The sequence below is a fragment of the Kitasatospora sp. NPDC097605 genome (genome assembly GCF_040302725.1).
In the GTDB taxonomy this organism is placed as follows: Bacteria; Actinomycetota; Actinomycetes; order Streptomycetales; family Streptomycetaceae; genus Kitasatospora.
The window spans coordinates 1-55,833 of the sequence record NZ_JBEOSF010000024.1 but is presented as its reverse complement, the minus strand read 5'-3'; the positions used below and the strand labels follow the sequence as shown (position 1 = coordinate 55,833).

Annotated in this window: 52 protein-coding genes and 3 riboswitches (1 of these 55 only partly in view); of the genes, 32 read left to right on the top strand and 20 right to left on the bottom strand. The window is 73.8% G+C overall.

The window, feature by feature from the left end; all coding sequences use genetic code 11:
* The 3 genes from ctaD to ABTX81_RS25285 all read left to right on the top strand — a co-directional run.
* On the top strand, positions 1-1,532 hold the 3' portion of the coding sequence (gene ctaD / locus ABTX81_RS25295; RefSeq protein WP_502892850.1) for an aa3-type cytochrome oxidase subunit I. The gene continues 247 nt to the left of window position 1, outside the view; 1,532 of the gene's 1,779 nt are visible here — the last part of the coding sequence; the start codon falls outside the window, past its left edge; it ends in the stop codon at positions 1,530-1,532.
* A complete protein-coding gene (locus ABTX81_RS25290) occupies positions 1,529-1,945 on the top strand; it encodes a cytochrome c oxidase subunit 4 (RefSeq protein WP_350549522.1) in 417 nt (138 codons plus the stop codon). Before ctaD ends, ABTX81_RS25290 begins: the two co-directional genes overlap by 4 nt.
* Before the next feature lie 171 nt (positions 1,946-2,116).
* Positions 2,117-3,376 (top strand): L,D-transpeptidase, encoded by a 1,260-nt coding sequence (locus ABTX81_RS25285; protein ID WP_350549519.1) that lies wholly within the window; start codon positions 2,117-2,119, stop codon positions 3,374-3,376.
* A gap of 8 nt (positions 3,377-3,384) precedes the next feature.
* On the opposite strand, the gene ABTX81_RS25280 is transcribed toward ABTX81_RS25285, so the two are convergent.
* The 5 genes from ABTX81_RS25280 to ctaE all read right to left on the bottom strand — a co-directional run bounded on the left by ABTX81_RS25280 (position 3,385) and on the right by ctaE (position 8,257).
* Positions 3,385-3,768: a GntR family transcriptional regulator gene (locus ABTX81_RS25280; protein ID WP_350549517.1), complete on the bottom strand. Its 384-nt coding sequence runs from the start codon at positions 3,766-3,768 to the stop codon at positions 3,385-3,387.
* 149 nt (positions 3,769-3,917) lie between these two features.
* Positions 3,918-5,576 (bottom strand): cytochrome bc1 complex cytochrome b subunit, encoded by a 1,659-nt coding sequence (gene qcrB / locus ABTX81_RS25275; RefSeq protein ID WP_350549514.1) that lies wholly within the window; start codon positions 5,574-5,576, stop codon positions 3,918-3,920.
* The gene (gene qcrA, locus ABTX81_RS25270; RefSeq protein ID WP_502892849.1) at positions 5,573-6,643 is read right to left on the bottom strand and encodes a cytochrome bc1 complex Rieske iron-sulfur subunit; all 1,071 of its coding nucleotides are present in this window, start codon (positions 6,641-6,643) and stop codon (positions 5,573-5,575) included. Before qcrA ends, qcrB begins: the two co-directional genes overlap by 4 nt.
* The gene (qcrC, locus tag ABTX81_RS25265) at positions 6,640-7,449 is read right to left on the bottom strand and encodes a cytochrome bc1 complex diheme cytochrome c subunit (protein ID WP_350549509.1); all 810 of its coding nucleotides are present in this window, start codon (positions 7,447-7,449) and stop codon (positions 6,640-6,642) included. Before qcrC ends, qcrA begins: the two co-directional genes overlap by 4 nt.
* Positions 7,450-7,636: 187 nt before the next feature.
* Complete coding sequence (gene ctaE, locus ABTX81_RS25260; RefSeq protein ID WP_350549507.1) at positions 7,637-8,257, bottom strand: aa3-type cytochrome oxidase subunit III; 621 nt, start codon at positions 8,255-8,257, stop codon at positions 7,637-7,639.
* A gap of 403 nt (positions 8,258-8,660) precedes the next feature.
* On the opposite strand from ctaE, the gene ABTX81_RS25255 reads away from it, so the two are divergent.
* The 3 genes from ABTX81_RS25255 (at position 8,661) to ABTX81_RS25245 (ending at position 11,947) form a co-directional block, all read left to right on the top strand.
* Complete coding sequence (locus ABTX81_RS25255; RefSeq protein ID WP_350549506.1) at positions 8,661-9,086, top strand: hypothetical protein; 426 nt, start codon at positions 8,661-8,663, stop codon at positions 9,084-9,086.
* A 143-nt stretch (positions 9,087-9,229) separates the two neighbouring features.
* A complete protein-coding gene (gene trpD / locus ABTX81_RS25250) occupies positions 9,230-10,306 on the top strand; it encodes an anthranilate phosphoribosyltransferase (RefSeq protein WP_350549504.1) in 1,077 nt (358 codons plus the stop codon).
* Between the two features lie 107 nt (positions 10,307-10,413).
* Positions 10,414-10,531, top strand: a riboswitch (SAM riboswitch).
* Between the two features lie 51 nt (positions 10,532-10,582).
* The gene (locus tag ABTX81_RS25245; protein WP_350549502.1) at positions 10,583-11,947 is read left to right on the top strand and encodes an aminotransferase class V-fold PLP-dependent enzyme; all 1,365 of its coding nucleotides are present in this window, start codon (positions 10,583-10,585) and stop codon (positions 11,945-11,947) included.
* Between the two features lie 28 nt (positions 11,948-11,975).
* On the opposite strand, the gene ABTX81_RS25240 is transcribed toward ABTX81_RS25245, so the two are convergent.
* Both ABTX81_RS25240 and ABTX81_RS25235 read right to left on the bottom strand, forming a co-directional pair.
* A complete protein-coding gene (locus tag ABTX81_RS25240; protein WP_350549500.1) occupies positions 11,976-12,257 on the bottom strand; it encodes an Lrp/AsnC ligand binding domain-containing protein in 282 nt (93 codons plus the stop codon).
* Complete coding sequence (locus ABTX81_RS25235; RefSeq protein WP_350549498.1) at positions 12,254-13,102, bottom strand: rhomboid family intramembrane serine protease; 849 nt, start codon at positions 13,100-13,102, stop codon at positions 12,254-12,256. Before ABTX81_RS25235 ends, ABTX81_RS25240 begins: the two co-directional genes overlap by 4 nt.
* Positions 13,103-13,303: 201 nt before the next feature.
* Here ABTX81_RS25235 and ABTX81_RS25230 point away from each other — a divergent pair, with 201 nt between their 5' ends.
* The 6 genes from ABTX81_RS25230 to ABTX81_RS25205 all read left to right on the top strand — a co-directional run bounded on the left by ABTX81_RS25230 (position 13,304) and on the right by ABTX81_RS25205 (position 20,729).
* Positions 13,304-13,567, top strand: coding sequence for a hypothetical protein (locus ABTX81_RS25230; protein WP_350549496.1), 264 nt, complete (start codon positions 13,304-13,306; stop codon positions 13,565-13,567).
* A gap of 135 nt (positions 13,568-13,702) precedes the next feature.
* Positions 13,703-15,259, top strand: coding sequence for an NYN domain-containing protein (locus tag ABTX81_RS25225; protein WP_502892848.1), 1,557 nt, complete (start codon positions 13,703-13,705; stop codon positions 15,257-15,259).
* Between the two features lie 210 nt (positions 15,260-15,469).
* Positions 15,470-16,513, top strand: a complete 1,044-nt coding sequence (locus ABTX81_RS25220; protein WP_350549494.1) for a C40 family peptidase — start codon at positions 15,470-15,472, stop codon at positions 16,511-16,513.
* 347 nt (positions 16,514-16,860) lie between these two features.
* A riboswitch (cyclic di-AMP (ydaO/yuaA leader) is annotated at positions 16,861-17,013 on the top strand.
* Between the two features lie 10 nt (positions 17,014-17,023).
* Positions 17,024-18,217: a C40 family peptidase gene (locus tag ABTX81_RS25215; protein WP_350549492.1), complete on the top strand. Its 1,194-nt coding sequence runs from the start codon at positions 17,024-17,026 to the stop codon at positions 18,215-18,217.
* Between the two features lie 251 nt (positions 18,218-18,468).
* Positions 18,469-19,533 carry a C40 family peptidase gene (locus tag ABTX81_RS25210; protein WP_350549490.1) on the top strand — a complete coding sequence of 355 codons (1,065 nt, stop codon included), beginning with the start codon at positions 18,469-18,471 and terminating at the stop codon, positions 19,531-19,533.
* Between the two features lie 140 nt (positions 19,534-19,673).
* The gene (locus ABTX81_RS25205) at positions 19,674-20,729 is read left to right on the top strand and encodes a hypothetical protein (RefSeq protein WP_350549488.1); all 1,056 of its coding nucleotides are present in this window, start codon (positions 19,674-19,676) and stop codon (positions 20,727-20,729) included.
* 12 nt (positions 20,730-20,741) lie between these two features.
* On the opposite strand, the gene ABTX81_RS25200 is transcribed toward ABTX81_RS25205, so the two are convergent.
* The gene (locus tag ABTX81_RS25200; protein ID WP_350549487.1) at positions 20,742-22,178 is read right to left on the bottom strand and encodes a glycosyltransferase 87 family protein; all 1,437 of its coding nucleotides are present in this window, start codon (positions 22,176-22,178) and stop codon (positions 20,742-20,744) included.
* Positions 22,179-22,430: 252 nt separating this feature from the next.
* Here ABTX81_RS25200 and ABTX81_RS25195 point away from each other — a divergent pair, with 252 nt between their 5' ends.
* Positions 22,431-23,567 (top strand): glycosyltransferase family 4 protein, encoded by a 1,137-nt coding sequence (locus ABTX81_RS25195; RefSeq protein ID WP_350549485.1) that lies wholly within the window; start codon positions 22,431-22,433, stop codon positions 23,565-23,567.
* Positions 23,568-23,630: 63 nt separating this feature from the next.
* Here ABTX81_RS25195 and ABTX81_RS25190 read toward each other — a convergent pair whose 3' ends face one another.
* Positions 23,631-25,424, bottom strand: a complete 1,794-nt coding sequence (locus tag ABTX81_RS25190) for an AMP-dependent synthetase/ligase (protein ID WP_350549483.1) — start codon at positions 25,422-25,424, stop codon at positions 23,631-23,633.
* A 338-nt stretch (positions 25,425-25,762) separates the two neighbouring features.
* Between ABTX81_RS25190 and ABTX81_RS25185 the strand changes: the two genes are divergently transcribed.
* The 5 genes from ABTX81_RS25185 (at position 25,763) to ABTX81_RS25165 (ending at position 29,995) form a co-directional block, all read left to right on the top strand.
* A complete protein-coding gene (locus ABTX81_RS25185; RefSeq protein WP_350549481.1) occupies positions 25,763-26,218 on the top strand; it encodes an SRPBCC family protein in 456 nt (151 codons plus the stop codon).
* A 35-nt stretch (positions 26,219-26,253) separates the two neighbouring features.
* Positions 26,254-27,426 (top strand): ArsA family ATPase, encoded by a 1,173-nt coding sequence (locus ABTX81_RS25180; protein WP_350549479.1) that lies wholly within the window; start codon positions 26,254-26,256, stop codon positions 27,424-27,426.
* 172 nt (positions 27,427-27,598) lie between these two features.
* Positions 27,599-27,976 (top strand): DUF5304 family protein, encoded by a 378-nt coding sequence (locus tag ABTX81_RS25175; RefSeq protein WP_350549477.1) that lies wholly within the window; start codon positions 27,599-27,601, stop codon positions 27,974-27,976.
* 192 nt (positions 27,977-28,168) lie between these two features.
* The gene (locus ABTX81_RS25170; protein WP_350549475.1) at positions 28,169-29,113 is read left to right on the top strand and encodes an ROK family glucokinase; all 945 of its coding nucleotides are present in this window, start codon (positions 28,169-28,171) and stop codon (positions 29,111-29,113) included.
* Positions 29,114-29,251: 138 nt separating this feature from the next.
* Entirely contained in the window at positions 29,252-29,995 is a 744-nt protein-coding gene (locus tag ABTX81_RS25165; protein WP_350549473.1) for an endonuclease/exonuclease/phosphatase family protein, read from the top strand.
* A gap of 18 nt (positions 29,996-30,013) precedes the next feature.
* On the opposite strand, the gene ABTX81_RS25160 is transcribed toward ABTX81_RS25165, so the two are convergent.
* Together ABTX81_RS25160 and ABTX81_RS25155 are read right to left on the bottom strand one after the other, a co-directional pair.
* Positions 30,014-30,838 (bottom strand): hypothetical protein, encoded by an 825-nt coding sequence (locus ABTX81_RS25160; RefSeq protein ID WP_350549471.1) that lies wholly within the window; start codon positions 30,836-30,838, stop codon positions 30,014-30,016.
* Positions 30,839-30,848: 10 nt separating this feature from the next.
* Positions 30,849-31,643: an alpha/beta hydrolase gene (locus ABTX81_RS25155; protein WP_350549469.1), complete on the bottom strand. Its 795-nt coding sequence runs from the start codon at positions 31,641-31,643 to the stop codon at positions 30,849-30,851.
* A 265-nt stretch (positions 31,644-31,908) separates the two neighbouring features.
* On the opposite strand from ABTX81_RS25155, the gene ABTX81_RS25150 reads away from it, so the two are divergent.
* The 3 genes from ABTX81_RS25150 to ABTX81_RS25140 all read left to right on the top strand — a co-directional run bounded on the left by ABTX81_RS25150 (position 31,909) and on the right by ABTX81_RS25140 (position 34,790).
* Positions 31,909-32,739: a lysophospholipid acyltransferase family protein gene (locus ABTX81_RS25150; protein WP_350549665.1), complete on the top strand. Its 831-nt coding sequence runs from the start codon at positions 31,909-31,911 to the stop codon at positions 32,737-32,739.
* Positions 32,740-32,777: 38 nt separating this feature from the next.
* Positions 32,778-34,025, top strand: coding sequence for a MacS family sensor histidine kinase (macS, locus tag ABTX81_RS25145; protein ID WP_502892847.1), 1,248 nt, complete (start codon positions 32,778-32,780; stop codon positions 34,023-34,025).
* 66 nt (positions 34,026-34,091) lie between these two features.
* Positions 34,092-34,790 carry a response regulator gene (locus tag ABTX81_RS25140; protein ID WP_350549467.1) on the top strand — a complete coding sequence of 233 codons (699 nt, stop codon included), beginning with the start codon at positions 34,092-34,094 and terminating at the stop codon, positions 34,788-34,790.
* A gap of 48 nt (positions 34,791-34,838) precedes the next feature.
* Here ABTX81_RS25140 and ABTX81_RS25135 read toward each other — a convergent pair whose 3' ends face one another.
* On the bottom strand, positions 34,839-36,773 hold the full coding sequence (locus ABTX81_RS25135; RefSeq protein WP_350549465.1) for an anthranilate synthase family protein: 1,935 nt from the start codon (positions 36,771-36,773) through the stop codon (positions 34,839-34,841).
* Between the two features lie 309 nt (positions 36,774-37,082).
* Between ABTX81_RS25135 and ABTX81_RS25130 the strand changes: the two genes are divergently transcribed.
* Together ABTX81_RS25130 and ABTX81_RS25125 are read left to right on the top strand one after the other, a co-directional pair.
* Positions 37,083-38,420 carry a class II 3-deoxy-7-phosphoheptulonate synthase gene (locus tag ABTX81_RS25130; protein WP_350549463.1) on the top strand — a complete coding sequence of 446 codons (1,338 nt, stop codon included), beginning with the start codon at positions 37,083-37,085 and terminating at the stop codon, positions 38,418-38,420.
* Between the two features lie 183 nt (positions 38,421-38,603).
* The gene (locus ABTX81_RS25125) at positions 38,604-38,879 is read left to right on the top strand and encodes a (2Fe-2S)-binding protein (protein WP_350549461.1); all 276 of its coding nucleotides are present in this window, start codon (positions 38,604-38,606) and stop codon (positions 38,877-38,879) included.
* A 49-nt stretch (positions 38,880-38,928) separates the two neighbouring features.
* On the opposite strand, the gene bfr is transcribed toward ABTX81_RS25125, so the two are convergent.
* The gene (gene bfr / locus ABTX81_RS25120) at positions 38,929-39,408 is read right to left on the bottom strand and encodes a bacterioferritin (RefSeq protein ID WP_350549459.1); all 480 of its coding nucleotides are present in this window, start codon (positions 39,406-39,408) and stop codon (positions 38,929-38,931) included.
* A 248-nt stretch (positions 39,409-39,656) separates the two neighbouring features.
* On the opposite strand from bfr, the gene ABTX81_RS25115 reads away from it, so the two are divergent.
* Positions 39,657-40,286 (top strand): sulfite oxidase-like oxidoreductase, encoded by a 630-nt coding sequence (locus tag ABTX81_RS25115; protein WP_350549457.1) that lies wholly within the window; start codon positions 39,657-39,659, stop codon positions 40,284-40,286.
* A 55-nt stretch (positions 40,287-40,341) separates the two neighbouring features.
* Here the strand turns inward: ABTX81_RS25115 and pknB are convergent, their stop codons facing one another.
* The 4 genes from pknB to thiO form a co-directional block, all read right to left on the bottom strand.
* Positions 40,342-42,132, bottom strand: coding sequence for a Stk1 family PASTA domain-containing Ser/Thr kinase (pknB, locus tag ABTX81_RS25110; RefSeq protein WP_350549660.1), 1,791 nt, complete (start codon positions 42,130-42,132; stop codon positions 40,342-40,344).
* Positions 42,133-42,273: 141 nt separating this feature from the next.
* The gene (locus tag ABTX81_RS25105; RefSeq protein ID WP_350549455.1) at positions 42,274-43,071 is read right to left on the bottom strand and encodes a thiazole synthase; all 798 of its coding nucleotides are present in this window, start codon (positions 43,069-43,071) and stop codon (positions 42,274-42,276) included.
* Positions 43,072-43,074: 3 nt separating this feature from the next.
* A complete protein-coding gene (gene thiS / locus ABTX81_RS25100; protein ID WP_350549453.1) occupies positions 43,075-43,296 on the bottom strand; it encodes a sulfur carrier protein ThiS in 222 nt (73 codons plus the stop codon).
* Complete coding sequence (thiO, locus tag ABTX81_RS25095) at positions 43,293-44,456, bottom strand: glycine oxidase ThiO (protein WP_350549451.1); 1,164 nt, start codon at positions 44,454-44,456, stop codon at positions 43,293-43,295. Before thiO ends, thiS begins: the two co-directional genes overlap by 4 nt.
* A riboswitch (TPP riboswitch) is annotated at positions 44,447-44,560 on the bottom strand. (Overlaps the previous gene by 10 nt.)
* An 84-nt stretch (positions 44,561-44,644) precedes the next feature.
* Between thiO and ABTX81_RS25090 the strand changes: the two genes are divergently transcribed.
* From ABTX81_RS25090 to thiE, 3 genes are all read left to right on the top strand, one after another.
* On the top strand, positions 44,645-45,874 hold the full coding sequence (locus ABTX81_RS25090) for an NAD(P)/FAD-dependent oxidoreductase (protein WP_502892846.1): 1,230 nt from the start codon (positions 44,645-44,647) through the stop codon (positions 45,872-45,874).
* Positions 45,875-45,936: 62 nt separating this feature from the next.
* Positions 45,937-46,302, top strand: coding sequence for an Rv2175c family DNA-binding protein (locus tag ABTX81_RS25085; RefSeq protein WP_350549447.1), 366 nt, complete (start codon positions 45,937-45,939; stop codon positions 46,300-46,302).
* Entirely contained in the window at positions 46,299-46,958 is a 660-nt protein-coding gene (thiE, locus tag ABTX81_RS25080) for a thiamine phosphate synthase (protein WP_350549445.1), read from the top strand. Before ABTX81_RS25085 ends, thiE begins: the two co-directional genes overlap by 4 nt.
* A gap of 42 nt (positions 46,959-47,000) precedes the next feature.
* On the opposite strand, the gene ABTX81_RS25075 is transcribed toward thiE, so the two are convergent.
* On the bottom strand, positions 47,001-48,107 hold the full coding sequence (locus tag ABTX81_RS25075; protein ID WP_350549443.1) for a polyprenyl synthetase family protein: 1,107 nt from the start codon (positions 48,105-48,107) through the stop codon (positions 47,001-47,003).
* 188 nt (positions 48,108-48,295) lie between these two features.
* On the opposite strand from ABTX81_RS25075, the gene metF reads away from it, so the two are divergent.
* A complete protein-coding gene (gene metF / locus ABTX81_RS25070) occupies positions 48,296-49,210 on the top strand; it encodes a methylenetetrahydrofolate reductase [NAD(P)H] (RefSeq protein WP_350549441.1) in 915 nt (304 codons plus the stop codon).
* 122 nt (positions 49,211-49,332) lie between these two features.
* Positions 49,333-50,193 carry a hypothetical protein gene (locus tag ABTX81_RS25065; protein WP_350549439.1) on the top strand — a complete coding sequence of 287 codons (861 nt, stop codon included), beginning with the start codon at positions 49,333-49,335 and terminating at the stop codon, positions 50,191-50,193.
* A 609-nt stretch (positions 50,194-50,802) separates the two neighbouring features.
* Here the strand turns inward: ABTX81_RS25065 and ABTX81_RS25060 are convergent.
* Positions 50,803-52,308, bottom strand: coding sequence for a phytoene desaturase family protein (locus tag ABTX81_RS25060; protein WP_350549437.1), 1,506 nt, complete (start codon positions 52,306-52,308; stop codon positions 50,803-50,805).
* Positions 52,309-52,318: 10 nt separating this feature from the next.
* Positions 52,319-52,966, bottom strand: coding sequence for a DUF4126 domain-containing protein (locus ABTX81_RS25055; RefSeq protein WP_350549435.1), 648 nt, complete (start codon positions 52,964-52,966; stop codon positions 52,319-52,321).
* Positions 52,967-53,456: 490 nt separating this feature from the next.
* On the opposite strand from ABTX81_RS25055, the gene ABTX81_RS25050 reads away from it, so the two are divergent.
* From ABTX81_RS25050 to ABTX81_RS25040, 3 genes are all read left to right on the top strand, one after another.
* Positions 53,457-54,068 carry an SAV_6107 family HEPN domain-containing protein gene (locus tag ABTX81_RS25050; protein ID WP_350549433.1) on the top strand — a complete coding sequence of 204 codons (612 nt, stop codon included), beginning with the start codon at positions 53,457-53,459 and terminating at the stop codon, positions 54,066-54,068.
* A gap of 88 nt (positions 54,069-54,156) precedes the next feature.
* A complete protein-coding gene (locus ABTX81_RS25045; RefSeq protein WP_350549431.1) occupies positions 54,157-54,909 on the top strand; it encodes a methyltransferase domain-containing protein in 753 nt (250 codons plus the stop codon).
* A 396-nt stretch (positions 54,910-55,305) separates the two neighbouring features.
* Positions 55,306-55,695, top strand: coding sequence for an SCO2097 family morphological protein (locus ABTX81_RS25040; RefSeq protein WP_350549429.1), 390 nt, complete (start codon positions 55,306-55,308; stop codon positions 55,693-55,695).
* The last annotated feature ends 138 nt before the right edge of the window (positions 55,696-55,833 follow it).

The following is a 55,833-nucleotide window of genomic DNA, read 5'->3' as shown; positions in this document are numbered from 1 at the left end:
ACCAGGCGTTCACGATGCACGGCACGGTCATGCTGCTGATGTTCGCGACGCCGCTGTTCGCCGGTTTCGCGAACTGGATCATGCCGCTGCAGATCGGCGCGCCGGACGTCGCGTTCCCGCGTCTGAACATGTTCGCCTACTGGCTGTACCTGTTCGGCTCGCTGATCGCCGTCGCCGGCTTCCTCACCCCGCAGGGCGCCGCCGACTTCGGCTGGTTCGCCTACGCGCCGCTGTCGGACGCGGTCCGCTCGCCGGGCATCGGCGCCGACATGTGGATCATGGGTCTGGCCTTCTCCGGCTTCGGCACCATCCTGGGCGCGGTCAACTTCATCACCACGATCATCTGCATGCGGGCCCCCGGCCTGACGATGTTCCGGATGTCGATCTTCACCTGGAACGTCCTGCTGACCGCGGTGCTGATCCTGCTGGCCTTCCCGGTGCTGGCCGCCGCGCTGTTCGCCCTGGAGGCGGACCGCAAGTTCGGTGCGCACGTCTTCGACCCGGCCAACGGCGGTGCGCTGCTCTGGCAGCACCTGTTCTGGTTCTTCGGTCACCCCGAGGTGTACATCATCGCGCTGCCGTTCTTCGGCATCGTGTCGGAGATCATCCCGGTCTTCAGCCGCAAGCCGATGTTCGGCTACTCCGGCCTGATCGCGGCCACCATCGCGATCGCCGGTCTGTCCGTGACGGTGTGGGCCCACCACATGTACGTCACCGGCCAGGTGCTGCTGCCGTTCTTCTCCTTCATGACCTTCCTCATCGCCGTCCCGACCGGTGTGAAGTTCTTCAACTGGGTCGGCACCATGTGGAAGGGCTCGCTGAGCTTCGAGACCCCGATGCTCTGGACGGTCGGCTTCCTGGTCACCTTCCTCTTCGGTGGTCTGACCGGTGTCCTGCTGGCCTCCCCGCCGATCGACTTCCACGTCTCGGACTCGTACTTCGTCGTCGCCCACTTCCACTACGTGGTCTTCGGCACCGTCGTCTTCGCGATGTTCGCCGGCTTCCACTTCTGGTGGCCGAAGATGACCGGCAAGATGCTGGACGAGCGCCTCGGCAAGATCACCTTCTGGACGCTGTTCTTCGGCTTCCACACCACCTTCCTGGTGCAGCACTGGCTCGGCGCGGAGGGCATGCCCCGCCGCTACGCCGACTACCTGGCCGCCGACGGGTTCACCACCCTGAACACCGTCTCGACCATCGGCTCGTTCCTGCTCGGTCTGTCGATCCTGCCGTTCCTCTACAACGTCTGGAAGACCGCCAAGTACGGCGAGAAGATCGAGGTCGACGACCCGTGGGGCTACGGCCGCTCGCTGGAGTGGGCGACCTCCTGCCCGCCGCCGCGGCACAACTTCCTCACCCTGCCCCGGATCCGCTCCGAATCCCCGGCCTTCGACCTCCACTACCCGGAGATCGCCGCGCTGGACTACCTGGAGAACCACGGTGAGCCGGCCAAGCACCTCGCCGGTGTGACCCCGGCGAAGTACGACGCCCCGCAGCTGGGCAAGGGCAAGAAGGAGGGTGACGCCCGATGAAGGAACAGGGCAAGATTTTCCTCGGCCTGTCGGTCTTCGTGCTGGCCATGGCGATCACCTACGGCCTGTGGACCAACAGCTCCGACCACGGCATCGAGGCCGCCGGTACCACCGCGCTGTTCCTCGCCTTCGGTCTGTGCGCCTTCATCGGCTACTACCTGGCCTTCACCGCCCGCCGGGTGGACAGCGGCGCGGGTGACAACCCCGAGGCCGAGGTCGCGGACGACTCCGGCGAGCTGGGCTTCTTCGCCCCGCACAGCTGGCAGCCGCTCTCGCTCGCGATCGGCGGCGCGCTCGCCTTCCTCGGTGTGATCTTCGGCTGGTGGCTGATGTTCTGGTCGCTGCCGATCATCCTGATCGGTCTGTTCGGTTGGGTCTTCGAGTTCTACCGGGGCGAGAACCAGAACCAGTAGGCACTGGCTCCCTCGCACAGGGCCGGGCATCCCGCACGGGATGCCCGGCCCTGTTGCGTCCCCGGAGTGACGGCCTCACCCCGCCGGCCCAACCGTGCCCCGTTCGGTTGTCGCTCGGCCGGACGCGGTTCCTACGATCTGACCAATCGTGCGAAACCCCGGGAGGCGGTCATGGCCGACAGACGCGGAATCGCGGGTCTCGGCGGCATCACGCTGGCCCTCGTCGTACTGGTCCCGCTGGCGGGCTGCACCGCCGGTGGGGACGAGGGCGCCGAGGCGGTCCGCAAGGTCGACGCCGCAGAGCTGGTGCACTTGTCCGCCACCGAGCGGGTGGACCCGTCCCAGCCGCTCACGGTGACCGCCGAGCCGGGCAGCCGGCTCACCGACGTCACCGTGGTCGGCCCGGACGGGCGGGTGGTCGCCGGCCGGCTCTCGGAGGACCAGCGCAGCTGGCAGACCACCGGCCGGCTCAAGGCCGCCACCGCCTACACGGTGCGGATCGCCGCCGACGACGGCCGCGGCGGCCGCGGCGAGACCACCGCCGGCTTCTCCACCCTGGCCGCCCAGCACCTGCTGGCCGCCAAGCTCGGCCCGGACTCCTCCGGCAGCGGCGTCTACGGCGTGGGCCAGCCGCTCACCGTCCAGCTCTCCGAGGGGGTCAAGGACCCGCAGGCCCGCCAGGAGGTGGAGCGCGCGCTGACGGTCGTCTCGCAGCCCGCCGTCACCGGCGGCTGGTACTGGGTGGACGACAAGAACCTGCACTTCCGCCCCGAGGACTACTGGCCCACCGGTACCACCGTCAGCCTGGCCTTCGAGGCCACCGGCAGCCGGATCTCCGACGGACTGTACGGCGGCGACCGGGCCGCCCTGGCGCTGCGGATCGGCGAGCGCGTCGAGACGGTGGTGGACGCGGCCGCGCACGAGTTGACCCTCAAGCGCGACGGCCAGGTGGTCCGGACGATGCCGGTGACCACCGGCAAGCCCGGCTTCGACACCCGCAACGGCGTCAAGGTGGTGCTGGGCCAGGAGCGCAAGGTCCGGATGAGCGGCGAGACGATCGGCATAGCGTCCGGCAGCGCGGAGTCCTACGACCTCGACGTCGAGTGGGCCACCCGGGTGACCTGGAGCGGCGAGTACGTGCACGCCGCGCCCTGGTCGGTGGGCTCCCAGGGCGTGGAGAACGTCAGCCACGGCTGTACCGGGATGAGCACCGAGAACGCCCGCTGGTTCTACCAGAACACCAGGGTGGGGGACCTGGTGACGGTGGTGAACAGCCACGGCAAGGGCATGGAGCCGTTCGGCAACGGCTTCGGCGACTGGAACATCGGCTGGGCCGAGTGGGTCAAGCACAGCGCCCTCGGCGGGCCCGTCAACACCACCGCCCCGGTCACCCGGGCGCCCGCCAACGGGATGATCGCCCCGCAGCTCTGACCGGGGGCTCAGCCCGCCGAGGCGTCGTCCCGGTAGGCCACCCGCAGCGCGCCGTCCGCGGCGCCCAGGGCGTCCGCCTGCGGCACCCCGAGCCGCCGGGCCCGCTCGGCGTACTCGGCGGCGGCCGCGGCGAGCAGCCGGTGCGCGGAGTCGCCGACCGCGGCGATCAGGGTGCCGCGCCGGCCGTGCGTCTCCACCACCCCGTCCGCCTCCAGCTCCCGGTAGGCGCGGGCGACCGTCCCGGCGGCCAGCCCGAGCTCCTCGGCCAGGGCGCGGACGGTGGGCAGCCGCAGCCCGGTCGCCAGCTCGCCGCTGCGGGCCCGCTCGGCGATCTGGGCGCGGATCTGCTCGTACGGGGGAGTGGCCGAGGCCGGGTCGACGGACAGCTGCACGGTGGGCTCCTGACGGTGCGGACGGCGGGTGCGGACGGCGGGTGCGGACAGCGGGCGGGGGAGGGGCGGGGACGGCAAAGCCCGAGGGCCGCCGACCAGAAGAACTCTGGTCAGCGGCCCTCGGGTGCGACGCGGCGACGCGTACGGGATCAGTGGTGGCCGTGGCCGCTGGTGATCTCGTGGTGCTCCTCGGCGGTCGGCTTGGGGATCTGGCTGCCCTCGCCGTAGAAGCCGCGGGAGAGCTTCGCCCGGGTCCGGGTGATGACGCCGGCCTTGCGGGCCACGCCGTTCTCGTCCGTCTCGGCCGGCAGCTCGAACGGCTCCACCTGCTCGTGCGCGGTGAGCTTGTGCAGGTCCTGCTGCGGCAGCTGGGCGTGCACCTCGATGAACTCGCCGTGCGGCAGGCGCTTGATGACGCCGGTCTCGCGGCCGTGCAGCACCTTCTCCTTGTCACGGCGCTGGAGGCCGAGGCACCAGCGCTTGGTGATGATGAAGACCAGGACCGGGACGACGAAGAAGCCGACGCGGACGAAGTAGGTGACCGAGTTGATCGACAGGTGCAGGTGGGTGGCGAACAGGTCGTTGCCACCCGCGACCAGCAGGATCAGGTAGAGGCTGATCCAGGCGGCGCCCAGCCCGGTGCGGACCGGGGCGTTGCGCGGACGGTCCAGGATGTGGTGCTCGCGCTTGTCGCCGGTGATCCAGCCCTCGATGAACGGGTAGACCGCGATCGAGACCAGGACCAGCGGGAAGATCGCCAGCGGCACCAGGACACCCAGGTTCAGGGTGTGGCCCCACAGACCGATCTCCCAGCCCGGCATGAGGCGGATCAGACCCTCGGAGAAGCCCATGTACCAGTCGGGCTGGGCGTCCGTGGACACCTGGTCCGCGCGGTACGGGCCGACCGACCAGACGGGGTTGATCGTGGCGATCGCCGAGATGGCGGCGATGAGGCCGAACACCAGGAAGAAGAAGCCACCGGCCTTGGCCATGTAGACCGGCATCAGCGGCATGCCGACGACGTTCTTCTCGGTCTTGCCCGGGCCCGCCCACTGGGTGTGCTTGTGGTAGAAGACCAGGATCAGGTGCGCCACCAGCAGGCCGAGCATGATGCCCGGGATCAGCAGCACGTGGATGGTGAAGAACCGCGGCACGATGTCGGTGCCGGGGAACTCGCCGCCGAACAGGAACATCTGGATGTAGGTGCCCACCAGCGGGACGGCGAGGATCGCGCCTTCCATGAAGCGGATACCGGTGCCGGACAGCAGGTCGTCCGGCAGCGAGTAGCCGAAGAAGCCGTCGAACATGCCGAGGACCAGCAGCAGGAAGCCGAAGACCCAGTTGATCTCGCGCGGCTTGCGGAACGCGCCGGTGAAGAAGACGCGCAGCATGTGCACGAGCATCGCCGCCACGAAGACCAGGGCGGCCCAGTGGTGGATCTGGCGGACCAGCAGACCGCCGCGCACCTCGAAGCTGATGTCGACGGTCGAGGCGTAGGCCTCGGACATCGGGAGGCCCTTGAGCGGCACGTACGAGCCGTCGTAGATGACCTCGCCCATCGAGGGCTTGAAGAACAGCGTCAGGTAGACGCCGGTCAGGATGATGATGATGAAGGTGTAGAGGCAGATCTCGCCCAGCATGAAGGACCAGTGGTCCGGGAAGATCTTGCGCAGGTTGGCCTTGGCGAGGGAGTAGATCCCCAGCCGGCCGTCCGTCCAGTCCGCTGCCTGCTCCCACTTGTTCGCGGGCTTGGCACGCGTGCTGGCGGGCTTGGCGGCGCCGGAGGTGGTGCTGCTCGCACTGCTCATCGAGCACGCTCCCAGAAGCTCGGGCCGACGGCTTCGTCGAAGTCGCCGTGGGCGACCAGGAAGCCCTTCTCGTCAGTGGTGATCTTCAGCTGCGGCAGCGGGTGGCCGGCCGGGCCGAAGATGACGCGCGCGCCGTCCGCCAGGTCGAAGGTCGACTGGTGGCAGGGGCAGAGCGCGTGGTGGGTCTGCTGCTCGTACAGGCTGATCGGGCAGCCGACGTGGGTGCAGATCTTGGAGTAGGCGAGGATGCCCTCGAAACCCTTCTCCTTGGACTTCTCGTCCTTGATGTCCTGCGGCGCGATGCGCACCAGCATGAGGGCGTCCTTCGCGATGCGAACCTGGAAGTCCTCGGAGTGCGTGGTCAGGCCCTCGGGCATCGCGAAGGTCAGCGACCCCTGGATGATGTCCTCGGCCTTCATCGGCAGGTTGGTGTTCATGTTGATCAGCTGCAGCGGCTTGGCCTCGGTGGCCTCGTCCCAGCCGGTGTGCTGCAGCTTGTCCTCGGGCAGCGGGCCCAGGTCGCGGAGCAGGACCACGCCGGAGAGCGGGACCAGCGCCATCGAACCGATGAGGGTGTTGCGGATCATCTTGCGGCGGCCGAAGCCGGACTCCGCGGCACCGGTCTTGAACTGCTCGATGACGTCGGCGCGGACCTCGTCGTCGGCCTCGATCGGGTGACGCTCGGCCGGGATCTCGTGGTCCGACATCAGGGTGCGGGCCCAGTGGACCGCGCCCGCGCCGATCAGGAACAGCGCGAGGCCCAGGGTCATGCCGAGCGCGAAGTTCATCGCGCTGACGTGGCCCAGCGGCCAGATGTAGACGATCTTGTCCGGGTCGATGGCCACGTACGAGGCGATGAAGCCGATGGTGGCGATCATCGACACGACGAACATCAGCGACACCTGACGCTCGGCCCGCTTGGCGGCCCGCTCGTCGATGTCGGTGCGGCGCGGCTCGTGGGCCGGCAGGCCGGGGTCGGCGAACGGGTCGCCGTGGGCGGCCACCTCGTGGTGCCCGGCGGAGCCGTGCGACTCCGGGAGCTTCTCTTCTGACATGTCGTGGCTCATGACTTCTTGGCCTTGGTGGTGTGGGCGGCGACCCAGATCGCGACCAGGATGAGCGCGCCGAGACCGAAGATCCAGCCGAACAGGCCCTCGGTCACCGGACCGAGGCTGCCGAGCGTGAGACCGCCGGGGTTGGGCTCATCGTTGGTGGTGTGGCGGACGAAGGCCACGATCTGCTTCTTCTGCTCCTCGGGCATGGTGCTGTCCGGGAACGACGGCATGTTCTGCGGGCCGGTCTGCATGGCCTCGTAGATGTGCTTGGCGTCCACGCCCTCCAGCGACGGGGCGGACTTGCCCTGGGTCAGGGCACCACCCTGGCCGGAGAAGTTGTGGCACTGGGCGCAGTTGGTGCGGAACAGCTCGCCACCCTTGGCGAGGTCCTCGGGGTTGGTCGAGGTGACCTGCTCCTCGGTCGGCGTCACCGGGCCGGGGCCGAGCGAGGCGACGAAGGCGGCGAGCTGGTCGATCTCCGCCTGCGAGTAGATGTTCGGCTTGCGCGGCACCTGGGCGCCGGGCTGCTGGGCCGGCATGCGACCGGTGCCCACCTGGAAGTCGACCGCGGCGGAGCCGACGCCGACCAGGCTCGGGCCGTCGCTGCTGCCCTGGCCGTTCAGGCCGTGGCAGGAGGAGCAGCCCACGGCGAAGAGCTTCTTGCCCTCGTCGATCGCGAGCGACTGCGCGGCGACGTCGGCCTGCGCCTTGTCGGCGGGCGCGAACGCGGCGTACAGCCCCCCGGTTGCCGCCAGGGCGAGAAGTAGGACGACCAGCGCCGCCAGTGGGTGGCGCCGTCGTGCGGAGAGCTTTTTCACGGAATAACCCCGGTGTCAGGATCTGGTCGACTGGTGGGTGCACCCGGCGGCCGGTCTGGCCGGCACGAGGCTGCCTGTCTAGGGCTGCGCGCGCGGTCGGTCGGTGGGAGCGTCGGCACCGGCGAAATCGGGCCGTCGCCGGTGAGGGCGGGACCCGAGGCCGGTGGCCAGCGACCTGATCAGCTGGTTACTTGATCAGGTAGATGGTCGCGAACAGGCCGATCCACACGACATCGACGAAGTGCCAGTAGTACGACACGACGATCGCGGCGGTGGCCTGCTCGTGCGTGAAGCGCTTGGCTGCGTACGTCCGTCCCAGGACCAGCAGGAAGGCGATCAGACCACCCGTCACGTGCAGACCGTGGAAGCCGGTGGTCAGGTAGAACACCGTGCCGTACGGGTCGGAGGACAGCGAGAGGCCGTCCTTCTTGACCAGCTCGGTGTACTCGAAGATCTGGCCGCCGATGAAGATCGCGCCCATCACGAAGGTGAGGATGAACCACGAGCGGAGCTTCTTCACGTCCCCGCGCTCGGCGGCGAAGACACCGAGCTGGCAGGTCAGCGAGGAGAGCACCAGGATCGTGGTGTTGACCGAGGAGAAGGGCACGTTGAGGGCGTGCGCCTTCTCGGTCCAGAACTCCGGCCCCTTGACGGAGCGGAGCGTGAAGTACATCGCGAAGAGGGCCGCGAAGAACATCAACTCGGAACTGAGCCAGACGATCGTTCCGACGCTGACCATGTTCGGCCGGTTGACCGATCCGTGCGCGTGCCCGGTTTCTACTGCTGTTGCTGTCGCCACGACGGACATTATGTCGGTCCCTTATTCCGTCTTCACGCCGGGGGGTGTCCCTCGGAGTGTCCGGTGCGTGCGGTATGCCCCCCTGGCACCCGACAGGCTGCGGGTACCCCTGCTGAGCAGCGGCGTGTCCCTTTTCTGACGGTTCCTCGAAGGCCCCTTCGGAGGCCTTCGCGGCGTGTCGCGGCAGGCCCGCGGGGCCGTCGGTAGTAAGGGGAGAGACCACCCGTCCGCCGTACGGGTGGTCTGTGCGGACGGGGGTGACGGGCCGTGCTCCGCCCGGACCAGTCGGTGGCGCGCCGGCGGCGCACCGGGTCGAGAAGGATCCCCCGGGAAGGGCTCGGCGGCGGGTGATCGGGAGTAGCATCCGGGGAGAGGCGAACGTGGTCCGGATCACACGTGAGGGAGCAGGCCCATGGCGAGCACGACCGACGAGACGTTGACCGTTCTGGTCTACAGCCACGACCGCACCACCCGCGAGCAGGTGCTGACCGCTCTCGGCCGGCGGCCCGCGGAGGACCTGCCGGAGCTGGACTACCTGGAGTGCGCGACCACCCCCGCAGTGCTCAAGGCGCTGGAGAAGGGCGGCGTGGACCTCTGCGTCCTGGACGGCGAGGCGGTGCCGGCCGGCGGGCTCGGGCTCGCCCGGCAGCTGAAGGACGAGATCTACGGGTGCCCGCCGCTGCTGGCGCTGATCGGCCGGCCGCAGGACTCCTGGCTGGCGGCCTGGAGCCGGGCCGACGCGGCGATCTCCCAGCCGGTGGACCCGGTGGCGCTGGCGGAGGCCGTCGCCACCCTGCTGCGGGCCCGGCTGGCCAAGCGAACGCCCGCCGTCCAGTAGTCCGCCCGCGCCGGCGTCCCACCCCGCGTCTCAGTACAAGAGAAGAAGGGTGAACGGCGGAGCCCCGGCGCCCCGCCGCTCGATAGGCTGACTCCGTCCCTACGTCCTTCCCCGTCCGCGGGGAGCGAGAGCTGGAGTCAGCCATGGTGAACGCGCACCCTGCGAACGGCGGTAGCGAGCCCGCGCAGGTGGTCCGCACCTGGCCGGACATCCTGTCGGCGCTGCTGAGGGGGGAGGACCTCGACCGCTCGGCCACCGCGTGGGCGATGGACCGGATCATGAGCGGGGAGGCCTCCCCGGTGCAGATCGCCGGCTTCATGGTGGCGCTGCGGGCCAAGGGCGAGACGGTCGACGAGATCTCCGGTCTGGTCGACTCGATGTACACCCACGCCGAGCCGCTGGTCATCCCCGGCCCGGCGGTGGACATCGTCGGCACCGGCGGCGACCGGGCCAAGACCGTCAACATCTCCACCATGTCGGCGATCGTCGCCGCGGCGGCCGGCGCCAAGGTGGTCAAGCACGGCAACCGGGCCGCCTCCTCGGCCAGCGGCTCCTCGGACGTGCTGGAGAAGCTGGGCATCAACCTGCACCTGCGGCCGCGCCGGGTCGCCGAGGTGGCCGAGGAGGTCGGGCTCACCTTCTGCTTCGCGGCCACCTTCCACCCGTCGATGCGGTACGCCGGCCCGGCCCGCAGCGAGCTCGGGGTGCCCACCGCGTTCAACATCCTCGGCCCGCTCACCAACCCGGCCCGGGTGACGGCGCACGCCATCGGCTGCTTCGACACCCGCCTCGCCGGCCTGATCGCCGGGGTGCTGGCGCAGCGCGGCGCCGGCGCGCTGGTCTTCCGGGGCGACGACGGGCTGGACGAGCTGACCATCACCACCACCTCGCGGGTCTGGGTGGTCCGGGACGGTGCCGTCACCGAGACCTCCTTCGACCCGCGCGAGGTCGGCATCGAGCCGGTCGGCATCGAGGCGCTGCGCGGCGGGGATCCGGCGTACAACGCGGAGGTCGCGCGCCGGCTGCTGGCCGGGGAGCACGGGCCGGTGCGTGACGCGGTGCTGCTGAACTCGGCGGCCGCGCTGGTGGCGCTGGACCTGACCGACGCGCCGCTCGCCGAGCAGCTCGGGGCGGCCATGCGGCGCACCGCCGCGGCCATCGACTCGGGTGCGGCGGGCGACCTGCTGAAGCACTGGTCGGAGGCCACCGCCCGGGCGTGACGCGGGTGTTGGGGCCCGGGGAGGAAGACCTCCCCGGGCCCCTTCGGCTGTCCGGGATGCGGACGCCTGTTTGACCACGGGGCGGACGCGACCTAGAGTCTTCGCCAGGTCATGAGCGACAGCGTCAAGCCCCAGCTGGCTGTCCGGCAACCCTCCGTCCGTGGCGGGGTGCCCTGGGTGAGGACCGGGTCACGTGGCGCTTCGTCCGCGTGGCAAGCGCGGACGCCGGACTGATCGCACTCCCGGGGTCCCTGACCCGTACAGGAGTGCATCCCCATGTCTGTCTCCACCTCTCTCCGCGCCCCCCTCGCCGTCCTCGGCCACGACGTCCAGGTCCCGCTCGCCAACGGCGAGAAGGTCGGCTACGCGGCGCTCGACTACGCGGCCAGCTCCCCGGCGCTCCAGCGGGTCTGGGACGACGTCGCCGCCTACGCCCCGTACTACGGCAGCGTGCACCGCGGCGCCGGCTACCTGTCGCAGCTCTCCACCGACCTGTTCGAGCAGAGCCGCCGCACCGTCGCCGAGTTCCTCGACCTGCGCGAGGGCGACCAGGTGGTCTTCACCCGCGCCACCACCGACTCGCTGAACCTGCTGGCCGGCGCGGTCCCGGCCGGGACCCAGGTGTTCGCCTTCGAGACCGAGCACCACGCGTCGCTGCTGCCGTGGGCGCACGCCGGCCTGCCGGTCACCTACCTGCGCGCCCCCCGCTCGCACGCCGAGGCGGTCGCCGCCTTCGACGCCGCGCTGGCCGGGGCGCCCGAGGGCCCGAAGCTGCTCTGCGTCACCGGCGCCTCCAACGTCACCGGCGAGCTCTGGCCGGTCGCCGAGCTGACCCGCACCGCCCACCGCCACGGGGCCCGGGTGGTGCTGGACGCCGCGCAGCTGGCCCCGCACCACCGGGTCTCGGTGCGCGAGCTGGACGTCGACTGGATCGCCTTCTCCGGCCACAAGCTGTACGCGCCGTTCGGCGCCGGGGTGCTGGCCGGCCGGGCCGACTGGCTGGACGCGGCCGAGCCGTACCTGGCCGGCGGCGGCGCGACCCGCACGGTGGCCCGGGAGACCGACGGCTCGGTGGCCGTGCAGTGGCACACCGGCCCGGCCCGGCACGAGGCCGGCTCGCCCAACGTCATCGGCGTCCACGCGATCGCCTCGGCCTGCCGGGCGCTCACCGAGGCCGGGTTCGACGCGCTGGAGGCCCGCGAGCGGGCCCTGGTCGCGCGGCTGAAGGCCGGGCTGGCGGAGATCCCGGAGGTCCGGGTGCTGAATCTGTTCGGCGCCGACTCGGACCGGGTGGGCGTGCTCTCCTTCGTGGTCCGGGGCTGGAACAGCTCGCACTTCTCGGCCGCGCTCTCCGCCGAGTACGGCATCGGGGTCCGTGACGGCCTGTTCTGCGCCCACCCGCTGGTCCGCACCCTGCTCGGCGACGAGGAGGCCGCGCCCTCGGAGTGCGGCGCGCCGGAGCCGTCGCTGCCCGGCGAGCGCAGCCTGAACGCGATCCGGGTGAGCTTCGGCGCCGGCACCCCGGACGAGCACGTGGACCGCTTCCTGGCCGCCGTCCGGGAGCTGGTCACGGACGGCGCGGCCTGGACCTACCGCAACGAGGGCGGCCGCTGCGTCGCGGACACCCGTCGCGAGGGTTGAGGGCTTCGCGCCCGTGCTGCGGCGCGTCCTACTCGTCCAGGCCGATCGCGAACGCGGCCTCCAGGTCGTGCTGGGAGTAGGTGCGGAAGGCGATCTGGGTCTCGGTGTGGGCCACGCCCGGGACCTTGTTCAGCCGGCCGGGGATCACCTCGGCGAGGTCGTCGTGCCGGGCCACCCGCACCATCGCGACCAGGTCGTAGCCGCCGGTCACCGAGTAGACCTCGCTGACGCCCTCGATGGCGGCGATCGCCTCGGCGATCTCCGGGATGCGGTCGACGCTGGTCTTGATCAGGACGATGGCGGTGATCACGGTGGCGTACTCCTTTGTGAGGTGCCGCCAGCGTATCGGGCGCCGGCGGCACCGTCGCGGGGGCCCGTGGCCCGCGGGCGGCGCTCGGTCAGGGTGCAGGCGTAGAGGAAGCCCGCCGCGAAGCCGATCACGTGCACCAGGTAGGCCACACCGGGCCCGGCGGAGTGCACCGACCACCACTGGAGGGCGAACCAGAGCCCCAGCACCAGCCAGGCGGGGAAGCGCAGCGGCAGGAAGAGCAGCAGCGGGACGAGCGTGGTGACCCGGGCCCGGGGGTGGAGGCGCAGGTAGGCGCCGAGGACGGCGGAGATCGCCCCGGAGGCGCCGATCAGCACCCGGGTCGAGTCCGCGGAGTGCGCCTCGGCCAGCGCGAAGCCGTAGGTGGTGAGCGCCCCGGACGCCAGGTAGAAGAGGAGGAACCGGGAGCGGCCCAGCCGTCGCTCCACGGTGGGGCCGAAGACGTGCAGGAAGAGCAGGTTGCCCAGCAGGTGCAGCCAGCCGGCGTGCAGGAAGAGCGCGCTGAGCACGGAGAGCGCCGGGTGCTTGCCCGGGGTGGGCGCGGCCGGGCAGCCGGGCAGCGGGTCCGGGGCCTGGGCGAGCTGGCCGGCGGTCAGCGGGTGCCCGGTCAGCAGTTCGGCGGGGACCGCCCCCCAGCGCTGCTCGTAGCGCTGCTCCGCGCAGACCCGGCTCTGGCCGCGGCCGTAGAGCGGGTTGAGCCCGGCGGCCGGCCCGAGCAGGAAGACCGCGGTGTTGAGCGCGATCAGCGCGTAGCAGACGGCCGGGGCGGTGGCGGCCGGCCGGCTGCGGCGCGGGCCGGGGCCGGCGGGGAGGACCGGGATCGCCATGGGCCCCAGCATCCCCCCGGTACCGAACCGGCACCGCGCGGTTACGGCAGGTGGGCTACCGGTGCGGGCCGGTCGGCCGGTGGCCGCGAAGGTTGCCCCAGGCAATAGGCTTGGGGCGGGCATTCCCGCCTCCCGCCGCCGACGCCGGGGCTCCGGGGGGAGCGCCTGAGCCCGTTCCGGGACCACCCGAGAGGATCCCCGATGACCGTCCCCGCCCTGACCGCCGAGACGCGCTGGCGCTGCACGCTCTGCGGCAACCTGACCCGCTTCGACGTGACCCGGACCGCCCGGGTCACCGAGTTCCTCCACTTCGACCTGGCCGGCGAGTCGAAGATCGAGGAGACCCAGGTGCTCAGCGAGACCGTCGAGTCGGTGCGCTGCCGCTGGTGCAACGCGGTCGACCAGGTCGAGCTGGTGGCCCGCCCGGGCGCGGCCGGCGGCGCCGAGGCCCCCGAGCAGGCCTGATCGCCTGAGCCGTGCGGCGGGCGGTGCAGGGCGTGGCCGGTCGCCGCACGGGACAATACAGAGAGAACGCACGGAGTGTGACGGGGGCGGCGGCCGGGGACCGTACCCCGCTGGACCAGGATCGGAGCCGAGGACGTGGTGGACGCAGCGAGGGAGCCCGCCGGGCCGCAGGGGCGGCAGCCCGCTGTGGACGCGCAGGCGCCGGACGCGGCAGGGGCCGCCCCCTTCGGCACCGCGGCGCCGGCCGAGCCGGCCGCCGGCGAGGAGTCCGGCGGCGGTGACGAACCGGCGGCAGCCGTCGACGGGGCGGCGCGGGACGCCGGGGGCCTCGGGGACGCCGGGGGGTCCGGGGACGCCGGGAACGATGCCGCGGCGGGCGGCGCCGAGACGCTGGACCGGCCGCTGCCCGAGGGCGTGCGCCGGCGCGTGGTGGGGCTCGCCTCCGACGCGCTCGGCGGGCTGCCGCTCGCGGAGCTGCCCCAGTCGCTGCGCCAGTACGCCAAGTTCACCCCCGCGCGCCGGGCCAAGTACGCGGCGACCGCGCTGGCGGCGGCGCTGGAGGCGGAGCCGGCCTTCCGCTCGCGGATAGCGGAGCGGCTGCGGCTGGGGCAGCCGGACCTGGTCAGGGCGCTGGAGTCGGGCACCGTGCCGGGCGCCGCCGACCCGATGGACGTGGCGGCGGCCGCCTATCTGGTGCGCTCCGCCGGGTGGAGCCGGCTGGTGGCCGCGGTCGGCGAGGAGGCCGAGCGGGCGGGTGCCGAGGGCGCGGCGGCCGAGGCGGCCCGGCTGGTGGAGAAGCTCCAGGCCGAGCTGGCCGAGGTGCGCTCCACGGCGCGCTCCGACCTGGAGCGCCAGCGGGCCGAGTCGGAGGACGTCCGCCGGGAGGCGGACTCGCTGCGCCGCAAGCTGCGGTCGCTGGAGAGCGACACCCGCCGGGCGCAGGCCGAGACCCGCAAGGTGGCGGCCGAGCTGGAGGCGGTCCGGGCGCAGGCGGCGGCCGAGCGGAGCGCGGCGGAGAGCGAGGCGCGCCGGCTGCGGCACCGGGTCACGGAGCTGGAGAACGCCGCCGAGCAGGGCCGCCGGTCGGCCCGCGAGGGGCGCGGCGTCGAGGACATGCGGCTGCGGCTGCTGCTGGACACCGTGCTGCAGTCGGCGCAGGGGCTGCAGCGGGAGCTGGCGCTGCCGGTCTCCCAGATCCGCCCGGCGGACCTGGTGGAGGCGGTGGTGCCGGGCGCGGCGTCGCCGCACGACGTGGCGCGGCGCGGCCTGGCCGAGGACGATCCGGCGCTGCTGGACCAGCTGCTGGCGATCCCGCAGGTCCATCTGGTGGTGGACGGCTACAACGTGACCAAGACGGGCTATCCGGCGCTGCCGCTGGAGCAGCAGCGGATCCGGTTGCTGGGCGGGCTGGCGATGCTGGCGCAGCGCACCCAGGCGGAGGTCACCTGTGTGTTCGACGGCCAGGACCTGGACGTGCCGGTGATCATGGCGCCGCCGCGCGGGGTGCGGGTACGGTTCAGCCGGACCGGGGAGACGGCGGACGAGCTGATCCGCCGGCTGGTCCGGGCCGAGCCGCAGGGGCGTCCGGTGGTGGTGGTCTCCACCGACCGGGAGGTCGCGGAGGGCGTGCGGAAGGCCGGCGCGCGCCCCGTCGCCTCGGTGCTGCTGTTGAACCGGCTGGCCCGGCCGTAGCCGCTTCCCGGTGCGGGCAGGCCGGCATGACGGCTGGTCAGCACCCGGATTGCGGTGTTGTGCGAGTTTTGTGAAGTCAGATGGGCGGTTCGGGTTCACGCGATCGGGGGAGTGGCGCGAAGCGTGGATCTTCACTAGGGTCTGGCGTCAAACCTATTTTCCGGATTCTCACCCGTTCGGGTGAGGCCATTGGAAGAAGGAGCAAGTCCCTTGGCCTCCCACCGCCGTCCCAAGCAGCCGAGCCGCGCGCGGGTCTCCGTGCTCACCGCTGCCGCTGCGACCGCGGTCGCCCTCTCCGCCCAGGTCGCCGCCCACGCGGCGCCCAGTCCGGCGCCGAAGAAGGACGACGTCAAGGCGCAGATCGACCAGCTGCAGGAGGAGGCCGAGCAGGCCACCGAGCGCTACAACGGCGCCAAGGAGCGTGCGGACCAGCTGCGCAAGCAGGCGGACCAGCTCCAGGACCAGGTGGCCCGCGGCCAGGACCAGATGACCCAGCTTCAGGCCGGGCTGGCCGAGGTGGCGGGCGAGCAGTACCGCACCGGCGGCATCGACCCGTCCGTGCAGCTGATGCTGACCTCCGACCCGTCCGGCTACCTGGACAAGGCCTCCAGCGTGCAGCAGGCCAGCTCCAGCCAGGCCGAGGCGCTCAAGGGCCTGCAGGACCAGCAGCGCCGGCTCGACCAGCAGAAGGCCGAGGCGGCCGCCGTGCTGGCCTCGCTGGACAGCACCACCAAGGACCTGAACCAGACCAAGGCCGAGGTCAACAAGAAGCTCCGGGAGGCCCAGGAGCTGCTGAACTCGCTCAGTGCCTCCGAGCGCGCGGCCCTGAAGGCGCAGCAGCAGCAGGCCGACCGCGCCTCGCGCGGCTCCGAGCGCACCGACCTGGGCAGCCTGCCGCAGGCCAGCGGCAAGGCCGGCGCCGCGGTCTCGCTCGCGATGAGCAAGCAGGGCTCGCCCTACGGCTGGGGCGACGTCGGCCCCAGCACCTTCGACTGCTCCGGCCTGATGGTCTGGGCGTACGGGAAGGCCGGCGTCTCGCTGCCGCGCACCTCGCAGGCCCAGGGCAACTACGGCACCCGGGTGCCGTCCCTCGCCGAGGCCCAGCCGGGCGACCTGGTCATCTACCGCGACGACCGCAGCCACGTCGGGATGTACATCGGCAACGGCATGGTGGTGCACGCCCCGCGCACCGGTGACGTGGTGAAGGTGATGAAGGCCGACGCCATGAAGATCAACACGATCCGCCGGGTCTGACGGACCGACACGACACGCCCGAGGGGCCCGAACGGCCCCCTGTGATCAGCGCCACCTCCGCACGGGGGTGGCGCCGGGCGTTTCGGCGGGGCGTTCGACGGACTGACGGAGAATGATCAGCCCGACGTGGGGACCTGATCACGCTCGGTCATATTCACAAAGGAACTTGGGTATTCTTCCGACTTTTTTCTGACAAGGATTTGAACGGATCACGGATCTGTTACTAGGGTCGTGCCTCGAACCACGCACAGTCGATCACCCAGCCTGGGTGGCGGCGGGGTTCGCCGCCGAGTTCGCGAAGCAGTGGGACGGGGCCCGTGGGCCGTCGTCCGAGTGAGGATCCAGCAGTCGGGGGTCCGCTGTGGAGCGGAGCCGGGGAACCACGTTCCTCCGGGGTGAATCGGCGCCAGGCCGGCCGCGGAAGCGGACGGTGAGGCGTCGTAGGGCACGCTTCCGCCCGAACCCGTCAGCTCACCCGGTAGGCGGATGAGGAAGAAGGAGTCCGCCTTCGTGGCGTCCCATCGTCGTCCCAAGCCCGCCGGCCGCGCCCGTGTCTCGATCCTGACCGGTGTCGCCGCCGCTGCCGTCGCCCTCTCCGCGCAGTCCGGCGCCCACGCCGACCCCGCGCCGACCAAGGACCAGGTCAAGGAGCAGGTCGACCAGCTCAACGAGCAGGCCGAGGTCGCCACCGAGAAGTACAACGGCGCCCAGGCCAAGCAGCAGGAGCTGCAGAAGCAGGTCGCCGAGCTGCAGGACAAGGTGGCCCGTCAGCAGGCCGTGGTGACCGAGGCGCAGGGCGGCCTCGCCGAGATCGCCGGCGAGCAGTACCGCACGGGCGGCATATCGCAGACCGTCCAGCTGATGCTCTCCGCGAGCCCGGACAACTTCCTCAACCAGGCCGACGCCCTGAACCAGGCCGGCTCCACGCAGTCCGGCGCGCTGAAGGAGCTCCAGGAGCAGCAGCGCAGGCTCGACCAGGACCGCACCGAGACCCAGGCCAAGCTCGCCGAGCTGGAGTCCACCACCCAGCAGCTGAAGAGCTCCAAGGAGGACGTCCAGGGCAAGCTGCAGAAGGCCCAGGACCTGCTCAACACGCTCACCGAGCAGGAGCGTCAGGCCATCCGCGCGGCCGAGGAGAAGGCCGCCGCCGAGGCCAAGGCGAAGGCGGACGCCGCCAAGGCCGAGGCCGCCAAGGCCGCCAAGGAGAAGGCCGACGCCGAGCGCGCCTCGCGCGACACCAACCGCAGCAACCTGAGCGCGCCCACGTCGGGTTCCTCGGGTTCCTCGGGCTCCTCGACCGCCGCGGCCCCGGCCGCCGAGGCCGCCAAGCCGGCCGCGCCCGCCGCCAACGGCTCGCGCGCCGCCGCCGCGATCGCCGCCGCCGAGAGCAAGCTCGGCGCGCCGTACGTGTACGGCGCCACCGGCCCGAACTCCTTCGACTGCTCGGGCCTCACCGGTTGGGCGTACGCCCAGGCCGGCGTGTCGCTGCCGCGCACCTCGCAGGCGCAGGCCACCGCCGGCACCCAGATCGGCAAGGACATCTCCAAGGCCCAGCCGGGCGACCTGGTGATCTTCTACGGCGACCGCCACCACGTGGGCATCTACGTCGGCGGCGGCCAGGTCATCCACGCCCCGAAGCCGGGCGCGTCGGTCCGCTACGAGGCGGCGTCCAACATGCCGGTGAACACCATCGTGCGCCTCTGACCGACGGTCGGCAGGCTCCGTCAGGCCCGGTCTCCCCGCGGGGGAGGCCGGGCCTGCGGCTTTCTCCGGCGGCGCCGGGACGCTCGGTCCGCGAACCGATCTGATGTCCGATCGGTGTCCGAATATTCGGGTTCGCAGGGGTTTGGAATCGGTTGCCCGGACTCGCTAACGTCTGCCACCGGACGCCCGCTTCGACAGCCGCCCGCCCCGGTGCGGCGGCGGGCCGGGCCCAGGATCGGAGCCGACGTCGCATGGCCGTGCACCGCCGTTCCCCGCTGTCAGGTGCGCACGTGCTCGCCCGGGCGCTGGTGCTCACCGCGGCGGCCACCACCGCGCTGGGCGTGGCGACCGGCGGCAGCGCCCGGGCCGCTCCCGGCTCGCCGGACGGCCAGGCCGACCGCAAGGACGTCAAGGCGCAGGTGGAGCAGCTCTACGACGAGGCCGAGCAGGCCTCGGAGCGGTTCAACGCCGCCCAGGACGTCCAGCAGCGGCTCCAGCACGAGACCGGCACGCTGCAGCAGCAGATCGCCTCCGCCCAGGACGAGCTCAACCGGCTGCGCGGCGACCTCGCCACCGTGGCCGGCGCCGAGTACCGCGGCGGCGGGATGACCAGGACGGTCCAGCTGATGCTCTCCACCGACCCGGAGGGCTACCTCTCCCGGGCCCGCGTCCTCGACCAGAGCGCCGAGCGGCAGAACGAGACCCTGCACGAGCTGGTGGGCCGTCAGCGGGTGCTCGACCAGCGCCGGGCCGAGGCCGGCGCCAAGCTCGCCGAGCTGGAGCAGACCCGCAAGGCGCTGGCCGAGAGCAAGCAGCAGATCCAGCAGCGGCTCGCCAAGGCGCAGCGGCTGCTCAACAGCCTCGGCGCCGTCGAGCGGGCCCGGCTCGCCGCCCAGGACGCCCGCGACGCGGAGCAGCGGGCCACCCGGGGCACCGACCGGCTGGACTTCGGCAGCACCCCGCCCGCCTCCGAACGCGGGGCCGCCGCGCTGGCCGCCGCGGTGCGGATGATCGGCGCGCCCTACGTCTACGGGTCCACCGGGCCCAAGGCGTTCGACTGCTCCGGTCTGATGTACTGGAGCTGGCGGCAGGCCGGAGTGACCCTGCCGCGCACCTCGCAGGCCCAGGCGTACGCCGGGCAGCGGGTCAGCCTCACCGAAGCGCGGCCGGGAGACCTGGTGATCTTCTACCGGGACATGCACCACGTCGGGATGTACGCCGGCGGCGGGGTGATCGTACACGCCCCCTACCCGGGCGCCCGGGTCCGCTACGAGAGCGTCACCACGATGCCCGTCTCGGGGGTGATCCGGCTCTGAGCCGCCCGGACCCCGCCACCGGCCGCGGGCCGTCGCGGCGCACCGCCCTGCTGCTCGCGGCCGGCGGCCTGGCCCAGCTGTCGCTGCCCGGCGCCGCCCCGGCGCCGTCCGCCGCGGCGGCCTCGGACGAGCACGCCGACGTGCTGGCGCTGCTCGACGGGCGGGCCCGGGCGCTGACCGCGGGGCCGCCCGGGCTGCCGCTGCGCGCCGGGTACCGGAACCTGCTGCTCGGCCCGGTGGACCCGGCCGGGCGGTGCGCCGCCACCGCCGAGCTGACGGTCGAGGTGACCGGGTACGACCGGCGGCCGGTGGTCCATCCACGCCGGCTGGCGCTGGCCCGGTCCGCCGCCGGCTGGCGGGTCGACCGCGAGGAGGGCGCCGGCGGTCCGCCGCCGCTGTGGGACCTCGGCACCGTCCGGGCCGCGGCCGGCGCGCGCTGCCTGGTGCTCGGGGTGGTCGCCGGGGAGGCCGGGGACGCCGGGGAGGCCGGGGAGGCCCCTGCCGGGCTCGCGGCCGTCGGCGACCGTGCGGTGGCCGCCGTCGAGGCCCTCTGGGGCACCGCCTGGGCCGGCCGGCTGCTGCTCGAACTGCCGGCCACCGGCGAGCAGTTCACCCGGCTGCTGGCGGAGGAGCGGCCCGGCTGGTCCGGGATGGCCGCGGTCACGGTGGCCGCCCCCGGCGCGCCGCTGAACGCCCCGGCCGACCGGATCCTGGTCAACCCGGAGACCTACCCGGGCCTCAGCGACTTCGGCCGGCAGGTGGTGGTCACCCATGAGGCCGTGCACGTGGCGACCCGGGCCGACACCCGCGCCTGGACGCCGCTCTGGCTCTCCGAGGGCGCCGCCGACTGGACCGGCTACCGCGACGCGGGCCGCCCGGCCCGCCGGATCGCCCCGGAGCTGGCCCGGGACGTAGCCGCCGGGCGGCTGCCCGCCGCGCTGCCCGAGGACGCCGCCTTCGCGGCCGGCGGGGACGGCCTCGCCCAGGTCTACGAGCAGGCCTGGCTGGCCTGCGACCTGATCGCCCGCCGGTACGGGCCGCAGCGGCTGGTGGACCTCTACCGGGCGGTCGGCGCGGCGGGCCCGGGCGCGGACCGGCAGGCCTGGCTGGATGGTCTGCTCAGCGACCGGCTCGGCCTGGGCCTGGCCGAGTTCACCCGCCTCTGGCTGGCCGAGGTCCGGGCGCTGGCCTCCTGAGGAGGCCGGGCCTCAGGGCCGGGCGCCCTGGCGGCGCTCGCCGGGCGTCCGCGGCCGGTCGATGCCGTCCAGCAGGTCCTGCTCGTAGGCGATGCCCGGGCGGACCGAGAACGCGGCCGCCGGCACCGGCTCCGGGCGGGCCAGCACCACGGTCTCCGGCAGCGGCTCGGTGCGCCTGGTGGAGCGCCAGAGCCGGACGCAGGACAGCACGGTGGCGACCAGCAGCAGCAGGTTGCGCAGGGTCAGCACGGCGATCGCCCCCGGCCGGCTGGCGACCACGTCGCCGAAGACCAGCGGGAACTCCACCAGGGTCAGCGGGGTCGCGGCCAGGATCAGCAGCGCCACCGGCCGCTGGCTGGTGCCGCGCACGGTCAGGCAGACCGCCGCCGCGCCGACCAGCCAGACCAGGTACTGCGGGCTGATCACCCGGCTGGTCACCGTGAAGATCAGCAGCGCGGCGAGCGCGGCGTCGTACATGGTGGCCGCGTTGCGCCGCTTGGCGGTGAAGCGCCACAGCAGCAGCCAGCCGAAGCCGAGCACGGTGCCGGCCAGCATCACCTTGCTGACCACGTCCACCCACGGCCCGAGCATCTCCACCGAGCCGTAGTTCATCATCACCTTGCCGTCCCAGGCCCCGGCGATCCGGGCGAAGTGGATCGGCAGCGCGCCGACCGACTCCACCTCGATGCCGCGGTCCTTCTGGAACGTCAGGAACTCGAAGGCGCCGTTCATCCCGGCGGCCAGCAGGAAGCCGATCGCGGCGGTCGCGGCGGCCGCGGCCGTCCACGAGCGGCGGGTGCGCCGCCCGGACGGGGTGCCGATCAGGCCGAGCAGCGGCCAGATCTTGACGATGCCGCCGAGGCCCAGCAGCAGGCCGCCGACCGCCGGGCGGCGGATCAGCGCCAGCAGACCGGCCACCGCGATCGCGGTGACGATCACGTCGTAGCGGTTGTAGATCATCGGGCCGAGCAGCGGGACGCCGGCCACCCAGACCCAGGCGCCGGTCAGCGCCCGGCCCTTGCGCAGCCCGGTGCGGACCAGCAGGGCCATCGCGGCGGCGTCGGCGATCCCGCAGATCACCCAGAACGACACCAGGTAGGACCAGGGCAGCAGGCCCGGCAGCAGGATCACCAGGGCGGCGCCGGGCGGGTACTGCCAGGTGACGTCGTCCAGCGGGAAGGTGCCGGTCTGCAGCACGCCGTACCAGCCGTGGTAGATCAGCCAGACGTCGGCGGTGATGTCCCCGCCGGGCATCCGCAGCACGCCGGTCACCAGCAGCAGCAGGAGCGTCCGGGTCGCCACCCAGCTCGCGCCGAGCGCCAGGAGCGCGCCCGAGCGGCCGGAGGGGCGCGTGGGGCTCTGCGCCGGCTCGCGGCGGACGGCGAGCGCCGTGCCGGAGCCCTTGGCGCCGCTGGGTGTACCGGACTCGGTGGCCGGGGCCAACTCCACTGCGCTCCCTCGTTCGTCTCGGACGTCCCGCCGGCGGCGCCGCGCGACGGGCGCCCGGGCGGTCCGGGCGGGTCGGGGTGGGCGCCGCCACGGCGCCGGACCGGCCGCGTCGACCACCCGGTACTAGGACTGACCCGGGGGTGGAACGGTTGCCGTGCGCGGTTCCGTTCCCGGCGGGTCGTGGTGTTGACCTATCGTACGGATCACCCAGCGGTACACCGAGCACCCCCCGACCGAGCGAGCCGTGGCCTGATGCACAAGACCTTGATCGTGACCAACGACTTCCCGCCGAGGCCCGGCGGCATCCAGGCCTTCGTGCACAACATGGCCGTCCGTCAGCCCGCAGGAAGCGTCGTGGTGTACGCCTCCACCTGGCGCGACGGCACCGAGGTGGCGCGCTTCGACGCCGAACAGCCGTTCCCGGTGATCCGCGACCGGACGAAGGTGATGGTTCCCACACCGCGGGTCACCCGGCGGGCCGCCGAGATCCTGAAGGCCGAGGGCTGCGACTCGGTCTGGTTCGGCGCCGCCGCGCCGCTCGGCCTGATGGCCCCCACGCTGCGTCGGGCCGGCGCCGGGCGGCTGCTCGGCATGACCCACGGCCACGAGGCCGCCTGGGCCCAGCTCCCGGCGGCCCGGCAGCTGCTGCGCCGGATCGGCACCGGCACCGACGTGCTCACCTACCTCGGCGAGTACACCCGCTCCCGGATCGCCGCCGCGGTCGGCCCGGAGGCGGCCGCCCGGATGGCGCAGCTGCCACCCGGCGTGGACGAGCGGACCTTCCACCCGGACTCCGGCGGCGCCGCGGTGCGCGAGCGCCTCGGGCTGGCCGACCGCCCGGTGGTGGTCTGCGTCTCCCGGCTGGTGCCGCGCAAGGGCCAGGACACCCTCATCGAGGCGATGCCGCAGATCCTCGCCGACGTGCCGGACGCCGTGCTGCTGGTCGTCGGCGGCGGCCCCTACCGGGCGGACCTGGAGAAGCTGGTGGACGCCCGCGGCGTGCGCTCCGCCGTCCGGTTCACCGGCTCGGTGCCCTGGGAGGAGCTGCCGGCCCACTACGGCGCCGGGGACGTCTTCGCGATGCCCTGCCGCACCCGGCGCGGCGGGCTGGACGTCGAGGGGCTCGGCATCGTCTACCTGGAGGCCTCGGCGACCGGGCTGCCGGTGGTGGCCGGGGACTCCGGCGGCGCGCCGGACGCGGTGCTGGAGGGCGAGACCGGCTACGTGGTGCCGGGCGGCACGCCCGCGGCGGCGGCCGAGCGGATCGTGCGGCTGCTGAAGGACGAGGAGCTGCGCCGCCGGATGGGCGAGGCCGGGCGGCGCTGGGTGGACCGCTCCTGGCGCTGGGACCTGCTGGCCGGGCGGCTGACCTCGCTGCTGGCGGGCTAGAACACACCGGCGCGGCCCGCCCCACCGCTGGGGGGCAGGCCGCGCCGGTGGCTCGGGGGAGGGCTACTTGCGGTAGATCGCCTCGACGTCGGCCGCGAAGTCCTTCAGCACGACGTTGCGCTTGAGCTTGAGCGAGGGCGTCAGGTGGCCGCTCTCCTCGGAGAAGACGGTGTCCAGCAGGCGGAACTTCTTGACCGCCTCGGCGTGCGAGACGGCCGCGTTGCCGTCGTCGACCGCCGACTGCAGGGCGGCCAGCAGGTCCGGGTCCTCGCGCAGGTCGGCCACCGTGGCGCCGGCCGGCTTGCCGTTCAGCTCCTTCCACTTGGGGAAGAAGTCCTCGTCGACGGTGATCAGACAGGCCACGAAGGGCTTGCGGTCGCCGACCACCATGACCTCGCCGACCAGGGCGTGCGCCCGGATCCGGTCCTCGATCACCGCCGGGGCGACGTTCTTGCCGCCCGCCGTGACGATGATCTCCTTCTTGCGGCCGGTGATGGTGAGGTAGCCCTCGTCGTCCAGCGAGCCGAGGTCGCCGGTGGCGATCCAGCCGTCCTTGAGCGTGTCGGCGGTGGCCTGCGGGTTGTTCCAGTAGCCGGTGAAGACGTGCGGGCCCTTGAAGAAGACCTCGCCGTCGTCGGCGATCCGCACCGAGGCGCCGGGGACCGGCTGGCCGACCGTGCCGATCTTCGGCTTGTCCCACGGGTTGAAGGCGGTGGCCGCGCAGGTCTCGGTCAGGCCGTAGCCCTCCAGCACGGTGAAGCCGATGCCCCGGTAGAAGTGGCCGAGCCGCTCGCCGAGCGGGGCGCCGCCGGAGATCGCGTGGGTGGCCCGGCCGCCGAGGGCGGCCCGCAGCTTGCTGTAGACCAGCTTGTCGAAGACGGCGTGCTTGAGCTTGAGCAGCAGCCCGGCGCCGCCCGCGTCCAGCGCCCGGCTGTAGGCGATCGCGGTGTCGGCGGCCTTGTCGAAGATCTTGCCCTTGCCGTCGGCCTGCGCCTTGGCCCGCGCCGTGTTGTAGACCTTCTCGAACACCCGGGGCACGCCCAGGATCAGGGTCGGCTTGAACGCGGCCAGCTCGGTGGTGACGTCGCGGACGTCGGAGACGTGGCCGAGCTTGATCGGCGCCATCGCCGGGGCGATCTCGACGATCCGGGCGAACACGTGGGCCAGCGGGAGGAAGAGCAGGACGGAGCTCTCGCCGGTGCGGAACAGCGGGGCCAGACGCTCCACCACGTTGCCGCACTCGGCCAGGAAGTTGCCGTGCGTCAGCCGGCAGCCCTTCGGGCGCCCGGTGGTGCCCGAGGTGTAGACGATGGTGGCGATCGAGTCCGCGCCGGCCAGCGAGCGGCGCTCGGCCACGGTGGCGTCGGCGACCTCGCGGCCCGACTCGGCCAGCGCGGCGAGCGCGGTGCCCTCGATCTGCCAGGTGTGCTCCAGCTCCGGCAGCCGGTCCCGGACCCCGTCGACCACCGCGCTGTGCGTCGCGGTCTCGGTGAACACGGCGACCGCCCCGGAGTCGCCGAGGATCCACTCGACCTGCTCGGCGGAGGAGGTCTCGTACACCGGCACGGTGATCGCGCCGGCCGTCCAGATCGCGAAGTCCAGCAGCGTCCACTCGTACCGGGTGCGGGACATGATGCCCACCCGGTCGCCCGGCGCGATGCCCGCGGCGATCAGCCCCTTCGCGGCGGCGTGCACCTCGACCTGGAACTGGGCGGCGGTCAACTCCTGCCACTGGCCGTCCACCTTGCGGCTGAGCACCGCGACACCGGGGTGCCGCTCGGCGTTCTGGACCACGAGGTCGGAGAGGTTACCGCCGCTCGGTACCTGGTAGAGGGCCGGAAGGCTGAAGTCGAGCAAGACTGCTCCTCGTTCGCGACGCTGCGGGACGGCAGGACGTTACTGCCCGGTAGGCAGCTTCGACCAGGGGGGTCGGCTCCGGTGTTCGAAGTGTCACACCTTGACCCGTCCGACCAGGTCGGGACCGGGTCGTTCGAATGGCACCCTACGGCAGCCCGCAGGTGACCGGCCGGTAGCCGACGGCCGGGCCCCGCGCGGGCCGCCGTGGCGGCGCCCGGGCCCTCCGGGGTGCACCGAAGGAAGGGGTGGATCGCGCGGCGCGATAGCCTGCTCCGGGCGCACCCGGCCGAGCAGGCTCGGCCGGACCAGCAGCACGGGACGACGCGGAGGGCCATTCCATGGCGGAGCACACCAGGTCGAGCATCACCATCGACGCGACCCCGGCGACGGTGATGGCCGTGATCGCCGACTTCGCCGCCTACCCGGCCTGGACCGGCGAGGTCAAGGAGATCGAGGTCCTGGAGACCGCGGAGAACGGCCGGGCCGCCCAGGTCCGGCTGGTGCTCGACGCCGGCGCCATCCGCGACGAGCACGTCCTCGCCTACACCTGGGACGGCGACCGCGAGTGCGCCTGGACCCTGGTGCGCAGTCAGATGCTCCGCTCGCTCGACGGCTCCTACACCCTGGCCCCGCTCGGCGCCGGCCGCACCGAGGTCACCTACCAGCTGGCCGTCGACGTCAAGATCCCGATGCTCGGCATGATCAAGCGCAAGGCCGAGAAGGTCATCATCGACCGGGCCCTGGCCGGCCTGAAGAAGCGCGTCGAGGACACCGCCGCCGGCAAGGCGCTCTGAGGCACGGCGGCGCGGAGGAACGGGGGCGGCACGGCATGACGGCGACACGCACCATCCTGGTCAGCGGCGACCACGCGGCGCCCGCGGTGGCCGCCGCCACCGCGCTGCACGCCGCCCGGCAGGGCCGGCGCACCCTGCTGCTGGCGGCCGACGACCCGCACCGCACCCTGGACGCCGCCCTCGGCGTCCGCCTGGAGGCCGGCCCGACCGTCTGCGCGCCCGGCCTGACCGCCGCCCGGACCGACGAGCAGGAGGCCTTCCGGCACGCCCTCGGCGAGATCGGCGGCCGGCTCAAGCCCGCCCTCGACCTGCTCGGCGCCGACCCGCTCGACCCCGAGGAGCTCACCGCCCTCCCCGGCACCGCCCGGCTCGCCCTGCTGCGCGCGCTGCCCGCCGCCGACGCGGACGTCCTGGTGGTGCTCGCCCCGCCGCCCGCCGACCTGATCGCCACCCTCGCCCTGCCGGAGCAACTGGAGCGCTACCTGGCCCGGCTGGTCCCCGAGCAGCGCCAGGCCGCCCGGGCGCTGCGCCCGCTGCTGGCCGGCCTCGCCGGGGTGCCGATGCCCGCCGACTGGCTGTACGAGGCACGCGGCAAGGCGGTCGGCGCGCTCGCCGCCGCCCGCGCCGCGATCACCGCGCCCGGCACCAGCGTCCGGCTGGTCACCGCGGCCGACGCCCACCCCTTCGACGAACTGCGCCGGATCCGCACCGGCCTGGCCCTGCACGGCCACCGCCCGGACGCCGTGGTGGTGCACGGCGTGCTGCCGGACGCCGCGGCGGACTCGCCCGACCCGTGGCTGGCCGCGCTGGCCCGCCGCCGGCGGGACGAACTGGCCGCGCTGGCCGCCGCCTGCGCGGACGTCCCGGTGCTCACCACCGGGCCCGCCGAGGCCACCCTGGAGGCCGTCGCCGACCGTCTCTACGGCGCCGGCCCCGGCCCCGGGCCGCGCCCGGCCGGGCCGTGGACGGTCGAGGACCGGCTGGCCGCGGACGGCCTGCTGGTCTGGCACCTCACGCTGCCCGGCGCCGATCGCGCCGACCTCGACCTCGTCCGGCGCGGCGACGAACTGGTGGTCGGCCTCGGCGCCCACCGGCGCGTGCTCACCCTGCCCTCGGCCCTGCGCCGCTGCACCGTCGCCGGCGCCGGCCTGCACGACGGCATCCTCGCCGTCCGCTTCGCCCCCGACCCGGCCCTGTGGCCGCGTTAGTCGCCCGCTCGTCTCTCACGTGGAGCTCGGGGCGGGGAGTCGCCCGCTCGCCTCTCAGGTGGAGCTCGGGGCGGGGGCGCCCGCTCGCGGGTCCGGAGGCCGTATCCCGTCCGGTAGCGTCGGGGCGGGTGGCCGCGGGTGCGGCCGCCGCTGCTGAGGAGGCGTGCGCGAGATGACCACCACGGACCGGACCGAGCCCACCGCCGAGCAGGACGGGAGCGGCCCGCACCCGTTCGGCCCGGAGCTGGGCCCGCTGGTGGACGAGGTGCGCCGGTTCGCCTCCGTCGTCGGCGAGAAGGCCCAGGAGGCGAGCGCCGAGACCCTGATCTCGCTGGCCGGGCTGGCCGACCGCCTGCGCGAGAAGCAGCCCGAGGTGTACGGCCACCTCGCCGCCGCCGGCACCGGCCTGGTCGCCGCCGGCTCCGAGCTGCTGGCCGCCTACCGGGCCGCCGTGGCCGGCCACGAGCACCGCTGGACCGCCGGCGGACCGGCCCGCACCGAGCGGGTGGACCTGGACGACACGCCTGAAGGCCCGTCCGACAAGCAGTGAACCCCTGATGCCCTCCGGGTCACGCCCTGGTTTCACCCTGTGATGCGACCGGTGAAAATGTACGACTTTTGAACAGGATCGGCCTGGTTGGCGACGGAATGTCTTCGGTTAATGTAGGCGGCAGTGTGTACGGGGGCATGGTTGGGCGGTAGCGTTCCGTCCAGCGGGAACGAGTGAATAGCTGAGGGACACATGGCTCTGACCATCGGCGTCGACGTCGGCGGGACCAAGATCGCGGCCGGCGTGGTCGACGAGGCCGGCGAGATCCTGGCCCGGACCAGGGTGCCCACCCCGGCCGACCCGCAGTGGGCGGTCGACGCGATCGCGCAGGCCGTGCGCGAGCTCAAGGAGCAGTACCCCGACGTGACCGCGGCCGGCATCGGCGCCCCGGGCTTCGTCGACCGCAACCGCTCGACGGTGATCTTCGCCCCCAACATCGCCTGGGAGGACGAGCCCCTGCGCGGCCGGATCGAGGAGCTCACCGGCCTGCCGGCGGTCACCGAGAACGACGCCAACTGCGCCGCCTGGGCCGAGTACCGGTTCGGCGCGGGCGCCGGCCACGAGGACATGGTGCTGATCACCGTCGGCACCGGCATCGGCGGCGGCCTGGTCCTGGACGGCCGGCTGCACCGCGGCCGGTTCGGCGTGGCCGGCGAGATCGGCCACCTCAACATGGTCCCGGACGGCCTGCCCTGCGGGTGCGGCGGCAAGGGCTGCTGGGAGCAGTACGGCTCCGGCCGGGCGCTGCGCCGCTACGGCCGTGAGCGCTCCGCGGCCGACCCGCTGCGCGGCAAGCGGATGCTGGAGCTCAACGACGGCGTCGCCGAGACGATCCGCGGCATCCACATCACCCAGGCCGCCGAGGAGGGCGACCCGCTCGCCCTGGAGTGCTACGCCGAGCTGGCCGACTGGCTGGGCCGGGGGATGGCCGACCTCGCGGCGCTCTTCGACCCGGGCGTCTTCGTGCTCGGCGGCGGTGTCTCCGACTCCGGCCGGCTGCTGCTCGACCCGGTCGCCAAGGCGTTCGAGCACTACCTGACCGGCGGGGTGCACCGCCCGCGCGCCGAGGTGGTGCTCGCCTCGACCGGCTCGGCCGCCGGCATCGCCGGCGCGGCCGACCTGGCCCGCACGGTCTGACCCCCGCACGGTCCGACCCCCGCACGGTCCACCGCGGCCCGTCCCTCCGCCCGGAGGGGCGGGCCGCGGCGCGTTCCGTCCTGCCGTACGGTCGTCACCGAGGACGCCCAGGACGCGCCCCCAGGGGAGGAACCCGCGATGACCACCACTGCGGCCGAACTGCCGCCGCCCGCGCCCGGCCGGCTGCGGCTGCTCAGCTACAACGTCCGCTCGCTGCGCGACGACCGGCGCGCCCTGGTCCGGGTGATCCGGGCCTGCGCGCCCGACCTGGTCTGCGTCCAGGAGTCGCCGCGCTACCTGTTCCCCGAGGGGCAGGCCGCCTGGCTCGCCCGGCGGACCGGCACCGCGGTCCTGGCCGGCGGCGGCCGGACCGCCGCCGGGCCGCTGCTGCTCGGCCGTCCGGGCGTCCGGGTGCTGTCCGTCCACGACCGGCTGCTGCCGAAGACCCGCGGCCTGCACGCGCGCGGCTTCGCGACCGCGCTGGTCGAGCTGCCCGACGCGCCCCCGCTCACCGTCACCAGCTGCCACCTCAGCCTGGACGCGGACGAGCGGCGGCGGCAGTTCGACCTGCTCGCCGGCCAGCTGCGGCACGCCGAACTCGGCGTGATCGCCGGGGACTTCAACGAGCACCCGGACGGGCCCGGCTGGCGGTCGCTGGCCGGGCGGTGCCAGGACGGGCACCTGGTGGCGCCCTGGGGCGGCGAGATGACGTCCGTCCCGGAGAACCCCTACCAGCGGCTGGACGCCGTCTTCGCGACGCCGGGCGTCGAGGTGCTCGCCTGCGGCGTCCCGCACGGACTGCCCGGGGTCACCGGGGCCGACCTGCGGGCCGCCACCGACCACCTCCCGGTGCTCGCCGTCCTCCAGCTGCCGGTCCGGTAGCCGGCCGGGCGGCCGGGGTCAGACGACCGCGCCGCCGTGCGGGTCCTCGGGCTCGTCCTCGTCGTCGTCCTTCATCCGGACCACCAGGGTGGCGAAGCCGCCCAGGAACGCGGCCACCCCGACCCAGGCGGGCCAGCCGGAGACCTCGCGCCAGACGACCGCGTCGAAGAGCAGCAGCGCGGGCCCGCCGAGCACCGCCAGCCAGGCGAACTTGGCGGTGACGTCGGCCTCCGGCAGCGGCGGCGGCTCCGGCGGCTCGAAGTGGCCCTCGTCGGCCTCCTCGGCCAGCTCGAAGTCGCGCGGGCCGGAGCCGGCGGCCGGCATGACCGGCCGGCCGGAGCGCGGGCGCGGCTGGGGCGCCAGGTCGGCGAGGTCGCCGGTCCCGCCGGGGAGGCCCTCGTCGGGGCCCTTGAAGCCCTTGAGCTCGCCCCGCGCCCGGAGGTTCTCGATCTCCGGCCAGTTCGGGTTGTTGAGGTCGACCGGGTCGTCGAACTGGGCGACCAGCGCGGCGAAGATCTCGTCCTGCTCGGCCTGGCTGCGCTCGGGCGCGCGCCGGGCCCGGGACGGCCCGGTCGTGGTGCCCGCGCCGCCCTCGCCCGCCGCTCCGTCCGCTGCCGCCGGGGCGTCGCCGGAGCCGGGAGCCGACCCGGAGCCGGGACCCGAACCGGGAACGTCGGCCACCGTCTCGCCGGCCGGTCCGCGGCCCGCCTGGTCGCCGTCCGCCCGCCCGCCGTCCGCCCGCCCGCCGTCCGCCCGCTCGGCGGCCGGCCGTGCGCCGCCGCTGGTCGCACCGTCCTCGCGGGGCGTCTCGTCCTCGCCGCCCGCCGTGCTGCTCTCGTGCACTTCCGGCCCTTCAGCCTTGGTGGTGGTCGGGTTTCACCGGGGTGACGCCCGCCGCGTGCGCGGGAGCCAGCCGTCGGATGAAGTCCTGGGCGGTCGCGAATATTTCCGCCGCGTCGTGGTCCAGCGTCGCGACGTGGTAGCTGCGCTGGCACAGCCGCTCCGTCACGTCGGTCGAGGATATCCGGGCCAGTACCAGCTCGGAGTTGGCCGCGGAGACCACGTGGTCCTGCGGACTGTGGAAGAGCAGCACCGGCTGGGTCACCTGCGGCAGCCGTTCCTGGACCTCCTTCCACAGCCGGGCCAGCGACCAGGCGGCGTGCAGCGGCGTCCGGTCGTAGGCCACCTCGGCCGCGCCGGGCCGGGCGATGTCGTCGGCGACCCCGGGCAGGCTCGGGAGGAGATGGCGCAGCACCGGCAGAATGACACTCGCGGGGTTGTCCGAGCGCACCGACGGGTTGACCAGCACCAGCCCGGCGACCGCCGGCCCGTGCACCGCGGCCAGCCGCAGCGCCAGGCCGCCGCCCATCGACAGCCCGACCACGAACACCCGCTCGCACTCCGCCGCCAGGCTCAGCAACTCCCGCTCGACCTCGGCGTACCAGTCCTCCCAGCGGGTCACCTGCATGTCCTGCCAGCGGGTGCCGTGGCCCGGCAGCAGCGGCAGCGACACGGTGTACCCGGCGGCGGCGAGGTCCTCCGCCCACGGCCGCAGCGACTGCGGCGAGCCGGTGAACCCGTGGCAGAGCAGGACGCCCACCGGCCCGCCCCGGTGGCGGTACGGTTCGGCGCCGGGCAGCAGCGGCATGGCGGGCTCCTTCGCGGGCGAGGACGCTGGAGGGTGGCGCTGGACGTGCGGGACGTGCGGGGCTGGGCCGGTGCGGGAGGCTGCGGAATTCGCATCGTCCCACGGGCCCGCCCGCTCCGTACACCCCCGCCGGGAACCCGGCCGGACGCTCCGTCACCCGGGGTCGGGACACCCCGCCGGGGCGGGGCGGGGCACGGGCGGACGCCGCGGGGCATTAGGATCGACCGGTCCGCAATACAGGAGGCCCGGGTTGTTCTACCGACTGATGAAGTTGATCGTCGCGCCGCTGCTGCGGATCTTCTTCCGGCCGTGGATCGAGGGTGAGGAGAACATCCCCGCCGAGGGTGGCGCGATCATCGCGAGCAACCACCTCTCCTTCTCGGACTCCTTCTTCTTCCCCGCGCTGATCAAGCGCCGGGTGACCTTCATCGCCAAGGCCGAGTACTTCACCACGCCGGGCATCAAGGGCCGGCTGACCGCCGCCTTCTTCAAGGGCGTCGGCCAGCTCCCGGTGGACCGCTCGGGCGTGCGCGGCGCCGGCGAGGCGGCGATCCGCTCGGCGATCGCCGTGCTGGACAGCGGCGAGCTGTTCGGCGTCTACCCGGAGGGCACCCGCTCGCCCGACGGCAAGCTCTACCGGGGCAAGGTCGGCGGCCTGGCCCGCGTCGCGCTGGCGACCGGCGCGCCGGTCATCCCGGTCGCGATGATCGACACCGAGAAGGTGCAGCCGCCCGGCCAGGTGATCCCGAACTTCGGCATCCGCCCGGGCATCCGGATCGGCCGCCCGCTGGACTTCTCCCGCTACCAGGGCATGGAGAACGACCGCTTCATCCTCCGTTCGGTGACGGACGAGGTGATGTACGAGATCATGCGGCTCTCCGGCCAGGAGTACGTGGACATCTACGCGACGGCCGCCAAGCGGCAGATCGCCGAGGACAGGAAGAAGGCCGACGCCGAGCGCAAGGCCGTCCAGAAGGCCGAGCAGGCCGCCGCCAAGGCCGAGAAGGCCGAGGAGAAGGCGGAGGCCGAGAAGGCCGCCGCGGAGAAGGCCGAGAAGGCCGAGCAGGAGCAGCAGAAGGGCACCGGGTCGGCCTGAGACGGGGCCGGCCGGGCACTTGGGGGAGGACGGCAGGCATGACGGACGGCGGCAGAACCGGGCCCGGCCCGGGCACGGTCGGCGCGGCGGTGGCGGCGGGCGGCATGTCCGTCGAACTGCCGCTCTGGCGGGCCATCTCCTTCTTCCGGGTGCTGGCGCTCTGCTACGCGCTGCTCCGGTACTTCGACTCCTACCTGCAGTTCGTGCACCCGGTCGCCGGCTGGATCTACCTCGGCGCGCTGACCCTCTGGACGCTCGCCTCCACCCGGGCCTTCTCCGGCCCGCACCGCTGCACCTGGTACGTGCTCGCCACCGACCTCGTGCTCGCCGTCACCGGCATCGTGATGAGCGGCATGATCGACGAGCCGTCCCGGATCAGCCACGGCGCCCCGACGCTGCCCACCATCTGGGCGGCCGGCACCGTGCTCGGCTTCGCCGGGCGGGGCGGCTGGCGCTGGGCGGCGGCGGCCGGCTCGGTGATCGGGGTGGCCAACATCCTCGGCCACGGCGGCCCGACCGGCGACAACATCCACAACATCGTGCTGCTGATGCTGGCCGGCTGCGCGATCGGCTACGTCATGGAGCTCGCCCGGGCCAGCGAGGCGACGCTCACCCGGGCCCTCCAGGTCGAGGCGGCCACCCGGGAGCGCGAGCGGCTCTCCCGGGACATCCACGACGGTGTGCTGCAGGTGCTCGCCCTGGTCCAGCGCCGGGGCGGCGAGGTCGCGTCCGGTGCCTGCGCCGCCGGGCGGTCCGACGGCGCGGACCTCGCCGAACTGGGCCGGCTGGCGGGCGAGCAGGAGCGCGCCCTGCGCGCGCTGATGAGCGGCGGCCCGCTGCCCGCCCAGCGCGAGCCGGAGCGGCCCGAGCAGCCGCGGGACCTGCGCGCCCTGCTGGCCCCGTTCGCGGACGAGCGGGTCACCCTGTCCGCCCCCGGCACCGCGGTGGCGCTGCCGGCCCCGGCGGCCGAGGAGCTGGCCGCGGCCGTCGGCGCGGCCGTGGACAACGTCCGCAAGCACGCCGGGCCCGCCGCCCGCGCCTGGATCCTGGTGGAGGACGAGCCGCAGGCCGTCACCGTCTCGATCCGCGACGACGGGCCGGGCTTCGCGCCCGGGCGGCTCGGCGAGGCGGAGCGGGCCGGCCGGCTCGGCGTCTCCCAGTCGATCCGCGGCCGGCTGCGCGACCTCGGCGGCACCGCCGAGCTGTACTCGGCGCCCGGCGAGGGCGTCGAGGTGGAGCTGCGGGTGCCGCGGACCGGCACCGGCACCCCGGCCGGCCCGCGGTGAAACCCCCGCCGCCGATCCCCCGCCGCCGATCCCCCTCCGTCGACTCCTCCTGAAAGGGGCCCGAGCATGACCGCCGAGCAGCCGATCGACCAACAGGCGCCCGCCGAGCGGCCGGTGCGGGTGATGGTGGTCGACGACCACCCGATGTGGCGCGACGCCGTCTCCCGCGACCTCGCCGAGGCCGGGCTGGACGTGGTGGCCACGGCCGGCGACGGCGAGGAGGCCGTCCGCCGGGCCCGCGCCTGCACCCCGCAGGTGGTGGTGCTCGACCTCAACCTGCCCGGCCTGTCCGGCGCCGAGGCCTGCCGCCAGGTGGTCGCGCACGACCCGACGGTGCGCGTGCTGGTGCTCTCCGCGAGCGGGGAGCACGCCGATGTGCTGGAGGCGGTGAAGTCCGGGGCGACCGGCTACCTGGTCAAGTCGGCCGGCCGGGAGGAGCTGCTCGACGCGGTGCGCCGCACGGCCGTCGGTGACGCGGTGTTCACCCCGGGCCTGGCCGGCCTGGTGCTGGGTGAGTTCCGCCGGCTGGCCGCCGAGCCGCCCGCCCCGGCCGCGCCGGTCGTCCCGCAGCTGACGGCCCGGGAGACCGAGGTGCTGCGGATGGTCGCCAAGGGCCTGTCGTACAAGCAGATCGCCGATCGGCTGGTGCTCTCGCACCGCACGGTGCAGAACCACGTCCAGAACACCCTGGGCAAGCTCCAGCTGCACAACCGGGTCGAGCTGGTCCGGTACGCGATCGAACAGGGGCTGGACGACGAGATCTGACGCCCGGCCGGGCGGGGCGCCCACCGGCACCCCGCCCGGCGCGGCGGTTCAGCGGGTGGCGGCCACCGCGCCGCGCAGCAGCCCGGCGACGATCTCCACGCCCTCCCGGGTGAGCACCGACTCCGGATGGAACTGCAGCCCGGCGAAGCCCGGTCCGCGCAGCGCGTGCACGTCCCCGGTCAGCGGGTCGCGGGCCACCTCGACGCCCTCGGCGGCCAGCCGGGCGGCGTCGGCGTCGGTGCAGCGGGCGGTGAAGGCGTTGTAGAAGCCGACGGTGCGCCGCGTCCCGAACAGGTCGACGCTCTCCTGGGCGCCCTGGTACGGCACCGCCTTGCGGACCAGCGGCAGGCCGAGTGCGGCGGACAGCAGCTGGTGGCTGAGGCAGACGGCGAGCAGCGGGGCGGTGCGCCGCCCGTCGCGGACGGCGGCCAGCGCGTCGGTGACGACCGGGCGCAGTACGGCCATCTTGGGATCGCCGTCGGCGGCCGGGTCGCCCGGGCCGGGGCCGAGCACCAGCGGGCCGGGGTGGGCGGCGACCCGCTCGCGCAGCCCGGGCTCGTCGTAGCGGACCACGGTGACCCGGTGGCCGAGCGAGGTCAGCAGGTGGGCGAGCATCGCGGTGAAGGTGTCCTCGCCGTCGACGACCAGGGTCTCCAGGGCCTCGGTGGCCGGGACCGGCTGCTGCATCCGCAGCCAGAACGGGGCGAGGCCGGCCCGGCGGGCGTCCAGCGCGGCCTGGACGCGGTGGTCGTCGGCCAGTCGCGGGCCGCTGGGACCGGCCGGGCGGGCGGGGGCCGGGCGGGCACCGATCGCGGTGAGCACCCCGGCGGCCTTGGCGTGCGTCTCGGCGACCTCGGAGAGCGGGTCGGAGTGGCGCACCAGGGTGGCGCCGACCCGTACGGCGAGCCGGCCGGTGGCCGGGTCGATGTCGGCGGTGCGGATGCAGATCGGCGAGTCGAGCAGCTGGCCGCCGCCGGCCGAGCGGCCGATCAGGGCGAGCGCGCCGGAGTAGTAGCCGCGTCCGCCGCGCTCGTAGCGCTTGATCACCCGGGTGGCGTTCTGCACCGGGCTGCCGGTGACGGTGGCCGCGAACATCGTCTCCTTGAGCACCTCGCGGACGTCCAGCGAGGTGCGGCCGCGCAGCTCGTACTCGGTGTGCGCGAGGTGGGACATCTCCTTGAGGCGGGGGCCGAGCACCTGGCCGCCGAGGTCGCCGACGGTGCACATCATCTTGAGCTCCTCGTCGACCACCATGGTCAGCTCCTCCAGCTCCTTGGGGTCCCGGAGGAAGTCGAGCAGCGAGTCGAGGCCGGCGCCGGCGGCCGGATAGCGGTAGGTGCCGGAGATCGGGTTCATCACGACCGTCCCGCCGCTCTGCCGGACGTGCACCTCCGGGGAGGCGCCGACCAGGACGCGGTCACCGGTGTGCACCAGGAAGGTCCAGTAGGCGCCGCGCTCCTGCTCCAGCAGCCGGCCGAAGAGGGTGAGCGCGAGCGCGGGGGAGAAGTCGTCCAGGGTCGCGGTGAAGTCGCGGCGGATGACGAAGTTGGCGCCCTCGCCGCGGCCGATCTCGTCCTCGATCACCCGGCGGACGATCGCGGCGTACTCGGCGTCGTCGATGTCGAAGCCGCCGCCGCTCAGCGTGACCGGCAGCCGGGGGAGCGCGGCGGTGACCTCGGCGAGCGGCAGGGCGTACTGCTCGGTGACGGCGAGGGCCCGGAGCGGGGTGGCGTCGTCGTGCGCCTCGAAGCCGCGCTCGCGGATCTGCCGGTAGGGGACCAGCGCGAGCAGGTCGTGCACGGGGCCGTCGGCGGGGACGCCGTGGCGGACCGGGAGGTCGGCCAGCCGCTCGTAGGCGTCGACGGTGCCGAGCAGGACCTCGACGGTGTCGGGGGCGGTGCGCGGGGTGCGGCGGTGCAGCAGGGCGAAGGCCGGTGCGTCGGCGGAGGTGAGACGGGCGAGCAGGTCGGCGGCGCTGGTCACGGTTACGGCGTTCCTTCCGGGGTGGCTTCTGCGGCGGTGGTGTTCCGCTCCCGGGAGGGCTGTCGGCCGGCTGGAGAACGCCGACGGCCGCCCCGAGGGGCGGCCGGTCGTTGGCGTCTAGGAACGCGCGGGCTGTGGGCCACCCAGGGGGTCGGCCCACCACCAGGAGAAGGTGTGCGGCGTGTTCACGGGCCCGAGCCTAGCGGATGCCCGACGGGGAGTGAGGCCGGTCACCCGAATGTCCGCGTGGTGTCTCACCCCTCGGGCGGTGGTCACGAATCGGTTGTCGCACCCCGTAGCCTTGAGCGCGTGACCGTGACGAATCTCCACACCTGGCAGTCCCTGCCCGCGGCGCAGCAGCCTGAATGGCCGGACCAAGAGGCTCTGCGCAAGACCCTTGCCGAGCTCGCCTCGTATCCGCCGCTCGTCTTCGCAGGCGAGTGCGACCAGCTGCGCGCCCGGCTCGGTGCCGTGGCCCGTGGTGAGGCGTTCCTGCTGCAGGGCGGTGACTGCGCCGAGGCCTTCGACGGTGTCTCGGCGGAGCACATCCGCAACAAGCTCAAGACCCTGCTGCAGATGGCGGCCGTGCTGACGTACGCGGCCTCGGTGCCGGTCGTCAAGGTCGGCCGCATCGCCGGCCAGTACTCCAAGCCGCGCTCCAAGTCGACCGAGACCCGCGACGGCGTGACCCTGCCGGTCTACCGGGGCGACTCGGTGAACGGCTTCGAGTTCACCCCCGAGTCCCGGATCCCGGACCCGGAGCGCCTGAAGCGGATGTACAACGCCTCCGCCGCGACGCTCAACCTGGTGCGCGCCTTCACCACCGGTGGTTACGCCGACCTGCGCCAGGTGCACGCCTGGAACCAGGACTTCGTGCGCAACTCGCCGGCCGGCCAGCGCTACGAGCAGCTCGCCCGCGAGATCGACAACGCGCTGGCGTTCATGAACGCCTGTGGCGTGGCGCCGGAGGAGTTCAAGACGGTCGAGTTCTTCTCGTCGCACGAGGCGCTGATCCTGGACTACGAGACCGCGCTGACCCGCGTGGACTCGCGCACCGGCGAGCTGTACGACGTCTCCGGCCACATGGTGTGGATCGGTGAGCGCACCCGCCAGCTGGACCACGCGCACATCGAGTTCGCCTCCAAGATCCGCAACCCGATCGGTGTGAAGCTCGGCCCGACCACCTCGGTCGACGAGGCGCTGACCCTGATCGAGAAGCTGGACCCGGAGCGCGAGCCCGGCCGGCTCACCTTCATCACCCGGATGGGCGCGGGCAAGATCCGCGAGCACCTGCCCACCCTGGTGGAGAAGGTCACCGCCTCCGGCGCGCAGCCGGTCTGGATCTGCGACCCGATGCACGGCAACACCTTCGAGGCCTCCAGCGGCCACAAGACCCGCCGCTTCGACGACGTGCTCGACGAGGTCAAGGGCTTCTTCGAGGTGCACCGCGCGCTCGGCACCCACCCGGGCGGCATCCACGTGGAGCTGACCGGCGACGACGTGACCGAGTGCGTCGGCGGCGGCGACGAGGTGATGGTCGACGACCTGCACCAGCGCTACGAGACGGCCTGCGACCCGCGGCTCAACCGCAGCCAGTCGCTGGACCTGGCGTTCCTGGTCGCCGAGATGTACCGCGGCGGCAACTGAGACGACCGGGCGGGGCCCACGGGGCTCCGCGTGTGACAAAAGCCTCTCCGGCCTGGGGTTCTCCCCGGCCGGAGAGGCTTTTGCGTACCCGGGTCCGCCGGGTAAGGTGAGGCTTAGTGAACTAAGGCTTGCCTTAGTCAAGATCCACTCCGCTTCACCGCTTCACCCCCGGGAGAGACCGCGATGTACGTGTGCATGTGCCATGCGGTCACCGAGGACCAGGTGAAGCGGGCGATCGACGGCGGTGCCAACACCCCGCGCCAGATCGCCAAGGGCTGCAAGGCCGGGACCGACTGCGGCTCCTGCGTGCGGCGGATCCAGGCCCTGCTCGGCGAGCACGGCGCCCGGCCCTGCCCGACCGCCCGGCTCGCCGCCAGGCTGGGCCTGGCCGACCCGGCCGCCGAGGCCGTGCCCGCCGCCGCCGAGGCGCCGGCGGCGGCGCCGCTGCGCGCCGCCTGACCGGCGCCCCCGGGGCCGGGGGCGTCAGGGCCTCGGCGTCAGTGCGGCGTCAGGACTCCGGCTGCTCGATCAGCTGGGCGATGTAGAGCGCCTCCCCGAGCTTCTCGACCAGTTCGAGCTGGGTGTCGAGGTAGTCGATGTGCGCCTCCTCGTCCGCCAGGATCGACTCGAAGATGTTCGCCGAGGTCACGTCGTTCTTGGCCCGCATCACCACGATCCCGCGCTTGAGCCGGTCGATCGCCTCGACCTCGACCTGCCGGTCGGCCTCGAACATCTCCTTGACCGTCTGGCCGATCCGGACGTGGAAGAGCCGCTGGTAGTTGGGCAGCCCGTCGAGGAAGAGGATCCGGTCGGTGAGCACCTCGGCGTGCTTCATCTCGTCGAAGGACTCGTGCCGGGTGTACTTGGCGAGCTTCGTCCAGCCGAAGTTCTCCTGCATCTTGGCGTGCAGGAAGTACTGGTTGATTGCGGTCAGCTCGGCGGTGAGCTGCTCGTTGAGGAACTCGATGACCTCTGCGTCGCCCTTCATGGCGCTGCCTTCCTGCTCTGCGTGCGGGATCAGGGCCGTTCACCCTCCGGCTCCGGTTGCAGGCATCCTGGCACCGTGATGGGAAGAAATTCCAGTAAGTTCACACTCACTAGGACATGTGTCGGAATATCCGATTTGCCCAGCGCGAGGGAAACCCCTCGCTCCGCCGTTGGCCCGTACGAGCGGGGCGCGCGAAGCGGTGAAGGGGCGTGCACCGGGCGCCATCCGCCGTCTGTCACCATGGATCCATGGGTCAGTACGAACAAGAACCGTCGCCGCCGTCTGACCCCAGGCTCCCGCCGGGCCAGCGCGTCCAACGCGGCTGGCCCGCTCTGCACTACGGCCCGGTGCCCCGCTTCAAGCCGCTGACCTGGGACCTCCAGGTGTTCGGCGCGACCGCCTCGGCGGAGAAGCGCAGCTGGGACTTCGCGGGTTTCAACACCCTGCCCCGCACCACCGTCCGGGCCGACCTGCACTGCGTCACCCGCTTCTCCGTGCTCGACGGCGAGTGGACCGGCGTGGCCGCCGCCGCGCTGCTCGATCTGGTGCCGCCGGACACCGGGGTCACCCACGTCATGGTCTGGGCCGAGTACGGATACAGCGCCAATCTGCGGCTGGAGGACTTCGCCGCCCCCGACACCCTGCTCGCCACCCACCGCGACGGCGAGGCGCTCACCGCCGAGCACGGCTTCCCGGTCCGGCTGGTCGTCCCGCGGCTGTACGCCTGGAAGGGCCCCAAGTGGGTCCGCGCGGTCGAGTACATGCGGGCCGACCGGCGCGGCTTCTGGGAGGAGCGCGGCTACCACAACCGGGCCGACCCGTGGCGCGAGCAGCGCTACTCCTACCAGGAGGAGCCGGGCGACGGGCCGCTGCGGTAGCGGACTCCAAGAGTTCCTCCCGGAGGGACTCCTGCGGAGACCCCTGAAGGAACTCCTAGAGGAACGGGAAGTTGACCGTCACCACGGTGCGCTGCGGGCGGCGCTCGCCGGCCGCCGGGGACTGGCCGGTCACCTTGCCGGTGCCGAACAGGTTGACCCCGTTGCTCTGCATGGCGAACCCGGCCGCCTGGAGCGCCTTCTCCGCGGCCTCCTTGGACATCCCGGTGACGTCCGGGACCGGCACCATGCCCTTGCTGACCACCAGCGCGACCGGCGTGTTCTCCGGCACCTGCTGGCCGGCCGCCGGCGAGCTGCTGATCACCGAGCCCTCCGCGACGCCGTCGTTGTAGGTCTCGGTCACCGTGCCGGCCGTCAGCTGCGCCCCGGTCAGCGCCGAGGTGGCCTGCGCGGACGGGCGGCCGACCACGTCGGGCACGGCGATCCGCTTGGGGCCGCGCGAGACGGTGAGGGTGACGGCGTCGCTCTTCCTGGTCCGGGTGCCGACCCCGGGGTCGGCCGCCATCACCTGGCCGACCGGGACGGACTCGCTGTACACCTCGGAGACCTTGCCGTGCATGCCGGCGGCGTCCAGGATCCGCTCCGCCTCGGTCCGGTTCTTGCCGAGCACGCCCGGCACCGTGCCGTACACCGCGCCGGAGATCGTGTACGTCGCCCCGCCGACCAGCAGGACCAGGGCGACGGCGACGGCGGTCCAGATCAGCGGCCCGCGCGGCAGCCGGCGGCGCGCGGCGGACCGGGGGCGCCGGCGCGGGAGGCGCGGGGTGCGCTCCGGCGGCGGCTCGTCGTACGGGCGCGGCTCGGTGAGCAGCTGCTCCATGACGTCCGGCGGCACGTCCAGCACGCTGGTGCGCTCGACCGGGGGCGCCGGCGGCAGCACCGGGGTGAGCACCGAGGTCGCCTCGCCGGTCGGGTACCGCGGGGTGGAGCGGGTGGAGGCGGGCGGTTCGGCGTCCAGCTGGGCCGGGGTGAGCCCGCGGCGGACCCGCTGGAGCGCGGCGAGCAGTTCGACCGCGTCGTGCGGGCGGTGCGCGCGGTCCCGGGCGCAGGCGCCCGCCACTATGGCGTCCAGCGCGGGCGCCACGCCGGGTACGGCGGCCGACGGCGCCGGCACGTCCTCGTGCAGATGGCGGTACATCACCTGGACGGGGTTCTCGCCGGTGTGCGGGCGGGAGCCGGTGAGCATCTCGTACAGCAGGATGCCGGCCGCGTAGACGTCCACCCGCTGGTCGGTCTCGGCGCCCGGGCGGATCTGCTCGGGCGCGAGGTAGGAGACGGTGCCGAGCACGGTGCCGGCGGTCGCGGTGGTGGAGGTGGTGGCGCCGTCGGTGGCGTTCAGCACCCGGACCAGGCCGAAGTCGGCGACCTTGACCAGGCCGTCGTCGGTGATCAGCACGTTCTCGGGCTTGACGTCGCGGTGCACCAGGCCGGCCCGGTGGGCGGCGCCGAGGGCGGCGAGCACCGGCTCCAGGATGTCCAGGGCGGCCCGGATGGAGAGCGCGCCGCGGTCGCGCAGCAGGTCGCGCAGGGTGCCGCCGGGCACGTACTCCATGGCGAGGAAGACGTGCCCGTGGTCGGCGCCCTGGTCGAAGACGTTGACGACGTTGGGGTGGGCGAGCCGGGCGACGGCCTTGGCCTCGCGGATGAAGCGGCCGGTGAAGGCGGTGTCGCCGGCCAGCGAGGGGTGCATCACCTTGAGCGCCACGACCCGGTCGAGCCGGGTGTCGGTGCCCTGGTAGACGGTGGACATCCCGCCGGCGGCGATCCGCCGCTCGACCCGGTACCGGCCGTCGAGCAGGGTACCGATCAGGGGGTCGCGCAATGCCATGTCCACCCGGCGAGTCTAGGGCGTGGGGGTCCGCCGGCCCCGGGGGACACCGCCCCCGGGGCCGCTCTGTGCCCGGTTTGTGACACTGGGATGATCATCGGATGAGCTGTCCGGAATGTCGGTCCTTCACCTGCCAGGCACTCAGAAGGCCGGGTGCTCGCGGGTGTCCAGGTCGGCGCGGCCGGCCATCGCCGAGGAGGCCTCGGCGTGGAACCGGCGCGGGATCCGGCCCGCCCGGTGGGCGAGCCGGCCGGCCTCGGCGGCGTGCCGCATCGCGTCGGCCATCAGCACCGGGTCCTGGGCACGGGTGACGGCCGAGGCCAGCATCACCGCCTCGCAGCCCAGCTCCATCGCCAGCGCGACGTCGGAGGCGGTGCCGGCGCCGGCGTCCAGGATCACCGGGACGCCCGCGCCCTCCACGATCAGCTGGAAGTTGTGCGGGTTGCGGATGCCCAGGCCGGAGCCGATCGGCGAGCCCAGCGGCATGATCGCCGCGCAGCCGACGTCCTCCAGCTTGCGGGCCAGCACCGGGTCGTCGTTGGTGTACGGCAGCACCGTGAAGCCGTCGTCGACCAGGGTCTCGGCGGCGTCCAGCAGCTCGATCGGGTCCGGCAGCAGGGTCCGCTCGTCGGCGATCACCTCCAGCTTCACCCAGTTGGTGCCGAGCGCCTCGCGGGCCAGCCGGGCCGTCAGCACGGCCTCGCCGGCGGTGAAGCAGCCGGCCGTGTTGGGCAGCACCCGGATGCCGTTGCGGGTCAGCACGTCGAGCACCGAGCCCTGGGTGCCGGCGTTCACCCGGCGCATCGCCACCGTGGTCAGCTCGGTGCCGGAGACCTGGAGCGCCTGCTCCAGGACCTCCAGGCTGGGGGCGCCGCCGGTGCCCATGATCAGCCGGGAGGAGAAGGACGTCCCGGCGATGGTGAGAAGGTCGTCGGCCATCGGTCAGCCTCCCTGGACGGCGGTGAGGATCTCGATCCGGTCGCCCGCCGACAGCGGCGTGCGCGGCCACTCGGCGCGCGGCACCACGGCCTCGTTCAGGGCGGCGGCGACGCCGGAGTGCGCCTGGCTGAGGGTGGCGACCACCTCGGCGAGGGTGGTCGCGGCGGGCACCTCGCGGGGCTCGCCGTTGACGCTCAGGGGGATGTCGCTGGTGCGGGGGCTCATGCCGGGACCTTCGTGAATCGGGTGGGGGAGAACGGGTGGGCGAGCTCCGGCAGGTCGCCGGTGGCCAGGTACTCGGCCACCAGGTCGCCGGTGACGGGCGTCAGCAGGACGCCGTTGCGGTAGTGGCCGGTGGCGGCGACCAGGCCGGGCAGCGCGGTGGGGCCGAGCAGCGGCGCGTTGTCCGGCGAGCCGGGGCGCAGTCCGGCACCGGTCTCCACCAGCGGCAGCTCGGTGATGCCGGGGACCAGCTCGTGCGCGTCGCGCAGCAGCTCGTACACCCCGCCGGCGGTGACGGTGGTGTCGAAGCCCTGCTCCTCGGTGGTCGCGCCGACCACCAGCTCGCCGTTCTCACGCGGCACCAGGTAGAGGTGACCGCCGCGGACCACGGCGCGCACGTTGCGGGAGAGGAACGGCCGGTACGCCTCGGGCACCCGCAGCCGCAGCACCTGGCCCTTGACCGGGCGGATCGCCGGCAGCACGCCCGGGGGCAGGCCGGGCAGCAGATGGCTGGACGAGCCGGCCGCGAGCACCACCCGGTCGGCGGTGACGGTCCCGCCGTCGGCCAGCCGGGCGCCGGTCGCCCGGTCGTGCTCGACCAGCAGCTCGGCGGCCCCGGTGCGGCGCAGGAGCACGCCGGCCCGCTCGCACGCGCGCACCAGAGCCTCGGCCAGCCGGCGGCCGTCCACCTGGTGGTCGTCGGTGACGTGCAGGCCGCCGCGCACGCCGGGGGCGAGCATCGGCTCCAGCCGGCGGGCCTCGCGGCCGGTGAGCCACTGCGAGTCCAGGCCGAGCCGCTGGTGGAAGGCGTGCAGCTCGCGCAGCTCCGCCCGGTCGTCGGAGTCGAGGGCGACGGCGACGGTGCCGCACTGCCGGTAGCCGGTGTCGTGACCGCCGCTCGCCTCGGTGAGTTCGGCGGCGAAGGCCGCGTACCGCTCGTTGGAGGCCATCCCGAGGCGCAGCAGCGGCTCCTCGCCGTACTGCAGCTCGGTGACCGGGGCGAGCATGCCCGCCGCGACCTGGGCGGCGCCGTGGCCGGGCGAGGGGTCGACCACCTGGACGCGCAGCCCGCGCTGGGCCGCCCGCCAGGCGACCACGAGTCCGATGATCCCACCGCCGACGACCAGCACGTCCGCGTGGGCGTCCGGTGCCAAGCGTGTCAAAGCTGCTCTCCCTTCGCCGGTATGACCCGGATCAGGTTCGGACGGTCGCAGGCCGTGCCAGCCCGCCTCTCAGCCCGGTCCGCCGGGCTCCCGTGATGGTGCCCCCACCTTAACTCCGGGCGGTGCGGCCCCTGAAGGCGCAGCCCTGGGACCAGGGGCCCGGGACCGGGCTCAGTACAGTGACGGGCGTGGCTGAGCTGAGCGGAACGGGACAGACGGATCGGGTGGTCGTGGTCGGCGCCGGGCTGGCCGGGGCGCAGTGCGCCGCGGTGCTGCGGCGCGACGGCCGGCAGGGGCGGATCACGCTGGTCGGAGAGGAGCCGCACGCGCCGTACGACCGGCCGCCGCTCTCCAAGGACGTCCTGCTCGGCAAGACCGACAGCACCGCCCTCGACCTCGACTTCGCGCGGCTCGGCGTCGAACTGCTCACCGGCCGCCGCGCCACCGGCCTGACCCCCGGCGGCCCCGGCGGCGCGGGGGTGCTGCACACCGACGCCGGGGACGAGCCGTACGACGCGCTGGTGATCGCCACCGGCGCCGAGCCGCGCGCCCTTCCCGGCGCCGAGCGCGCCCACCTGCTGCACACCCTGGACGACGCGCTCGCGCTGCGCGCCCTGCTCCGCCCCGGCCTGCGCCTGGTGCTGGTCGGCGCGGGCTGGATCGGCGCCGAGGTGGCCACCGCCGCCCGGGCGGCCGGCTGCGAGGTGACCGTCGTCGAGGCCGGCCCGGCGCCCGTCCCCGGCGCGCTGCCCGCCGAGGTCGGCCGGGCGATGGCCGCCTGGTACGCCGAGGCCGGGGCGGACCTGCGCTGCGGCACCGGCGTCGCCGCCGTCGAGCCGGGCGCGGTGCTGCTCGCCGACGGCTCGCACCTGCCCGCCGACGAGGTGGTGGTCGGCATCGGCGCCCGCCCGGCCACCGGCTGGCTGGCCGGCACCGGGGTCGCCCTGGACGCGGCCGGCGCCGTGCTGGTCGACGAGCGGCTGCGCACCACCGCGCCGGGCGTGCTCGCGGCCGGCGACTGCGTCAGCTACCCCTCGGCGCGCTCCGGCACCCGGCTGACCGTCCAGCACTGGGACCACGCCCTGCAGTCCGGCGAGGCGGTCGCCACCACCCTGCTCGGCGCGGACGCGCCGCCGTACGACCCGGTGCAGTACTTCTGGTCCGAGCAGTTCGGGCGGATGGTGCAGTACGCCGGGCGGCACGGCGCGGACGACGAGCTGCTCTGGCGCGGCTCGCCGGACGGCGCCGACTGGTCGGTGCTGTGGCTGCGCGACGGCGCCCTGCACGCGCTGCTCGCGGTGGACCGGCCGCGCGACCTGACCCAGGGCCGGCGGCTGATCGAGCGCGGCGCCGTCCTCGACCCGGCCCGCGCCGCCGACCCGGCGGTCCCGCTGAAGTCGGCCCTGGCCGCCGGGTAGCGGCGGGTGGCGGCGGACCCGGTTGGTGCGCGGCGGGCCGCCGAGGTGGCAGTCTGGTGCTTGTGAGTGAGATCGAAGCCAAGATTGAAGCCCTGGTCCCCGCGTGGCTGTACCTGCCCGACATCTCCGAGAAGTGGGGTCTGGTGGTCACCGAGGTCCGCAACATGGTCAAGAAGGGTGACCTGATCGCCGTCCGCCGCGGCCCCAACAAGTCGCTGCAGGTCCCGGCGGCGTTCATCGACGAGACCGGCCCGGTGAAGCACCTGGTCGGCACGCTGACGGTGCTGCGCGACAGCGGGTTCAGCGACGAGGAGATCCTCGAGTGGATGTTCAGCGAGGACCCGTCGCTGCCCGGCACCCCGGTCCAGGCGCTCTGGGAGAACCGGGCCACCGAGGTCAAGCGCCGCGCCCAGGCGATGGCGCTGTGACCGACCCGGCCGCGACCGGCCGGCGGGCCCGGCTCGCCGACGCCCGGCTGTACCTGTGCACCGACGCCCGGCGCGAGCGCGGCGACCTCGCCGAGTTCCTGGACGCCGCGCTGGCCGGCGGCGTGGACATCGTCCAGCTCCGGGACAAGGGCCTGGAGGCCAAGCAGGAGCTGGCGGCGCTGGAGGTCTTCGCCGACGCCTGCCGCCGGCACGGCAAGCTGCTCGCGGTCAACGACCGCGCCGACGTCGCCCACGCGGCCGGCCCGGACGTGCTGCACCTCGGGCAGGACGACCTGCCGGTGCCCGCCGCCCGGGCGATCATCGGCGAGGACGTGCTGATCGGGCGGTCCTGCCACGCCGAGTCCGAGGTGGACGCGGCCGCCGCGGAGCCCGGCGTCGACTACTTCTGCACCGGTCCGGTCTGGCCGACCCCGACCAAGCCGGGCCGCCACGCGCCGGGCCTCGGGCTGGTCGGGTACGCGGCGAAGCTCGGGACCGAGCGGCCGTGGTTCGCCATCGGCGGCATCGACCTCGGCAACCTGGACGAGGTGCTGGCCGCCGGCGCCCGCCGGGTCGTGGTCGTCCGGGCCATCACCGCCGCGGACGACCCGGGGGCCGCGGCCGCCGAGTTCGCCCGCCGGCTGCGCGCGGTCTGACCGGACGGGCCGCCGCCGTCCGGCCTGTCCCGCGCCCGCGGGTCAGTACTTGCGGACGGTGGCGGCCTCGGCCAGCGCCAGCAGCGTCTCGCGGGCCCGCGCGTCCGCCAGCGGGGCCGCCTCCAGCCCGGCCAGCGCCTGGCGCAGCAGCTCCTCGATCCGCTGCTCCACCCGCTCCGGCGCGCCGCTGCGGGCCACCAGCTCGCGCAGCCCGGCGACCTCCTCGGGGGTCAGGTCCGGCGCGCCCAGCCGCTCGTCCAGCTGCCGGGCCTCGGCGGCCGGCAGGCCCCGCATGGCGTGCGCGACCAGCAGCGTCCGCTTGCCCTCGCGCAGGTCGTCGCCGGCCGGCTTGCCGGTGACCGCCGGGTCGCCGAACACGCCGAGCAGGTCGTCCCGCAGCTGGAAGGCCTCGCCCAGCGGCAGGCCGAACGCCCCGTACGCCTCCACCAGCCGGGGCGGGGCGCCCGCCAGCAGCGCGCCGACCTGCAGCGGGCGCTCGATCGTGTACTTGGCGGACTTGTAGTGCAGGACGGTCTGCGCGCGCTCCAGCGCGCCCTGGTCGGTGGAGTCCCCGGCAACCGGCTCCAGCACGTCCAGGTACTGGCCGACCATGACCTCGGTGCGCATCAGGTCGAACATCGGCTTGGCGGCCAGCACCGCCGCCGGGTCCAGGCCGGAGTTCAGGAACAGCTCGTCGCACCAGATCAGCAGCAGGTCGCCGAGCAGCACCGCCGCCGACGCGCCGTACTGCTCGCGGTCGCCGCGCCAGCCGCGCTCGCGGTGCATCGCCTCGAAGCGGCGGTGGACGGAGGGCAGGCCGCGGCGGGTGTCGCTGCGGTCCATGAGGTCGTCGTGGACGAGCGCGCTGGCCTGCAGCAGCTCCAGGGCGGCCGCCGCCCGGGTGATCCCGTCGCCGGTCGCCGAACCGCCGGCGCCGCGCCAGCCCCAGTAGCAGAACGCCGGGCGGAGCCGCTTGCCGCCGTCCAGCAGGAAGTCGCGCAGTGCCTCGGTGACCGGCTCCAGCTGGGGGGAGACCTTGCCGAGCAGGGCCGACTGGCCGTCCATGAAGCCGACGAGGGCGGCGTTGACGCGCTCGCGCACGTCCTCCACGTCAATCGGGTTGGCCGGCCGGTGGCTGGACGAGGTCACGATGGGGCTCCGGAGGTAGCTGGGGTGCAGCGCAAGCGTATCCGGGGCGGAGGGGAACGGCCGTACGCGCGGGCTCCGGCCGGTCGCGTGGTCCGTCGTTCGCGCGGAGTCCACCACTCGTCCATCCGGCGTCTCAAAGGCTGGAACCGAGTTGTCCACGCCCTTCCGCCGACGGCTAACCTGCCATCATGGCACTCGGTATCGCTTCGACCAGACCGGACCGCGCGCAGACGGTCCGCGACCTGCTGGCAGCCGGAAAGCGGTCCTTCTCCTTCGAGTTCATGCCACCTCGCACCGAGGTCGGCGAGCAGAAGCTCTGGGACGCCATCCGGCGGCTCGAACCGCTCGACCCCAACTTCGTCTGCATGACGTACGGCGCCGGTGGCTCTTCGCGCGAGCGCACGGTGAACATGGTCGGGCGGATCGCCACCGAGACCACACTCACCCCGGTCGCCCACCTGACCGCGGTCGACCACTCGGTCGCCGAGCTGCGCAACATCATCGGCCAGTACGCCGACCAGGGCGTGCGCAACGTCCTCGCGGTGCGCGGCGACCCGCCCGGCGACCCGATGGGGGAGTGGATCAGCCACCCGGAGGGCGTCACCTACGCGTACGAGCTGGTCGAGCTGATCAAGGGCATCGGCGACTTCTGCGTGGGTGTGGCGGCCTCGCCCAACATGCATCCGCGCTCGACCAACTGGGACGACGACATCCGGCACTTCGTGGCGAAGGTCCGCTCCGGGGCCGACTACGCCATCACCCAGATGTTCTTCGAGGTCGACGACTACCTGCGGCTGCGCGACCGGGTGACGGCCGCCGGCTGCGAGACGCCGATCATCCCGGAGATCATGCCGGTCACCAACGCCAAGCAGCTGGAGCGGTTCCCGCAGCTGAGCGGCTCGGCCTTCCCGCCGGACCTGGAGGCCAGGCTGCGGGCGGTGGTCGACGACCCGGCGGCGCTGCGGGCGGTCGGCATGGAGCACGCCACCGCGATGTCCGAGCGGCTGCTGGCGGAGGGCGTCCCCGGGCTGCACTTCATCACGCTGAACCACTCGACGGCGACCCTGGAGATCTACCAGAACCTCGGTCTGCACCGGCGTTGAGCTGGGGTGCATCGCGTTCCCGCCGCGGGCGGGAACGCGATGCGGTACCCGGGCCGTTGAACCGGTACAGTCGCCGCACACGCGCGGCGGGCGCGGGCACGCGACTGGAGGTAGCGGGCGGGATGGGCATCGGATACCTGCTGCTGTACGCCGCGTTGGCGGTGGTGGCGCTCTGGCTGGTCGCCGAGCTGCTGTTCCAGAACCGGGCACCGCTGCACTGGCGCGGTCTCGCCCTGGCGGGCTTCCTCGCGGTGGCCGGGGGGATGGCGGTCGGCTCCGTGCCGGTGATCGGCGTGGGCGCCGCGATGTTCGCGATCGGGCAGACCTTCGTGACGCTCTCGGTGAAGCGCGGGTACGCGGCCGGGTGGTCGCTGCGCGCGGCGGACGGGAGCCTGCCCGGGCCGCTCGCCAAGGTGCCGCTGCTCGGTGCGCTCACCGGCGGTGGCGCGGTGGCCGCCGCGGCGGGGGCGGTAGCGGTGGCGCAGGTCGGCGAGGTCGGTGCCGTCGAGGAGACGCCGGTCGCGGCGCCGGCCGAGGAGACGGCCGTCGAGCAGACCGCCGCGTTCGAGATGCAGGAGCTGGCGGCCGACGGCGTCTACGCGCCGGCCTACTACGAGCAGGCGGCCCCGCAGCAGGACGCCTACACCGAGCCCTACCAGCCCGGCTACGACCCGGCGCAGCAGCAGTACGGCTACGACCAACAGCAACAGCAACAGCAACAGCAGCAGTGGCAGCCGGCCTTCGGCTACGACCAGGCGGCTTACAGCGGCTACCCCCAGCAGGACCAGTACGGCACTTACCAGCCACAGCCCGACCCCTACGGTGCCTACCCGCAGCAGCAGCAGTACGGCTACGACCAACAGCAGCAGTGGCAGCCCGCCCAGCCGGAGCCGGACCAGCCCATCACCGGCATCCCCCAGCAGCCCCAGTACGACCAGTACGGCTACCAGCAGCAGCACCCCACCTGGCAGCAACAGTCCTGACCCCAGAAGTCGGCCCCGCCGACTTCCCACTCCGCCCGCCCTCTGCGCCCGCCCTCCCGGAAGTCGGCCGGTCTATGCGCGTAGATCACCCTGCGCTCACGAAGAGCCGACCCCGCCGACTTCCTGCTCCGCCCTCGCCGGCCTGCAGTCCCTGGCGCGAAAAGTCGGCCCCGCCGACTTTCCACTCCACCGCCGCCCCTTCACGGCCTCCTGGCGCAGGAAGTCGGCAGGCCCGACTTCCTGATCCGGGCGCCTGTGCGGTCGGTCTCGGCGATTCTATGCGCGTAGATTCGGCGCTCGCGTGCGCGAGAAGTCGGCCGGTTCGACTTCCTGCTCCGTCTCGCGGCCTCCTGGCGCGAGAAGTCGGCGGGTCCGACTTCCTGATCCGGGTGCGCCTGTGCGGCCTTGGTGACTCTATGCGCGTAGATCTGGCCCTCGGGGTGCGCGAAAAGTCGGGCAGGCCGACTTCCTGCTCCGCCTGTGCGAGAAGTCGGCCGGGCCGACTTTCTGTTCCGGGGTGCACTTTCGGCGCGGCCTTGACAGGGGTCTATGCGCGTAGATTGGTGGCGTGGGAAGTCGGCGGGGCCGACTTTTCGGGCGGGGGTGGGGTCAGGCGGGGCCGATGAGGTTGGCGACGATGCAGGCGGACATGCCGACGCGGGCGAGGCCGCCGCCGGGGTGGGCGGCGCCGCCGGTGAGGTAGAGGCCGGGGTGGTCCTCGTTCGGGGCCTGGAGGAGGGTGCCGTCGAGGCCGGCGAGGGCCGGGGGAGGGACGGAGCCGAAGAAGGAGCCGGTCTCGCGCTCGGTGTGCTCGGGGGTGCGGACCACGCGCCAGAGCAGCCGCTCGCGCAGGTTCAGGCCGGCCGCGTCGACGTGGTCGAGCATCCGGTCCGCGAAGGCGTCCGCCACTCCGGGGGCGCCCCAGTCGAGGTCCAGGGACGGGGTGGTCGCGGTCAGCACCACGGCCTCGTGCCCCTCCGGGTGCAGCGACGGGTCGTCCGGCCGCAGCACCTGTACGGTCGGCCGGTCGGTCAGCGGCGCGGTCGGGTCGAAGACGCCGGCCAGTTCCGCGGCCGGATCACCGGCGTGCACCACCGTGCGGTGCGCCGTGCCCTCCGGGCGCGCGCCGCGCAGTGCGAGCAGCACGCTCACCCGTCCCGGTACGCCGTGCAGCCGCTCGGCGGCGGCGGGCCACTCGTCCGAGCTCTCGGCCGGGCCCATCCACTGGGTGTGCAGCACCCGGGCGTCGATCGAGGAGACCACCACGTCGGCGTCGATCCGGTCGCCCTTGGTCTGCACGCCGCACGCCCGCCCGTCGCGGACGATCACCTTGGCGACCGGCGTCTCGAAGCGGAACTCCACCTTGCGCTGCTCGCAGCGGCGGTACACCGCGTCGGCCAGCGCCCGCAGCCCGCCCTTGACGTACCAGACGCCGAAGGACTGCTCCATGTACGGCAGCACGGTGGCCCCGGCCGGGGCGGTGCGCGGGTCCAGGCCGAACCGCAGCGCGTGCTCGTGCAACAGGGCGGTCAGCCCGGGGTGCCCGCCGAGCTGTTCGGCGGCGACGTCGGCGAGCGTCCACCGGCGCGGGCCGCGCCGCCGGCCGAACAGACCGCGCCGGGGCGGTTCGGGCACGGGGTACGGGTCGGTGTGCAGCGCCGCCGGGTCGGCGGGCAGCGGCTCCTCCAGCAGCGGGCGCCGGGTGGCCTCCCAGACCGTGCGGCCGTGGTTGAGCACCTCGGCCCACCGCTCGCCGGTGCCCGGGCCGAAGGCCTGGTCGAGGGCCTGGATCACACCGCCCCGGGAGGCGTTGGGCAGCGACACGGCCGTCCCGTCGGGGAACAGGTGCCGGCTCTCCGGGTCGACCGGGCCGAGTTCGACCAGCTGCTCCAGCGGCTCGCGCCCGGTCTTGAGCGCGAGGTCGCGGTAGACGGCGGGCAGGGTGAGCAGCCCGGGGCCGGTGTCGAAGGCGAAGCCGTCGCGCTCGTAACGGCCGACCATGCCGCCGTAGGTGCTGCGCGCCTCGCAGACCGTCACCTTGTGCCCGAGGGTCGCCAGCCGGGAAGCCGTCGCGAGCCCGCTCATACCTGCGCCGATGATGACGATCCGTGCCATGGTCCCGATCCTAGGTCCGCCGGATGCCCCCCTCGGCCACCGGCTGTCCGGCCGCGGGGCCCGGGGAGGCGGCCGCGCGGGCGGCGCGGCGTTCGCGGCGGCGGGCGCGGAAGGCGCGGATCCGGTTGATCGCGAACCACACCAGCAGGAGGCCGGTCAGCAGCAGCACGGTGGCGATGGAGGCGGCCAGCCACGGGTGGAAGATCGCCAGCGTGACCAGCCCGGCCACCGAGACGTCCTCGGCCAGCGAGACCGCGATGTTGCTGGCCGGCTCGGGCGAGGTGTTGACCGCCATCCGCAGCGAGGCCTTCACCAGATGGCTGACCAGCGCCGTCGTGCCGCCCATCGCGCCCGCCGCGACCTCGCCCAGCGAACCCGGGTCGGTGGAGGCGATCAGCGCGCCGACGGTGGCGCCCGCGACCGGCCGGATCACCGTGTGGACGACGTCCCAGACGCTGTCCACGTACGGGATCTTGTCGGCCACCGCCTCCAGCAGGAACAGCGCGGCGGCGGCGATCAGCACATCGGTGCGCTCGAGGGCGGCCGGCACCGAGTCGGCTCCGGCGAACCGGCCCAGCAGGCCGAGCAGCAGCACCACCGCGTAGGCGTTGATCCCGCTCGCCAGTCCGCTGGTGAAGATCAGCGGGACGATCGTCATCGGCTTCCCCGTCCGTTCGTGCTCGCAGTCCCCGCCGGGATCGGCCCGGCTCGCCGTACCGTACCGGGACGCCGCCGGCGGGACCGGCGGTTCCCCGCCCCGCGCCGTCTGAGTACGGATACTCAGACGGCCGATTGAGTACCTGCGCGGATGGCCTCCGACCTGCGCGGACGCCACAGTGGTGGCACCGGGTCGGCGGCGCGTCGGGCGCCCCGCCCGGAGGAGCGGACGGCCGGCGGAGTGAACGCGGGCCCGTCCGCACCGGAGTCGGCCGGGGGCCGCGCACCGCCGGCACGGGGCGGCGGAGCGGGCCAGGGGGGAGCCGGCGCCCGGGGGGACCGCGGAGTTCCGAAGCGCCGTCCGTGGGGGGCGGCGCTTCGGCGTCCGGGCGGGCGGTGGGGCCGCGCCCGGCCCGATTGTCAGTGGTGCCGGTCACCATGGAGGGGCACGGGCCACCCGGCCCGCGCGCTGCCTCGGAACGGGGGAGACCATGACCATCAGCCACCCTGAGCCCGTCACCGCCCGCCTCCACTCCGCCGCCCACCGACCGGGGAGCGCCGCGCGTTCCTCCGCCCACCGGCCGTCCGCCGGTGCCGATGTGCATCCGGTGCTGCGCCGCAGCGCCGCCCCTCCCGCCGCGCTCGACCTGCTCGCCGAGGCGCACCGCACCCTCGACCGGGCCCGCGCCCTGGAGGACCCGCTGGAGCGGTACGCGGCCGCGCACCTCGCGGCGCTGCGCACCGTCGCGGCGGTGCTGGCCGTGCGGGGGCGCCCGGAGAAGAGCGAACGGCGGCGCCGGGCGATCCGCAGCGCCTGGGAGGTCCTGCCCGAGGTGGCACCCGAGCTCGCCGAGTGGGCGCCGTACTTCGCGGCGGGCGCGCGCCGGCGGGCGGCCGCCGAGGCGGGCATCCGGGGATCGGCCTCGGCCCGGGACGCGGACGACCTGGTCCGCAACTCGGCCCTGTTCCTCCGCCTGGTCGAGCGCCTGCTCGGTCTGCACGCCACCCCGCCCGCCCCCCGCCTGCCGCTGGACGACGACCCGGACGCCACGGACGGCCTGCGGGCGGACGTTCGCCGGGGGGAGGTGCGCGAGGCGGGGTGAGCGAGGGGGCGGCCGGAAGGGGCCGGAGGAGCAGAGGGCCTAAGGTGGAGGCAACTGATCGACACTGCACGTGCCAAGGAGCCCCGCCTTGTACCCGACGCGTCCCCGCAGCGCCCTGCGTACCGCCGTGGTGTGGGAGGTGGTACGCGCCGCCCTGGAGAAGCGGGTGGCCGAGCTGGACCAGCCGGTGCTCGACGTGGTCGACACCGGCGGCGGCACCGGCAACTTCGCCGTGCCGGTGGCCCGGCTGGGCCACCGGGTCACCGTGGTCGACCCGAGCCCGGACGCGCTGTTCGCGCTGGAGCGGCGGGCCGCCGAGGCCGGCGTGACCGAACTGGTCCGCGCCGTGCAGGGTGACACCCAGACGCTGCCCGAGGTGGTCGCGCCCGGCACCGTCGACGCGGTGCTCTGCCACGGCGTGCTGGAGGTCGTCGACGAGCCGGCCGAGGCGCTCCGCAGCCTGGCCGGCACCCTGCGCCGGGGCGGTTTCGTCAGCCTGCTGGCCGCCAACCGCAACGGCGCCGTGCTCGCCCGCGCGCTCGGCGGTCACTTCGACGACGCCCGCGCGGTGCTGGGCGCCGCCGACGGCCGCTGGGGAGAGGGCGACCCGATGCCGCGCCGCTTCACCGGCGAGGAGCTGGACCGGCTGGCGGCCGGGGCCGGGCTGCGGGTGGAGTCGGTGCACGGCGTGCGGGTCTTCGCCGACCTGGTACCGGGCGTCCTGGTGGACACCGAGCCGGGCGCGCTGGACGCGCTGCTCAAGCTGGAGGAGGCCGCCGCCGGGCAGCCGGCCTTCCACGCGGTGGCGACCCAGCTCCACCTGCTGGCCACCCTGGCCTGACCGGGCGGCCCACCCCCGTCCCACCACCGTTCGCCGACGGACCTTCGGCGCGTCTCCCGCCCTTCTCCCCGCCTTCTCCTCGGGATCTCCCCAGGTCCGGGCCGATTCCAATGGATCGGGCACTTGTCCGCACTCCGCCGCGTTGAGGAGGGTGCGGCGAGGAGCCGCCGAAGTGGCCGGGCCCACGCGTGGTCGACCACTCCGCGACGGGCCCGTGGACCGTATGATCTGGGTAAAGCCGGAAGCATGACCGCCGGACGCTCGGGGCATATGGACGACACGGGCCCGGGCCCCCGCACAGGCGTCCGACCGCGTGTTCTGAAGGCTGATTGGACTTGCCACCCCGACCGGGGCGGCGGACCGGTCGCACCCGCGACCGACGAGTAGGAGGACTCCGTGCCGCTCTCGGAGCACGAGCAGCGACTGCTCGACCAGATGGAGCGAGCGCTGTATGCCGAAGATCCCAAATTCGCGTCGGCGCTTGAGGGAACCGGTCTGCGCACCTACACCCGGCGACGGGTCTATCTGGCCATCGGCGGCTTCGTGCTCGGCATCGGCCTGCTGATGGGCGGCATGGTCGTCGACCAGATCTGGGTCAGCGTGGTGGGCTTCCTGGTCATGCTCGGGTGCGCCGTCTTCGCCGTGACCGGCTGGCGCCGCGGGCCCGCCGGACAGGCGCAGCGTCCCGGAGGCCAGGCCGCCGCCCCCCGCCGCAAGGCCGGGATGATGGACCGCGTCGAGCAGCGCTGGCAGCGTCGGCGCGACGAGCAGACCGGCGGATTCTGAGACCTCCTGCCCGTACCGGCGGACGGTACGGACGCGACGAGGGCGGGCAGTCGACCGACTGCCCGCCCTCGTCGCGTCCGGCCGGGGCGCACGGCCCGCACCGCCGCGCCGGGGGACAGCCCCCCCCCCGCCCCCCGG

Excerpts from the sequence above, each read along its gene's own strand:
- macS (WP_502892847.1), top strand. The coding sequence starts at position 32,778 with ATGACGGACGGCGGCAGAACCGGGCCCGGCCCGGGCACGGTCGGCGCG.
- ABTX81_RS25185 (WP_350549481.1), top strand. The coding sequence starts at position 25,763 with ATGGCGGAGCACACCAGGTCGAGCATCACCATCGACGCGACCCCGGCG.
- trpD (WP_350549504.1), top strand. The coding sequence starts at position 9,230 with ATGGTGAACGCGCACCCTGCGAACGGCGGTAGCGAGCCCGCGCAGGTG.
- ABTX81_RS25170 (WP_350549475.1), top strand. The coding sequence starts at position 28,169 with ATGGCTCTGACCATCGGCGTCGACGTCGGCGGGACCAAGATCGCGGCC.
- thiS (WP_350549453.1), bottom strand. The coding sequence starts at position 43,296 with ATGAGCCCCCGCACCAGCGACATCCCCCTGAGCGTCAACGGCGAGCCC.
- ABTX81_RS25245 (WP_350549502.1), top strand. The coding sequence starts at position 10,583 with ATGTCTGTCTCCACCTCTCTCCGCGCCCCCCTCGCCGTCCTCGGCCAC.
- ABTX81_RS25285 (WP_350549519.1), top strand. The coding sequence starts at position 2,117 with ATGGCCGACAGACGCGGAATCGCGGGTCTCGGCGGCATCACGCTGGCC.
- ABTX81_RS25235 (WP_350549498.1), bottom strand. The coding sequence starts at position 13,102 with ATGGCGATCCCGGTCCTCCCCGCCGGCCCCGGCCCGCGCCGCAGCCGG.
- ABTX81_RS25290 (WP_350549522.1), top strand. The coding sequence starts at position 1,529 with ATGAAGGAACAGGGCAAGATTTTCCTCGGCCTGTCGGTCTTCGTGCTG.
- ABTX81_RS25065 (WP_350549439.1), top strand. The coding sequence starts at position 49,333 with ATGGGCATCGGATACCTGCTGCTGTACGCCGCGTTGGCGGTGGTGGCG.
- ABTX81_RS25165 (WP_350549473.1), top strand. The coding sequence starts at position 29,252 with ATGACCACCACTGCGGCCGAACTGCCGCCGCCCGCGCCCGGCCGGCTG.
- ABTX81_RS25195 (WP_350549485.1), top strand. The coding sequence starts at position 22,431 with ATGCACAAGACCTTGATCGTGACCAACGACTTCCCGCCGAGGCCCGGC.
- ABTX81_RS25105 (WP_350549455.1), bottom strand. The coding sequence starts at position 43,071 with ATGGCCGACGACCTTCTCACCATCGCCGGGACGTCCTTCTCCTCCCGG.
- ABTX81_RS25060 (WP_350549437.1), bottom strand. The coding sequence starts at position 52,308 with ATGGCACGGATCGTCATCATCGGCGCAGGTATGAGCGGGCTCGCGACG.
- ABTX81_RS25150 (WP_350549665.1), top strand. The coding sequence starts at position 31,909 with ATGAAGTTGATCGTCGCGCCGCTGCTGCGGATCTTCTTCCGGCCGTGG.
- pknB (WP_350549660.1), bottom strand. The coding sequence starts at position 42,132 with ATGGCATTGCGCGACCCCCTGATCGGTACCCTGCTCGACGGCCGGTAC.
- ABTX81_RS25125 (WP_350549461.1), top strand. The coding sequence starts at position 38,604 with ATGTACGTGTGCATGTGCCATGCGGTCACCGAGGACCAGGTGAAGCGG.
- ABTX81_RS25050 (WP_350549433.1), top strand. The coding sequence starts at position 53,457 with ATGACCATCAGCCACCCTGAGCCCGTCACCGCCCGCCTCCACTCCGCC.
- ABTX81_RS25230 (WP_350549496.1), top strand. The coding sequence starts at position 13,304 with ATGACCGTCCCCGCCCTGACCGCCGAGACGCGCTGGCGCTGCACGCTC.
- qcrA (WP_502892849.1), bottom strand. The coding sequence starts at position 6,643 with ATGAGCCACGACATGTCAGAAGAGAAGCTCCCGGAGTCGCACGGCTCC.
- ABTX81_RS25180 (WP_350549479.1), top strand. The coding sequence starts at position 26,254 with ATGACGGCGACACGCACCATCCTGGTCAGCGGCGACCACGCGGCGCCC.
- ABTX81_RS25155 (WP_350549469.1), bottom strand. The coding sequence starts at position 31,643 with ATGCCGCTGCTGCCCGGCGCCGAACCGTACCGCCACCGGGGCGGGCCG.
- ABTX81_RS25115 (WP_350549457.1), top strand. The coding sequence starts at position 39,657 with ATGGGTCAGTACGAACAAGAACCGTCGCCGCCGTCTGACCCCAGGCTC.
- ctaE (WP_350549507.1), bottom strand. The coding sequence starts at position 8,257 with ATGTCCGTCGTGGCGACAGCAACAGCAGTAGAAACCGGGCACGCGCAC.
- ABTX81_RS25255 (WP_350549506.1), top strand. The coding sequence starts at position 8,661 with ATGGCGAGCACGACCGACGAGACGTTGACCGTTCTGGTCTACAGCCAC.
- qcrB (WP_350549514.1), bottom strand. The coding sequence starts at position 5,576 with ATGAGCAGTGCGAGCAGCACCACCTCCGGCGCCGCCAAGCCCGCCAGC.
- ABTX81_RS25140 (WP_350549467.1), top strand. The coding sequence starts at position 34,092 with ATGACCGCCGAGCAGCCGATCGACCAACAGGCGCCCGCCGAGCGGCCG.
- metF (WP_350549441.1), top strand. The coding sequence starts at position 48,296 with ATGGCACTCGGTATCGCTTCGACCAGACCGGACCGCGCGCAGACGGTC.
- bfr (WP_350549459.1), bottom strand. The coding sequence starts at position 39,408 with ATGAAGGGCGACGCAGAGGTCATCGAGTTCCTCAACGAGCAGCTCACC.
- ABTX81_RS25210 (WP_350549490.1), top strand. The coding sequence starts at position 18,469 with ATGGCCGTGCACCGCCGTTCCCCGCTGTCAGGTGCGCACGTGCTCGCC.
- ABTX81_RS25055 (WP_350549435.1), bottom strand. The coding sequence starts at position 52,966 with ATGACGATCGTCCCGCTGATCTTCACCAGCGGACTGGCGAGCGGGATC.
- ABTX81_RS25175 (WP_350549477.1), top strand. The coding sequence starts at position 27,599 with ATGACCACCACGGACCGGACCGAGCCCACCGCCGAGCAGGACGGGAGC.